General features: G+C 36.1%; 53 protein-coding genes (1 of these 53 running past the window's edge). 23 read left to right on the top strand and 30 right to left on the bottom strand.

Translation table 11 applies throughout. The annotated features are described in order from the left end of the window. Positions 1-705, bottom strand: the 5' portion of a protein-coding gene (locus AC106K_RS05975; RefSeq protein ID WP_482443730.1) for an anti-sigma factor. The gene continues 117 nt to the left of window position 1, outside the view; only the first 705 of its 822 coding nucleotides appear in the window; its start codon is at positions 703-705; its stop codon lies off the left edge, out of view. 1 nt (position 706) lies between these two features. Next, a complete protein-coding gene (locus AC106K_RS05970; RefSeq protein WP_482443729.1) occupies positions 707-1,276 on the bottom strand; it encodes an RNA polymerase sigma factor in 570 nt (189 codons plus the stop codon). Between the two features lie 90 nt (positions 1,277-1,366). Between AC106K_RS05970 and msrB the strand changes: the two genes are divergently transcribed. The 4 genes from msrB to AC106K_RS05950 all read left to right on the top strand — a co-directional run bounded on the left by msrB (position 1,367) and on the right by AC106K_RS05950 (position 4,196). Beyond that, entirely contained in the window at positions 1,367-1,882 is a 516-nt protein-coding gene (gene msrB / locus AC106K_RS05965; RefSeq protein WP_482443727.1) for a peptide-methionine (R)-S-oxide reductase MsrB, read from the top strand. A 114-nt stretch (positions 1,883-1,996) separates the two neighbouring features. Then, positions 1,997-2,566, top strand: a complete 570-nt coding sequence (locus AC106K_RS05960) for a fasciclin domain-containing protein (protein WP_185289233.1) — start codon at positions 1,997-1,999, stop codon at positions 2,564-2,566. A 79-nt stretch (positions 2,567-2,645) separates the two neighbouring features. Continuing rightward, positions 2,646-3,356, top strand: a complete 711-nt coding sequence (locus AC106K_RS05955) for a ferritin-like domain-containing protein (protein WP_482443725.1) — start codon at positions 2,646-2,648, stop codon at positions 3,354-3,356. 24 nt (positions 3,357-3,380) lie between these two features. Continuing rightward, positions 3,381-4,196: a ferritin-like domain-containing protein gene (locus tag AC106K_RS05950; RefSeq protein WP_482443723.1), complete on the top strand. Its 816-nt coding sequence runs from the start codon at positions 3,381-3,383 to the stop codon at positions 4,194-4,196. Between the two features lie 282 nt (positions 4,197-4,478). Here the strand turns inward: AC106K_RS05950 and AC106K_RS05945 are convergent, their stop codons facing one another. After that, positions 4,479-5,264: an XRE family transcriptional regulator gene (locus AC106K_RS05945; RefSeq protein ID WP_482443721.1), complete on the bottom strand. Its 786-nt coding sequence runs from the start codon at positions 5,262-5,264 to the stop codon at positions 4,479-4,481. Between the two features lie 436 nt (positions 5,265-5,700). Between AC106K_RS05945 and AC106K_RS05940 the strand changes: the two genes are divergently transcribed. Then, positions 5,701-5,985, top strand: coding sequence for a bacteriocin-like protein (locus tag AC106K_RS05940; RefSeq protein ID WP_052769395.1), 285 nt, complete (start codon positions 5,701-5,703; stop codon positions 5,983-5,985). Between the two features lie 327 nt (positions 5,986-6,312). Here the strand turns inward: AC106K_RS05940 and AC106K_RS05935 are convergent, their stop codons facing one another. Continuing rightward, entirely contained in the window at positions 6,313-6,702 is a 390-nt protein-coding gene (locus AC106K_RS05935; protein WP_482443719.1) for a hypothetical protein, read from the bottom strand. Positions 6,703-7,249: 547 nt separating this feature from the next. Between AC106K_RS05935 and AC106K_RS05930 the strand changes: the two genes are divergently transcribed. The 3 genes from AC106K_RS05930 to AC106K_RS05920 all read left to right on the top strand — a co-directional run bounded on the left by AC106K_RS05930 (position 7,250) and on the right by AC106K_RS05920 (position 11,830). Further along, the gene (locus tag AC106K_RS05930) at positions 7,250-8,743 is read left to right on the top strand and encodes a BspA family leucine-rich repeat surface protein (RefSeq protein WP_482443717.1); all 1,494 of its coding nucleotides are present in this window, start codon (positions 7,250-7,252) and stop codon (positions 8,741-8,743) included. A gap of 179 nt (positions 8,744-8,922) precedes the next feature. Next, positions 8,923-10,983: a leucine-rich repeat domain-containing protein gene (locus tag AC106K_RS05925; RefSeq protein WP_482443715.1), complete on the top strand. Its 2,061-nt coding sequence runs from the start codon at positions 8,923-8,925 to the stop codon at positions 10,981-10,983. 49 nt (positions 10,984-11,032) lie between these two features. Next, the gene (locus AC106K_RS05920) at positions 11,033-11,830 is read left to right on the top strand and encodes a tetratricopeptide repeat protein (protein WP_482443713.1); all 798 of its coding nucleotides are present in this window, start codon (positions 11,033-11,035) and stop codon (positions 11,828-11,830) included. A gap of 183 nt (positions 11,831-12,013) precedes the next feature. On the opposite strand, the gene AC106K_RS05915 is transcribed toward AC106K_RS05920, so the two are convergent. From AC106K_RS05915 to AC106K_RS05900, 4 genes are all read right to left on the bottom strand, one after another. Further along, positions 12,014-12,742 carry a hypothetical protein gene (locus tag AC106K_RS05915; RefSeq protein ID WP_482443711.1) on the bottom strand — a complete coding sequence of 243 codons (729 nt, stop codon included), beginning with the start codon at positions 12,740-12,742 and terminating at the stop codon, positions 12,014-12,016. 54 nt (positions 12,743-12,796) lie between these two features. Further along, a complete protein-coding gene (locus AC106K_RS05910) occupies positions 12,797-13,525 on the bottom strand; it encodes a hypothetical protein (protein WP_482443709.1) in 729 nt (242 codons plus the stop codon). Between the two features lie 751 nt (positions 13,526-14,276). Beyond that, positions 14,277-14,870 (bottom strand): hypothetical protein, encoded by a 594-nt coding sequence (locus AC106K_RS05905; protein WP_482443707.1) that lies wholly within the window; start codon positions 14,868-14,870, stop codon positions 14,277-14,279. A 2-nt stretch (positions 14,871-14,872) separates the two neighbouring features. Beyond that, a complete protein-coding gene (locus tag AC106K_RS05900; protein ID WP_482443705.1) occupies positions 14,873-15,418 on the bottom strand; it encodes a hypothetical protein in 546 nt (181 codons plus the stop codon). A 397-nt stretch (positions 15,419-15,815) separates the two neighbouring features. Here AC106K_RS05900 and AC106K_RS05895 point away from each other — a divergent pair, with 397 nt between their 5' ends. Beyond that, the gene (locus tag AC106K_RS05895) at positions 15,816-17,969 is read left to right on the top strand and encodes a tyrosinase family protein (RefSeq protein WP_482443703.1); all 2,154 of its coding nucleotides are present in this window, start codon (positions 15,816-15,818) and stop codon (positions 17,967-17,969) included. Positions 17,970-17,979: 10 nt separating this feature from the next. Next, positions 17,980-19,587, top strand: a complete 1,608-nt coding sequence (locus tag AC106K_RS05890; RefSeq protein ID WP_482443702.1) for an SCO family protein — start codon at positions 17,980-17,982, stop codon at positions 19,585-19,587. Positions 19,588-19,651: 64 nt separating this feature from the next. Here the strand turns inward: AC106K_RS05890 and AC106K_RS05885 are convergent, their stop codons facing one another. Beyond that, a complete protein-coding gene (locus AC106K_RS05885; RefSeq protein ID WP_482443700.1) occupies positions 19,652-20,203 on the bottom strand; it encodes an SMI1/KNR4 family protein in 552 nt (183 codons plus the stop codon). Between the two features lie 102 nt (positions 20,204-20,305). On the opposite strand from AC106K_RS05885, the gene AC106K_RS05880 reads away from it, so the two are divergent. The 7 genes from AC106K_RS05880 to AC106K_RS05850 all read left to right on the top strand — a co-directional run bounded on the left by AC106K_RS05880 (position 20,306) and on the right by AC106K_RS05850 (position 24,412). After that, positions 20,306-20,701, top strand: a complete 396-nt coding sequence (locus AC106K_RS05880) for a VOC family protein (protein ID WP_482443699.1) — start codon at positions 20,306-20,308, stop codon at positions 20,699-20,701. 212 nt (positions 20,702-20,913) lie between these two features. Next, entirely contained in the window at positions 20,914-21,345 is a 432-nt protein-coding gene (locus AC106K_RS05875; RefSeq protein ID WP_482443697.1) for a DUF6597 domain-containing transcriptional factor, read from the top strand. A gap of 241 nt (positions 21,346-21,586) precedes the next feature. After that, complete coding sequence (locus AC106K_RS05870) at positions 21,587-21,913, top strand: ArsR/SmtB family transcription factor (RefSeq protein ID WP_482443695.1); 327 nt, start codon at positions 21,587-21,589, stop codon at positions 21,911-21,913. Between the two features lie 237 nt (positions 21,914-22,150). After that, positions 22,151-22,636 (top strand): SRPBCC family protein, encoded by a 486-nt coding sequence (locus tag AC106K_RS05865; RefSeq protein WP_482443693.1) that lies wholly within the window; start codon positions 22,151-22,153, stop codon positions 22,634-22,636. Between the two features lie 65 nt (positions 22,637-22,701). Next, complete coding sequence (locus AC106K_RS05860) at positions 22,702-23,280, top strand: YdeI/OmpD-associated family protein (RefSeq protein WP_482443692.1); 579 nt, start codon at positions 22,702-22,704, stop codon at positions 23,278-23,280. Positions 23,281-23,298: 18 nt separating this feature from the next. Next, positions 23,299-23,700: a DoxX family protein gene (locus AC106K_RS05855; RefSeq protein ID WP_482443691.1), complete on the top strand. Its 402-nt coding sequence runs from the start codon at positions 23,299-23,301 to the stop codon at positions 23,698-23,700. A 154-nt stretch (positions 23,701-23,854) separates the two neighbouring features. Continuing rightward, a complete protein-coding gene (locus AC106K_RS05850; protein WP_482443690.1) occupies positions 23,855-24,412 on the top strand; it encodes a DUF4256 domain-containing protein in 558 nt (185 codons plus the stop codon). Positions 24,413-24,769: 357 nt separating this feature from the next. Here the strand turns inward: AC106K_RS05850 and AC106K_RS05845 are convergent, their stop codons facing one another. From AC106K_RS05845 to AC106K_RS05835, 3 genes are all read right to left on the bottom strand, one after another. Further along, complete coding sequence (locus AC106K_RS05845; RefSeq protein WP_482443689.1) at positions 24,770-25,450, bottom strand: MarR family winged helix-turn-helix transcriptional regulator; 681 nt, start codon at positions 25,448-25,450, stop codon at positions 24,770-24,772. Positions 25,451-25,514: 64 nt separating this feature from the next. Then, positions 25,515-26,543 carry a ferrochelatase gene (gene hemH, locus AC106K_RS05840; RefSeq protein ID WP_482443688.1) on the bottom strand — a complete coding sequence of 343 codons (1,029 nt, stop codon included), beginning with the start codon at positions 26,541-26,543 and terminating at the stop codon, positions 25,515-25,517. A 36-nt stretch (positions 26,544-26,579) separates the two neighbouring features. Further along, the gene (locus AC106K_RS05835; RefSeq protein WP_482443687.1) at positions 26,580-27,863 is read right to left on the bottom strand and encodes a cryptochrome/photolyase family protein; all 1,284 of its coding nucleotides are present in this window, start codon (positions 27,861-27,863) and stop codon (positions 26,580-26,582) included. A gap of 145 nt (positions 27,864-28,008) precedes the next feature. On the opposite strand from AC106K_RS05835, the gene AC106K_RS05830 reads away from it, so the two are divergent. Then, positions 28,009-28,296 (top strand): hypothetical protein, encoded by a 288-nt coding sequence (locus AC106K_RS05830; protein WP_482443686.1) that lies wholly within the window; start codon positions 28,009-28,011, stop codon positions 28,294-28,296. A gap of 53 nt (positions 28,297-28,349) precedes the next feature. On the opposite strand, the gene AC106K_RS05825 is transcribed toward AC106K_RS05830, so the two are convergent. Genes AC106K_RS05825 through AC106K_RS05800 form a run of 6 tightly spaced genes read right to left on the bottom strand, consistent with a single transcriptional unit; the run spans position 28,350 to position 35,622 of the window. Beyond that, on the bottom strand, positions 28,350-28,721 hold the full coding sequence (locus AC106K_RS05825) for a response regulator (protein WP_482443685.1): 372 nt from the start codon (positions 28,719-28,721) through the stop codon (positions 28,350-28,352). Positions 28,722-28,749: 28 nt separating this feature from the next. After that, entirely contained in the window at positions 28,750-29,319 is a 570-nt protein-coding gene (locus AC106K_RS05820; protein ID WP_482443684.1) for a chemotaxis protein CheB, read from the bottom strand. An 11-nt stretch (positions 29,320-29,330) separates the two neighbouring features. Beyond that, positions 29,331-30,161: a CheR family methyltransferase gene (locus AC106K_RS05815; RefSeq protein ID WP_482443683.1), complete on the bottom strand. Its 831-nt coding sequence runs from the start codon at positions 30,159-30,161 to the stop codon at positions 29,331-29,333. Beyond that, positions 30,161-30,523, bottom strand: coding sequence for a response regulator (locus AC106K_RS05810; RefSeq protein ID WP_482443682.1), 363 nt, complete (start codon positions 30,521-30,523; stop codon positions 30,161-30,163). Before AC106K_RS05810 ends, AC106K_RS05815 begins: the two co-directional genes overlap by 1 nt. 15 nt (positions 30,524-30,538) lie before the next feature. Continuing rightward, positions 30,539-34,141 (bottom strand): response regulator, encoded by a 3,603-nt coding sequence (locus AC106K_RS05805; protein WP_482443681.1) that lies wholly within the window; start codon positions 34,139-34,141, stop codon positions 30,539-30,541. A 5-nt stretch (positions 34,142-34,146) separates the two neighbouring features. Beyond that, positions 34,147-35,622 (bottom strand): hybrid sensor histidine kinase/response regulator, encoded by a 1,476-nt coding sequence (locus AC106K_RS05800; protein ID WP_482443680.1) that lies wholly within the window; start codon positions 35,620-35,622, stop codon positions 34,147-34,149. Between the two features lie 200 nt (positions 35,623-35,822). Between AC106K_RS05800 and AC106K_RS05795 the strand changes: the two genes are divergently transcribed. Next, positions 35,823-36,440: a Crp/Fnr family transcriptional regulator gene (locus AC106K_RS05795; RefSeq protein WP_482443679.1), complete on the top strand. Its 618-nt coding sequence runs from the start codon at positions 35,823-35,825 to the stop codon at positions 36,438-36,440. Between the two features lie 134 nt (positions 36,441-36,574). On the opposite strand, the gene AC106K_RS05790 is transcribed toward AC106K_RS05795, so the two are convergent. Beyond that, complete coding sequence (locus AC106K_RS05790) at positions 36,575-36,874, bottom strand: DUF883 domain-containing protein (protein ID WP_082126100.1); 300 nt, start codon at positions 36,872-36,874, stop codon at positions 36,575-36,577. A 797-nt stretch (positions 36,875-37,671) separates the two neighbouring features. Here AC106K_RS05790 and AC106K_RS05785 point away from each other — a divergent pair. Continuing rightward, on the top strand, positions 37,672-39,294 hold the full coding sequence (locus AC106K_RS05785) for a hypothetical protein (RefSeq protein ID WP_482443678.1): 1,623 nt from the start codon (positions 37,672-37,674) through the stop codon (positions 39,292-39,294). A gap of 92 nt (positions 39,295-39,386) precedes the next feature. On the opposite strand, the gene AC106K_RS05780 is transcribed toward AC106K_RS05785, so the two are convergent. Genes AC106K_RS05780 through AC106K_RS05750 form a run of 7 tightly spaced genes read right to left on the bottom strand, consistent with a single transcriptional unit; the run spans position 39,387 to position 44,622 of the window. Further along, complete coding sequence (locus tag AC106K_RS05780; protein WP_482443677.1) at positions 39,387-39,935, bottom strand: lipocalin family protein; 549 nt, start codon at positions 39,933-39,935, stop codon at positions 39,387-39,389. Further along, positions 39,925-40,614, bottom strand: a complete 690-nt coding sequence (locus tag AC106K_RS05775) for a lycopene cyclase domain-containing protein (RefSeq protein ID WP_482443676.1) — start codon at positions 40,612-40,614, stop codon at positions 39,925-39,927. The genes AC106K_RS05780 and AC106K_RS05775 overlap by 11 nt, the downstream gene beginning before the upstream one ends. After that, positions 40,611-41,063 (bottom strand): sterol desaturase family protein, encoded by a 453-nt coding sequence (locus tag AC106K_RS05770; protein WP_482443675.1) that lies wholly within the window; start codon positions 41,061-41,063, stop codon positions 40,611-40,613. Before AC106K_RS05770 ends, AC106K_RS05775 begins: the two co-directional genes overlap by 4 nt. Before the next feature lie 5 nt (positions 41,064-41,068). Beyond that, a complete protein-coding gene (locus AC106K_RS05765) occupies positions 41,069-41,533 on the bottom strand; it encodes an SRPBCC family protein (protein ID WP_482444746.1) in 465 nt (154 codons plus the stop codon). 57 nt (positions 41,534-41,590) lie between these two features. Continuing rightward, entirely contained in the window at positions 41,591-42,427 is an 837-nt protein-coding gene (locus AC106K_RS05760; protein ID WP_482443674.1) for a phytoene/squalene synthase family protein, read from the bottom strand. Position 42,428: 1 nt separating this feature from the next. Further along, positions 42,429-43,919, bottom strand: a complete 1,491-nt coding sequence (locus AC106K_RS05755; protein WP_482443673.1) for a phytoene desaturase family protein — start codon at positions 43,917-43,919, stop codon at positions 42,429-42,431. Positions 43,920-43,965: 46 nt separating this feature from the next. After that, entirely contained in the window at positions 43,966-44,622 is a 657-nt protein-coding gene (locus tag AC106K_RS05750) for a MarR family winged helix-turn-helix transcriptional regulator (RefSeq protein ID WP_482443672.1), read from the bottom strand. A gap of 492 nt (positions 44,623-45,114) precedes the next feature. Here AC106K_RS05750 and AC106K_RS05745 point away from each other — a divergent pair, with 492 nt between their 5' ends. Next, positions 45,115-46,350, top strand: a complete 1,236-nt coding sequence (locus tag AC106K_RS05745) for a YaiO family outer membrane beta-barrel protein (protein WP_482443671.1) — start codon at positions 45,115-45,117, stop codon at positions 46,348-46,350. Here AC106K_RS05745 and AC106K_RS05740 read toward each other — a convergent pair. From AC106K_RS05740 to AC106K_RS05725, 4 genes are read right to left on the bottom strand one after another with little or no spacing between them, the layout of a single operon-like run. Continuing rightward, positions 46,347-49,784, bottom strand: coding sequence for a sulfatase-like hydrolase/transferase (locus AC106K_RS05740; protein ID WP_482443670.1), 3,438 nt, complete (start codon positions 49,782-49,784; stop codon positions 46,347-46,349). The genes AC106K_RS05745 and AC106K_RS05740 overlap by 4 nt on opposite strands. Continuing rightward, positions 49,778-50,845 carry a HEAT repeat domain-containing protein gene (locus AC106K_RS05735; protein WP_482443669.1) on the bottom strand — a complete coding sequence of 356 codons (1,068 nt, stop codon included), beginning with the start codon at positions 50,843-50,845 and terminating at the stop codon, positions 49,778-49,780. Before AC106K_RS05735 ends, AC106K_RS05740 begins: the two co-directional genes overlap by 7 nt. Before the next feature lie 9 nt (positions 50,846-50,854). Beyond that, positions 50,855-51,211 (bottom strand): response regulator transcription factor, encoded by a 357-nt coding sequence (locus tag AC106K_RS05730; RefSeq protein ID WP_482443668.1) that lies wholly within the window; start codon positions 51,209-51,211, stop codon positions 50,855-50,857. 12 nt (positions 51,212-51,223) lie between these two features. Next, positions 51,224-55,132 carry a response regulator gene (locus tag AC106K_RS05725; RefSeq protein ID WP_482443667.1) on the bottom strand — a complete coding sequence of 1,303 codons (3,909 nt, stop codon included), beginning with the start codon at positions 55,130-55,132 and terminating at the stop codon, positions 51,224-51,226. A 552-nt stretch (positions 55,133-55,684) separates the two neighbouring features. Here AC106K_RS05725 and AC106K_RS05720 point away from each other — a divergent pair. Both AC106K_RS05720 and AC106K_RS05715 read left to right on the top strand, forming a co-directional pair. Then, entirely contained in the window at positions 55,685-56,794 is a 1,110-nt protein-coding gene (locus AC106K_RS05720; protein WP_482443666.1) for a serine hydrolase domain-containing protein, read from the top strand. A gap of 338 nt (positions 56,795-57,132) precedes the next feature. Next, positions 57,133-57,633, top strand: coding sequence for a hypothetical protein (locus AC106K_RS05715; protein ID WP_482443665.1), 501 nt, complete (start codon positions 57,133-57,135; stop codon positions 57,631-57,633). Positions 57,634-57,671 lie beyond the last annotated feature (38 nt).

Raw genomic sequence — 57,671 nt, 5'->3', positions numbered from 1 at the left:
GTCTTTATCTTCGGTATACATTCCGGCACTTACAGGTTTGCCATCTGCAATGGCCCATAGCTGATACTGCATTCCTGCCGGAGCTTTAGGAAGTTTTTCTGCATTCAGATAAACTTCTTTGGTTGTTTTATCCCAGAAAACGATAGCTTTAGCATCCTCGTGCTTTTCAACTCCTTTCAACATGACCATCTGCATATCGGGATTAGAGAACATGTCAAGCTTTTGGTTTATTTTCTGCATAGCCTGATCCTGGTGCTGCTTGTCTGCTGTCAGTAAAGCCATTTCTTTTTGTTGGTCAGATTGGATGTTCATCCAGTATAAGTTACCGGCAACGCTTACAAGAAACAGTGCAGATGCCGCTATTGCGTAGGTTTTCCAGGATGTATTTACCTGTAGGTTATCCTGTTGTCTATTTTCCCTGTATTCTTTTGCCTCAGGAATATCTGTTGAAAGAGTAGGCGTAGTTTCTTCAACAATCTGTTCCTGCTGAATCTTACTCCAGATTTTAGACTTCAAATCAGAAGGAGGAGTTACAGCCTGTGCAGTAGCAAGACTTTCCAAAGTTTTCTGTGCTTCTTCAAAAGCCTCTTTTACTTCAGCATTATTTTTCATCACACATTCCAAAATCCCAGCTTCCTCGGGAGAAGCATGGCCTAGAATATAAGATTCTATAATTCCGGATGATATGTATTCTTTAGTGTTCAATTTATTGGTAGTCTTTTAGCAAATCTTTTAATTTCATCAGTGCATTCCGCATCTTTGTTTTTACTGTCCCCAGCGGTATCTTCAGTTTTTCGGATATTTCATGCTGGGTATATCCCTGATAATAAGCAAGATCTATAAGTTCCTGCTTGTCAACTTCCAGCCCTTCAAGTACATTATTAAAGCCGATATAATCGGATGTACTGTTAACTGTTGAAAGCTCTGCAGTATTATATACGAAATCCGGAAGTGGTTGGTTTTTAAGTTCGTTCTGAAACCCTTTAGATTTTAAATAATCAATTGCCGTATTTCGTGCAATATTGATCATCCAGGTATAAAATCTCCCTTTAGAAGCATCATACTGATGAATAGAGTTCCATATTTTAACAAAAACATCCTGAATAACTTCTTCTGTATATTCTTTAGATTGAACGATTCGAAGAATGATTCCGTACAACGCACCGGAATAGTGGTCATACAGATAATGAAAACCGTTTTCGTTTTTTTCTTTTAGCAAAACGATCAGTTCGTCTTCAGAATAGGTTGTTTTAATAGCTTTTATTTTTCTTTCCAAATGTAATAAAATAAATCATATACACAGTAAAATCCAAAATATCTTTTATATCGTACATGATTTAAAGTAAATAATTTAAAAAAATTCAAAATGAAAAAGTACATTTCTAAAGCAATACTCATTTCTTGTATTGTCCTATCTATAGGCACATTCAATGCCCAGAACCTGCTTTTCAAAACTAAAAATCCCTATTACTCCCATACTGCTGAAAATCATCTGAAAATAAGCAATTCTGAATGGAAAAAGATTTTAAAACCTGAACTTTATCGGGTGGCGAGAGAAGGAGCAACAGAAACAGCTTTTACAGGTAAATACTATGAATTTGATGAAAAGGGAACTTACTACTGTGCGGTGTGTGGAAATCCTCTTTTTATTTCAACCTCAAAATTTGCTACTACCTGCGGCTGGCCTTCTTTTTATGAACCTATCCGTAAAAACAGTGTCAGATACAGAAAAGATTCCTCTTATGATATGGAGCGCACTGAAGTATTGTGCGGAAGATGTGATTCTCACCTGGGACATGTTTTCGATGATGGTCCCAAACCCACAGGAAAACGCTTCTGCATGAACTCTATTTGTCTTGAATTTGTTCCAAATAAAAAATAAAAGACTATAAATCAGCCAATTAAAATAAATTTTATTTTTTTTCAATCCAAAATAAAACCCACCTCGTAAATGACATTAAAAGCACAATTAACCATAATTAAAAAAATCAACACAATGAACACACAATCAAAAATCACAGTTTTAGCAATGGTCGCTCTATCATTTGCTTTTAGCGGGAAGGTAACTGCACAAACGATGAAAGAAAAAACAGTAATGGTAGGAGGAGCTCCGATGTATCCATCCAAAAATATCATTCAGAATGCCGTCAATTCCAAAGACCACAAAACACTTGTAGCAGCTGTAAAAGCTGCGGGATTGGTAGAAACACTGGAGGGAGCAGGACCTTTTACGGTATTGGCTCCTACAGATGCTGCCTTTGCGAAACTTCCGAAAGGAACGGTAGAAAATCTTGTAAAACCTGAAAACAAGGCGATGCTTACTTCTATCTTAACCTATCATGTTCTTCCCGGAAGATACAGTGCCAAGGAAATCTGGGCTGCGGTAAAAGCAGGAAACGGAAAAAGTATGATGAAAACGGTACAGGGTGAAGAACTTACTTTCTGGACAAAAGGTAAAGACCTTTATATAAAAGATGCTAAGGGAAACAGTGCCAAAGTAACCATTGCTGATGTAAACCAGTCTAATGGGGTAATTCATGTAATCGATACGGTTCTGATGCCATAACAATTTGTAAGATTTCAACAGCATATTCAGTATGCTGTTTTTCTTTCTCTCATTTATCCTAACACTAAAAAATACTATTATGAAAAGACCAATTCAGGTTTCTAATCAGGGAGCAACCCTTGATACCAGCAGAAGAAATTTTTTAAAACTAAGTGGAGTAGGATTGGCTGTCGCAGGTCTTACTTTAATAGGCTGCGACACCAATGATGATTTTCAGATTATAGAAGAGTCTAAGTATGATCTGGGAACAGGAGATGTAGGCGTATTAAATTATGCTTATGCCCTTGAACAGCTGGAAGCTGATTTCTACACAAAAGTAGTCAACAATTTCTATACGGGGATTTCCAGTATTGAAAAAGAAGTTTTTACAGATCTCTACCATCATGAGGTGATTCACAGAGATTTCTTCAAGGTAGCCATCAGTGGTGCTACAGACCATGTTCTTCCAAAACTAGAGTTTCAGTATCCTAATGTAAATTTCAATGACCGTAACTCGGTATTGGCAACTGCTAAAGCTCTGGAAGATACGGGCGTTGCTGCTTATAACGGAGCTGGAAAATACATTTCCAACCCGGCTTATCTTGTAATTGCAGGCAAAATAGTTTCAGTGGAAGCCAGACATGCTTCTGCGATCAGAAACCTGATCAATCCGGGATCTGCAGATTTTTCAGGAGATGATGTGATAGATGCTAACGGGCTCGATCTTGCAAAAGAACCAAAAGATATTGTAATGGCCGCCGGAGCATTCATTAAAACTCCTTTTACCTGGAAAGAAAGAGGCATCAACTAATCATTCACCTTAAAAACTTACATTATGAATATTCTTAGATTACTGGATAAGCTTTCTCACGATCAATTTTTCACCAAGGAAGCATCAAGACTGGAAACGATTACGGATATATCATTATTCGGAAAAAAAGCAGCTAAGGCAGCTGTACCCCTTGGGTTGGGAACATTAATGGCTACTTCTGCCAAAGCTGAACCTACAAAAAACACATTAACGGGTACTGCCTTAAAAAGCACTCTTACTGATGCTCTACAGCTGGCATTGGTACTGGAGTATCTTGAAAATGAATATTACAGCATAGGATTGTCTACTCCCGGACTTATTCCTAATGGTGACAGAACTGTTTTTATGCAAATATCAAAACATGAATCAGCTCACGTGGGCTTCCTGAAAAGCACCCTCACTTCTTTGGGAACCACTCCGGGAAATAAGCCTACTTTCGATTTTACATCCGGGGGAAAATTTATGCCATTTACGGATTATAATCAATTTCTGATTCTTGCCCAGGCCTTTGAAGATACCGGGGTAAGAGCTTATAAAGGACAAGCCGGAAATGTAATGTCTAATAAAGTAGTGCTTCAGGCAGCGCTTCAGATTCACTCTGTTGAAGCCAGACATGCCTCACAGGTAAGAAGAATGAGAGCTAATAAAGGATGGATTGAGCTTGCCGACGGAGGAAATATGCCATCAGCAACCAACCCGGTGTATGCTGGAGAAGACAATGTAAACCAGGCTGGTTATAATACAGCAACCTTATTTGGTGCACCGGCCGGTTCGGCAGCTTATGACGAAATTTTAAGTGGCAGCGATGCACAGACTATTGCTTCCCTGTTTATAGTTTAGTTGTGATTGAGATGATGGTAAGTGGTGCGTCCATTTCCGGATCTTTCCGGAAATGGACTTTAAAAAAATTAGTTGCAGACCTTAAAAAAACACATTATCCATTCCTTACCAGCCATCCTTTCATATTGATAAAGTACCATAACTGATGCTATGGTACTTTTCATATTTTAGGCAATATTATTCAGCAAAGACCTGATTATTACTGTGGATCAAAGAAGTTTCGGTAAAAACAGAAACTGATCAACAAATTACCAGCCTTTATATATAATAGATAGGGAATGATCAGGATTTTTTGCGGCGGCCTGAAACCTTACGATCCAGATCTCTGATGTCCTGTCTCAGCTCACGGAACATTTCTTTGAAATTGTAGCTTTCATAATCACCGGGTTCAAAATCTTCCGGGAAGATTCCTGAAGCATACTGCCAGATTTCCACTACTTCCTGGAACGGAATATCATAAGGTTCATAGAAAGAATTATCTGCACTTACACAGATCGCATTGTCTTTTTTCTCTTTAAAACGTTTATAGGTAATTCCATCATTTAAAGTGACAAAAACATAGGTTTTCCCAGGTTTCAGTTCATTGATTCCTTCTACATATTTTCCTACAATATAAGAACCGCTTCTGAATGGCGGCATAGAATCTCCATCTGCGGGAAAGGCTCTGTATTTGCCATTGGTAAGGAAAGGTAGGGCAATACGCTGAAGACCTTCAATATATTCTACATCACTGTAACCTTCCAGGTATCCCATGGAGGCTTTCTGAGGAATAATTTCTATGGTATCATTTCCATGGTTGTCTACGGCTACCGGAAGAACAATTCTGTTGTCCGGAAGTTTCAGCATTTCATCCATAGGATGCTTCTCAATATCTACAGACAGCAGAAGATCTATGCTTACATGAAAGTATTTGGCGATTTTTATCAGCAGCTCGATAGGGGGTTCGGATATTCCGTTTTCATATTTGGAATACCGTACACGGGAAATGCTAAGTTCATCGGCTACGTTTTGTTGAGAGAGTTTTCTCCCTGCTCTCAGGAAGCGTATATTATTTGAAAAAATTGACATTGATAAAAGTATGTGAGCAAAAATACAAAATTTGATTTTCGTGATCAATGATAAGGGCAGGTTTTAGCTTAAGAAATGATGAAATTGAGCTGATATTTTTATTTTTTTAGAATCTGACGACTTTTTTGATACCAACTTGCGTCTGATGAAACCCTTTTTACTCCCGTTATGACAGGTTTTTTAAGGCTTTGAAGATGAATCATATAAAAACAGCAATTTGTGCAAAATATTAACTCCACCTTTTACAAATTGAGTTATGTTTTTTAACATTTAGAAAATCAAACAGATATATACGATAATGATATTTTCATTAAAATACCATTATATTAATGGAATATTAAATTATAAAATTATTTAATTATTTTATTCGAAATAATATGTAGTTATTATAATTATTCATATATTCGTGATGTAATAATCATATAAAATTATAGTTATGAAAAACTTAAAAAAATTGGACAGAAACGAGCTAAAAACTATTTCAGGAGAAGGACTTCTTGACCCAATCGGAGGATTACTAGGAGGACTAGGTGGAGTAGTTGGAGGTGTAGTAGGTGGTGTAGGAACTATCGTAGGCGGTGTTGTTACCGGTGTAGGTTCTACAGTAGGTGGAGTAGTTGGAGGTGTTGGTACCGTTGTAGGAACTGCTCTATGTCAGACACAGTGTGTAATCAACGGTGTAATCCACATCAGATTATTAAACTGTGGTTCTACTTGCTAATCAGCACACATTAAAGAATTAAAATGCAGACCGCTCTTTTCAGAGCGGTTTTTTTGTGGAAATTAATTGGTTTATTTTTTATTGAAGCAAGAGGTCATTTTATAATCGCAAAGAAAGAGGGTTCAAATGTTTTATTTTAGGAAGCTAAGAAGTACGACTTTGTCGCTGAAGAAGCTCAGTGGATGTACATTTGCTTAGAAAGAATCAATTTAATTGATTCCATCCTTTGCTCCCTTGAAAATATGAGATCAAGAGCTAAAAACTTTGCGTTAAATTAAATTCCATAAATACAATATTATCCTCCTCAACTTTTGAGACTGATCCTTTTTATGACTTGATTTTGATCATTTCACATTCCATTACTTCATCAGAAAAATTGGATCCCAGTCTTAAGAAGACTTTTCCATTGACAACTTTCAGGATTTCAGCCTTTAATATATCTGTAGGAGAGCTTCCTTCCCAGGATTTTCCTTTTATGACAGTTCTGTTTCTCAATTCATAATGACAGTCATCGATCCAAACGATGTCATATCTAGCTTTATAGCCCATTTTTTCATTGGTTTCCGTTTGGGTTTTCTTATTTCTTTCAATAACGGTAATTCCGCTTTCACCACTATCTACCTGAAATTTACCGATGTGGGCAGCTTTACAATGGGAAGTCTGGGCATTGATAGCTAAAGAAAAAAGCAGAGAGGATAGATAAAATATCTTATTCATGGGTTTTGGTTATTTTTTAGTTTTTTGCTAATATAATGAATCTGTATAATAATCAAAAGTAATACCTAAACACATATATAACAATAAGTTGCATTTCTAATGAAGCTGTTTACAGTTTTATATGGATTATTTTTAACTACAGAAGGCGCAAAAGTTTTACACACTTAAGTTTTTTCAGAGTCAAATCTTATGCGTAATAAGTACACCTAAGTTTTGTGAAAATCTTTGATTTTCATCTTATGTGAACTTTTCTATACAAATCATTTTAAACTTACTTAGGTGAACTAAATTGTTTTAAAATGAAAACTTTTGTGGTTATATTAAGTTTAAACAACTTAAATAATTTAATAGATAAATACATCTATTTCAAGGTTTTTTCAGGGCATTTTCATCGTCAAAAAAAAGCAAAAAAAAGACTCATAAAGTTTTAATACGACATGTTCTGTCGCTATGCGTCTATATCTTTGTATTAGAGATAAGATACAGAACCCCGGGAAGTTACCATCTTATTAAACCCAATTTTAACCTGAAAAAACAATTTTAAATTATGTACAGAAAACAACTGGTCATCATTTTTCTTTTTTTATTTTCCATGTCTTATGCACAGAACGAATTTATTACTTTGTGGAAACCCAATATCACTGGGACCATCGATAATGCTATCTCTTTTGGAGGCACCGGAACCGACTACACCATTAGTTGGGAAGAAGTAGGATTTCCTCAACATCATGGAGTTCTGAGCTCCGTAACCTCTAGCAGCAGCAGCTTTACTGTTATTTCTTTTGGCACTTCTTTAAACCCTAATCCCATTCAGGCAGCTTATAAGGTGAAAGTATCCAATGGCAATGGCTTATTTTATGGATTTAAGGCCAATCTAAACTCTATTGGTGAAAACCCGGAACTCTTTGAAGTGAGTCAGTGGGGGAAAATCGTTTGGCTGGAGCAATTCTATCGCGGATTTTCAAAATGTCCGAACCTTAACGTCACTGCTACGGATGCACCCAATCTAACACAGATTAACAATTTATCGGAAATGTTCATTTATTGCCCATCCTTGGTTGGTAATAGCTCATTCGCTGATTGGGATACAAGCTCGATTACCGATATGAGTGGTATGTTTAGCAATGCAACATTGTTCAATCAAAATATTGGAACCTGGAATACTGTGAAGGTAACGAATTTCAGCAATATGTTTTCTTTAGCTTCTTCTTTTAATCAACCTCTTGATAATTGGAATACTGCGTCTGGAACCAATTTCTCTTCAATGTTTACCTATGCAGTGGCTTTCAACCAGCCATTGAATTCATGGAACACAAAAAATGCCACTAATTTTCGCTATGTATTCGCTAATGCGACATCCTTTAATCAACCTCTTGATAATTGGAATACAAGCAATGTAAAAGATTTTGAGCAAATGTTTACCAATGCGAAATCATTCAATCAACCCATTGGGAATTGGGATGTTAGCAGCGTTAATATTTCCATAGGCTTTAATATGTTGAATGGTGCGGTACATTTTAACCAAGATATTTCCACTTGGAATGTCCAGCTTCAAAACTTTATCTTTAGTTCAGTATACTTCGGATTGAAAAACACTGATTTATCGTGTGTGAATTATAATAATTTTCTGATTGCACTCAATAATAATCCTACATGGGCGAAAGCAACCTTAAAATCAGGAACCATAGATGCAACAGGATTAACCTATTCTACACCACAAGCCGTTATGGCAAGAGCTCAGCTGGTGAACAAAGGTTTCAATATTATTGGAGATACCTATAACGCAAACTGCAAAGCCAGTTTATCAACTGTTGAAACTTCAAAACAAATTAAAACTGCAGCATATCCTAATCCAACAACAGGAGTGATCAATATTGAAACTACGGCCAGCGAAAATGTTTATTTATACGATATAACGGGTAAACTCATTAAAAATATAACTTTAAATAAAGGAAACAATCGTATCGATCTTACAGAATATCCATCTGGGAATTATCTGTTAAAAGGCAATACCGTTTCCACTAAAATAATTAAGAAATAAGCTTCTTTTAAAAGAAATTAAGCCGATAATTTAGCCTCAGAGTCATAGCTCTGGGGCTTTTTCATCAGCTAATGTGCAGTAAAGTATCTGTTTATGGGGCAAAAAAACTTGTTATTTCTATATGTTTAACTATTTTTAACAAAAATTATAAAACCATACGTTAGCTTTAAATTAAAAAAATGAGTGATATTAATACCATTGTCAGCAAATTGGAGAATGCTCTCAATATCAAGTTAAAGAAGTGGGAGAGAAGAACTGAAATGAACGGAAATTCTTATTCCCCGGCTATGAATAAATTATGTCTTTCAAACCTGCATTTTGAAAATTTCTCAGCGCTTGAACCGGTTTCTGAAATGCTTAAATACCTTACATTAATAGAGTGTTCTATTGATGATATACAGGATTTACACAAGATAAAATTCGAATCTCTAACATTGAACAAATGTACAGTCCCGGGCGAAGGAACTTTTGATCCGGAAGTAACAAAGGTTAAGGAAACATACCATAATTTTCAATTCTTGACATTAGAAAATATGAGTGTTCCGCATCCTGGTTTTTTCTTACCTATTTCCAGCCGCCTTGAATATGTAAAGTTTATCAATTGTGAAATCAGTAATATAAGTGAATTAAACCTTCTGCCTGATTTATATTCTCTTACTATTGATAATACCAGCGTTATTGATCCGAAAAACGGGATTCAATATCAGGGAAAACCGGATAAAAGAAGTACGATTATACAATTTCAAAATTTGAAAGTTAATGATTTCGATTCTTTTTTACCTATTTCTACCGGCCTACATTCTATAAGTTTACTCAACTGCGAAGTGGAGAGTCTGAAAAATATTCATCACTTTTCTTCTGTAAAAAGACTTTATCTGCATCCTCCTTTACAGGTTAATGATCTCAATATATCGGATCCGGATCATGATGGAAAACAATTTAAATTTGAATTTATAATGATAGTACCGGAACGAATGGTGGATTATAATGCGAATAGAGATTGGGTAATACCAGACTTTGACACAGAGCTTCTGGCATCCCTCGCTCCATACGTACCAGCCATTATTGTAGATGGTTATCATCTTATCAACACCCATATTTTAAAGGATTTCCCGATATTGAACGGTTTAGATTTTAATAAATGTTCAATAGATCTGGAAGATTATGCTTTAGTAGCTCCAAAAATTCAGGAGGTTGACTTTAGCAGGGTAAAGGTTAAAAATCAGAAAATACTAAGTTATTTTACGAAACTGGAAAAAATAACAATCTCAGGAGATTACGATAGACCTCCCTATATAGCTCTCAGAAAACTTTTACCATTGAAAGGGCATTTAAAAAAAATAAATATTTATGAGACGAGTGCCGTCCGTAATGTTAATGAACTAAAGCACTTTACGAAGTTAGAACAGCTTTGTATTTCTGTCAAGTCTATTGAACTTGCGCAGGACATCCTGTCTATTGAGTCCCTTAAAGATCTTTACCTAAATATTTATCCACAAAGCCGGAAAACTGAAAGGCCTATAATGCTGGACTTACAGCACCTGAAAAATGTAGAAAAATTAAGTTTGGATTCAAATGACGATGTCTATTTCAAAGGAATGAGCCATCTGAAGTCTCTAAAAACGCTCGAGCTGGATCATGATGGTGATCTGGAAGGTTTAGCCGCCTTGCCTTCGCTGGAAAAGCTAGTCATAAAAGGAGAAATTATCAATAAATACCCTGTACTGAAGCAGGTGAAAATATTAGATTTACATGTTCCAAGAAATTATGAAGTATCTTCACTGGAAAAGTTTCCCAACCTGGAAAAACTGGAACTGAACCTCTGGTCTGACCAAAAAATAGCCATTAACGGATTAGAAAAATTAAAAATTATTGTATTTCAATATATTAATTTTGATGACATTGTTTCTTTTGAAAATCTGCCAGCTCTTGAGGAATTGGATCTTAGAGAATCAGGAGTTTCTGATCTATCTAAATTGAAAAGGCTTACCAGTTTAAAAAAACTCAACCTGGAAGATAATGACATTAAAAGTCTTGAAGGTATAGAAAACCTTAAGAATCTGGAGCAATTGGCTTTTTATCTCGGTGACATCACAGATCTCACTCCTTTGAATAAACTGCCCAAACTTCGTGAAGTATTTATTTGGGATAAGAAGAAAAAAGTAGATATTGATGGCCAGCTCAACAAACCAGAAATACTAATTAGGAATGCTGAGACTTTTCGAATAAGTATTGATTAGTTTACATCCAGAAAATAATGACCTAAACCCTCAAATGATCTCAAATTAAATGGCTATTCCAAAGAAAAAACGCAGAATCATTACCGTAAACCAAACTGAATATTATTGGAGAAAAGTGTCGGATAGGTGCTTATACATTGAAACAGGGCAAAACCCGAATGGTAGAATCAAAGCCTATTTTGAAAAAGGATATTTCGCAGTACCCCAGGTAGTACGGGCAGTAATTGATTATACGATTAATAATAAACATGATAACAACCCGTTGACTATTGTTGAAAACGGAGATGAGTTATTTAAAACAGAACTTGAAAAGCATCAGCAAAAGAGGAGAGAAGAAAATGAAGAGCAATTCATAAGATCTAATATAGAACGACATCAAAAGGGTTGGAACGATTATCATACCGGTAAAAAATATATCCTTGAGAAAAATTATTTTAAGGCCCTATATCCTCTTATGAACAGCATAAGAATTGATCCCTCAAAAAAAGAACGATGGTCTTTATTTGAAAGTTTTATTTCTGAAGATATTAAAAATGCAGAATTATTAAACGAAAGAGCGAATTATTACAGAACATTATCCAAAGATACTGAGACTCAATATCAATCATATTGTAGAAAAGCAGCATTCAAAGATATTGAAGAAGCATTGAATGTAAACCCTGACTGTGCCATAGCATACGGTACATTAGCAGAACTCCTTTATGATGAAAATGACCTGGATGGGTTTTATTACAATTGGGAAAAAGCATTAGAAAAAGGAATGACTCAGTCTATTGATGGTTTTATTAGATTTGACTTAAAGGATACAGACGAGTTTATCAGAATATCCCAAAAATATTTAAAATAGGATAGGAGAGTCCCCTAATACATTTTATATACAAGAATGCCGGAATTTTCATCCGGCATTTATTGAAGCTGTTTAAAGTTTTATATTGTTTATTTTTAACGACAAAAAGCGCAAAAGTTTTAAACACTTAAGTGATTATATTAAGTTTAAACAACTTAATTATATGTTTCTTAAAGGTAAGGTTTATAGTCTGAATACTGTAACCACATACGATTTGGCAATATTCCCGTTATTGGTAATCGTATACGTATCTGCAGCAGTTTTTACCAGAGTATAGTCAAACTGGGTTGCGTTTCCTCCATCTGCACAGCCGGTTACATTGGGGAATTTTACGCCCCAGCTTACCGACGCACCCGCTCCTCCGGAAGAACTGGTAACAATTCCCACTTTATCCCTTGCTACCGAACTTTGATAGCCCAATGACATATCAGAATAAATATAGGTGGAAATCATAGTCCTTCCGCACGCATTGCTTGCTCTGATGATAAACATTCCGGAAGGAATATTAATGGTAGAAGGTATCGTCACTGTACCGCTGGCCCCGGGAGCTATACTGGCACTGCTTACGGAATAGCTGTACTTTGCCGAAACAACATCTCCGGTTATTTCATCTCTTACAAGGATATTATGATCCGCAGGTACCTGATGCAGTAAATTCTGAATGTTGAGTGGCTGGTTATCAGCTTCTATATCTAATTTTCTTTGAGGGTTGGTTTTCCCAATCCCAACATTTCCTGCTGATGTCGTAACAAAGTCGTTGAGCTGTTGTGTCGCTGAAGGATTCCCTGAAGCAGGATTATCTTTTCCTCCATCTACCTGAAATACTCCCTGCACCCTTGTTGTATTAATTCCTAACTGAGCATGGCCGGCAGTAAAGAAAACCCCATACAATATTATAAATAATTTCTTCATAATTTAATTTTTTAATCGGTCATTATAACAATGATTCTTTTACAAATCAGGGAATTACAGACGGAAAATAGTTAACGTATAAGTACGATCCACATTACCATTATTGACAATCAGATAGCTGCTTGCAGTGGGTTTGGATACTGTATAATCAAACTGAGTACCACCTCCTGCACCACAGGTAGCTACCCCTGTAAATTTAACGGACCATACTCCGGAACCACCGCCACCACCTGGGATTGGTGCAATGGTAGAGGAACCAACGACGCTTCCTGCAATAGCGGTTGCATAGCCCAGCGAAATATCCGAGTAGATAAAATTCGTAATCATATTCACACCACATGTGTTATTGGATTTGATCACCAGCATACCATTAGGAATACTCGCACTGGAAGGGATGGTAACAGTACCGTTGGTACCAGCCTGTATGGTGATACTGGTTGTATAGACATACCTCGCAGCGACCACATCACCATTCACGTTATTAATGGTAAGAAAATCCTGATCATTAGAAATCTGTTCAGGGAGGTTGGTAATTCTCAGACTTGCATTATTGGCATTAATATCAAGTTTCTTTTGGGGAGTTGTAGTCCCAATCCCAACATTACCAGCTGAAGTGACAACAAAATCATTAAGCTGCTGTGCGGCAGTAGGGGCACCCGTTGCCGCATTGTCTTTAGCTCCGTCTACATGAAGTACAGTTTGGGGATTAGTAGTATTGATTCCTACCTGAGCAAAACTCATCACAGAGATAAAGAGACCAAGAGTCGAAATTCTTTTTTTCATAATTTTTTTATTTAAAGGAAGTTTTTTAATTTGTGTTTAAATAGAACCTGTATTGGGAGCAGGTTACAATATGTTCTTTACCTTGTTAATATATTTACTAATGACAAGATATAAAGGGTTCTTCAATACTTTATGGAAATGGATTTAGTCAGATGCATCCCAAGGATGGGATAGTGATAATATTTTTTTCATTGTGTAAGTTTAATACAAATCTATAGATTAATTGAAATTTAACCAAATTATTGGTGAAAAAATTTATTAAATATTATATATATTTTAAATATATTGAATTTATTTTAATGCATAATGTTTATAAAATTCAGAATTAAAAGCAATAATGATATATGTAAAAATCATTGTCATTATTGAAAAACAGAAGGATTGAGTACAAACTAAAATACCTTAATAATAGTGAATTATAAGAGGAAAATTTCTTGAGTGAAAAAGTAAATAATATTTATAATTTAACCAATCAGTGTGTAATTGTGTTGATTCATTTAATCCGAACAATTTGGACGAATTGGAGGTAGAATTATCAGAATTTATTGAATCGATAAAAACTTCACAATATCCTTAATTTTTATAACTGAATACAACAAGAGTTTTGCAACAGTAGGACAAATGTATTAAAAAATTCATCCAGGTTCACAGATCTAATATAAATAACATAATATTTACAATTTAACATAATATAAATTATAGGAAAAAATATATCCTAAAAGAATAGAGTGTCTAATCACCTCTGAATCCCTTATTTGCCATATTTCTCACCCAAATATCCTACAACGACTTCTCGGAAGTCTTCCTTTGTCATAAACTGCTCCAGAAAATCTTCCAGCTTTCCTTTGTTTTCAATTTCCTCGAAATAAACTTCGTGATCTGTACTATACACTGTCGGATTAGACTGATCAGGATCTGTTGTACAGACAAAATAATGATCCGGATACCCATAAGAATAAAATAAACATATAAATTCCATTTCAGAGCCTTCTACGGTATCACGGATTTCAGATTCTTCCACAAGCCCGTCAAGCTCTTCATAGTCATCTGTATTTTCTTTAAATGGCGTAAAAATCCATTTCCTGAAAAAATATTGCCCATATGCATTCTCATGCTCGGAAAAATAATGTTGCAGAAGATTTTCAAAGAATTTCCCGCTATCATCATGATACAGATCTTTATGAGACTCATAAAACCGATCAATACCATAGACATCCCAGTCCTTATCATACAGATAATGATCAAAACTGATATTCTGCCAGTTTTCAGCAAAATTATTGTCAACACTTACAGCATCTGTATTTCCTCCTAAAATATTTAATTTACTGATAATCTGTTTATTCATTCTTATGATTCTTTTCTTTTTAGTGAATTATTTCTGTTCCACAGTTGATCTGTGATTTCCTCCTGGCTGTATTCAAAATAGTTCCCGTTTTTATCTTTATGGCTCTGAAACAGCTTAAAATCGTATGCAAAGCCATTCATTTTCAGCAATTTAGGATAAAAATCACTTCCAAAACATAAATAACTGTAAAACAATGCTTTAAATGTCTTATCCTCCTCCGGATCAGGAATTTCAAAAGTTTTCAGGCGACTTACAATTTCAGCCACTTCCTCTTTTGTGAGATTGTTGACCACCTTAGGCTCAGGCAGACTTATACTGAATGCCAGATTTTCAGCGCCATCCCCTTCCCACCATTCCCAGAGATCAAACTCAGACATCTCTTTTCCGGTCATAGCATGAAGTTTCTCTTCCAGCTTTTTGTACTCAACAGAATCCTCGTCTCCATATTCATCACACCAGTCTGTATAGTCTAAAATAAGCTTTAAAATTTCCGGATAACGCTTTTCTGCAGTTTCAAAATCAGGTTCTATCTCATTTCTCAATTTCATATTCTTATTTCGCTCCAATTATATTATGTTAAATTGAAAGACTGAAAAATAGAAACTACTCCCAGCCTGTTTACTGTCATAAAAATAGCTATTTTATCTTGAAAAAAGAGATAAAATTCACCTTTAAGACTTCAATACCTTCTATCTTGCAATTCCTTCTACATGTCCCAACCTACACAGTTTTGAAATATGAAATCAATTAACATATTCGTTTATAAGTATGATTTAATCACTTAATAAGAATTTTATTATATAAATTTTTCAATAACCATGGAATTAATTAATATTTTATATTATCTTTAGAATCAAATAAATACGTGGAGTCTGAAAACCACTTAAAAATAACAGGGCGTATCCGAAAAGCCTTACGAGTAGGAAACTAATAACTAATTAAATCATGGCAACTCAAAATTTACAATTGGCTTTCGTCGCCAATAATGGAAAGACGTATCCTCCAGATTCAGAAATTGGCAGGCAAATGGGTTATGTTACCTGGACTCCTTCCAAACTTAGAATTACATTATCAGAAAATAAAGGCGGAGAGCTTATATTAACTCAAAATCCTACTGAAAACCAAGGAAATTTAGACCTTCCCCAGGAATTCACCTCTCTGATTACTACTCCAAAAGTCCTTTTTTACGAAAATTTAGGAGCAAAGGGAGAAGAGCAATTAAAGATTACAATCAGCGAAGAGCAAAATGAAATTGAGGTTTATGTAGGAGGACTATTCCAGCCGGGCACGTTGTATAATGGTGCCAGTCCCCAACAAAAAGATATTACGATAAAAGCAAACATTAATGAATTTTCGGGCACGGTTGATACCATGATCCGTATTCGTAGAAATGCCAACCAGCTGACAGCAAAAGCAAAAAAAGACTATATACAGGCCTTATCCAATATCAATGAAAGGGATAAAGAAGGGATTGCCATCGGAATGTATTCCACTGACTTTTTCCAAATGCACGTCAAGGGTTCCAAGTCTATCGCCCATGGCAGCAGTGTATTTTTGCCTTGGCACCGCTTGTATTTATTAGATTTAGAACGTCAGCTGCAAAAGCATAATCCGGAAGTTTCTCTACACTATTGGAAGTTTGACGAGCCTGCTCCCCATATCTTTAAGGCAGATTTTCTTGGGGAAAGTGTTGTAAAAAGAGACCTGACGCCATTTATGACCGAAGGATTCAGTGAAAATTTTGCAAAATTCAATGAAGATAATCCTTTAAAGAACTGGGCTGTTGGCCGGGAAAAACTGATCCGCAGATTTACCTGGTTCAATAATCAGGAAGAACAATCCGGCTATAATAAAGGAGATGAAGATTTCTACTTAAAAAAAGAATATTTTGTTTACAACAGGAATGATGAGACCAAACGCACAAGGCTTGTCGTTGAGAAAGAATATGCTCCCGGATATTTTGGGCTGCCGGGTGTAGATGTCAATAATTTGGAATCATTTTCCTGGTTGGAGATCAATCCGCACGGAGAAGCTCATACAAGTATTAACGGCTTTTTAAATTATGTACCAACCGCTCCAAAAGATCCGCTGTTCTTTTTCCTGCATTCCAATGTTGAAAGATTTTGGGCAAAATGGCAAGTCATAGAAGATCGTTTTGAAGCACAAAATCCGGACGCCTATCCCAAATTCGATACAACAGACTGGAAGAATGTTGAAAAAGAATTATGGCCATGGGAAAAAACGAGTACGCCGAACCAATACCGAATGTTACCTCCGGGAAGCAGAGTGGAAAATTTCACAAAATCTATCACAGCAAGAATATTTGATCATAATATTCCTAAAATTGAAGATGCTATCGATGGATTTGGCAAAATAGAGATTCAGAATTACCTAGGTTTCGGATATGATGATTCAGCGCCATACTGCAACCAGTATATAGAAGCTCAGAATGAAAATACTTTTGGAAGGTTAACAGAATCTTTCCAGGCTATGCAGCCCAATACCGTGCACCAAAGAAACAAACAGGTTTTAGCAAAAATTGTTTCTGATAATCTTGATCTGGTGACCTCTTTTACCAGCGAAAACACTGCTTTAAGAGCATTTGGAAAAAGTGCTGTACGCTCGCAACTGCCAAGTGAATTTATTAATCTGGATGACATGACCCAGTATTATACAGACCTGAAATATCTGGAAGCGGTACACAATTATGATATAAGCCTTTTGGGAGAAGTAGAGCATCAGTTTGACATCATCAGGCTTAAGGTGACAGAAACAACCAGTATTTCAAAAGGTTTAATTGTATACATCCTTGCAGTCATCAACAATGAAAAGGTTCAGGATGATAACATTAAAAAATTCTTTGACCAATCAACCAATATTTTTGCCTTGATTAAAGATGAAGAATATTTGGATCTATTGATTACCCTGTTCACTTTCGCATCTAATACTGTCATCAGAAGTATCTGCAAAGAAAAAGCATCAAAAGAAACTTTTGACTTGATCCGGGATCAATCAAACAATGCTGGAGATGTAAGTATTGCCAATAAATACTGGGCTTTACAAAACCTCATCAATAATGCACTAGATACACAATCCTAACACAATCCTTATGTCTACTCTCGACCAACAGATAAAATCGCTTAGAAGTGAAACGTCTACAGACGATTTCGTTCGTTTGATTGATTTATTAAAAGTAACAGATCAAAAGTTTAATGGGCTGTTACTGGTAAATCTTTTATCAGAAAGACATATTATTTATAAAGACAGAAGCTCGCTTTCCTCTCAACGGATGCGGGCTTACCTCATTGAGGCATTCCATCATATCGGATTGCCTCAGCGGGGACTGCCGTATATTCTGGAAGAACTCGAAACCTCTTTCTATCCCTACACCGTTGCAGCAGCGGCCCGCGCTATCAGAGGGATGAAAGAACCACATTCCGGTGTAGCCGGTTTCTTATGCAAGAGTATTTACAATATATGGCAAGGCGATATAACGGTAAATTATTCTGCTTATGCAGCGCCATTTAATGAAGAAGAAAACACTTCTGCTCTGAAAGAGATTTTCGAGACATTGAAATGGCAACAGGGAACCGCCCAATATGTATTACCGGAATTATATCATATAGAAAGCAATTTATCAGATTATATCAATGCTAAAAACAAAGCGCTTTTAGCAGACTGTATTGTTGCTATAGAAGCTTCTGCTCAGCCAGATGATGACTGTTGCAGTATTCCTCTGGAAATTTATAATCAACGTGATAGTTCTCAGAATGCAAATACAGATATTGATCTGAGCGATATAGATTTAGAAGATCAAAATGGTACCGTTTTTAAATGGAATGAATATTTTTCAGGGAAATACACCATACTTTCTTTCTTTTATACCCAATGTCATAATCCACGGAAATGTATTCAAACGATATACAATCTGGTTGATATTCAGAAAGAAATAGCCCAAAATAAAGATTATTCCCATATTCAGACGGCTGCCATTACTTATGACCCTCTATATGATACGAGCAGTATACTTAAATCTTATGGGGAAAACCGCAAATTCAATTTTGATGATCACAATAAAATGTTCCGGGTAACTTCGGGCATGGAAGAAATGATAGAACAGTTAAATATTGGCGTCAATTATAAAGGGAACGCGGTGAATGTTCACAGAATTGAAGTGTATATCATTAATCCGGAAGGGAAAATTGAATGCTCCTTTTTGCGCTTTCAGGCGGATTCGAAATTGATTTTAGCTGAACTTGATAAAGTAATACATCCCGAAAAAAAGGAAGAAACTGTAGTAGAAAAACCTTCAGTTCTCAATAGAACCTCAACAGTTGTTCTCCCAATACTGATTGCGTTTTTCCCGAAATGTCCAATGTGCTGGGCGGCCTATTTAAATTTAATAGGATTGAGCAGTATTGTTTCCATTAAACACCAACCCTGGCTGATCTATGTATTTATAGGATTCGCAGTATTCAATTTAATTAATCTGTATCGGCTTTCAAAGCGAAGAAACGGGTTGCTTCCTTTTCATTTGGCTTTAATCGGAACATCGATATTAGGACTGAATTATTGGCTGGGCCTACATTCATCATTGTTGATACTGGGTATATCCTTAACCCTTTTGGCAACTTTATTGAATAGTTTAAGCTTCAAATTATACCACAAATTATTCTATTATCTGCGTGAACAGATAGTCCGCCACAGATATTCTTAATGCTAATTTTCTGGGTGTTTCCAAAATCAGGTTTCATTTTACATTTTTACTATATTATGTTAAATCATCCTGCAATAAACCTCTTTGGAAAGCCGTTTTCATGTTCAACAGTAAAAAATTCGTCGAATTCTCCTGATTGCTCTTCATAATAAAGGTTTAATTGGTTGAGAAAATGAGTAAGACTGAAAGCCATCACATTCCGGTCATTATCCCTGTTCCAAAATTCCAGGATCTGCCCTTTATTTCCTGTAAAAATACCTTTCAAATCATAACAGATATAACTTCCGCCACCATTATGAAAAACCGGAATCCAGTTTTCATTCCACCAGTTTTCCATCTCAAAATCAGTCTCAATCATCCCGGTCAGTTCCTGAGCAATCTCAAGAGCTTCTTCCAGAGGTATAAACATTGAATTATTCACAAAGGCTTCATAACAGACACTCTCCTGCCCGTTTTTCCACAGATACAAGATCTTCAGGTCTTCCGGAATCTGAATATTGTATTTCCTCTCAAGGCTTTGAATATCATAATCGTCTAAAGGAGGATTCAGATTGCTGTAAAATTCAGGCCTGAGTTTTTGTATATGTGAATTCAGTGTCTCGATTATTCTTTCCATCTCATTCTTTCTGTTCATTAAAAATATACAAAATCTTGTCACATGGCAACCTTTATCTTTTTAAAAGGAACTAATTTTACCTTAACCAAAAAATAATATAATATGAAACCTAAAATGATCTGGGCTAATCTGGCTGTTACCAATCTGGAACGTACCCAAAAATTTTATGAAGCTATAGGATGTACTCCCAACAATCCGCATACTTCTAATGAGCTGGTGAGCTTTTTTTTCGGAGAAAATAATTTTGTGATCCATTTTTTCCTGAAAAATATACTGGAAACCAATGTAAAAGGTGTAGCATTCGGTGATTCTCAAATCTCTAACGAAATCATATTTACACTTTCTGCCGAAAACGATGAACAGGTAAACCAATGGGCTGAAGAAGTTGAGAATGCCGGCGGAACCATTATTTCTAAACCTGAACGCTTTGGAAACCATTATTACGGTTTTGTCTTTGCAGATCCTGATGGACATAAATTTAATGTCTTCAAAATGTAAAGATCCTGAAATATTACCTTAAATTTCATTTTCGCCCATAAATCGGGTGTATTTTCAGTCAGATAGCATAGGTACTGAATGGAAATACACTGGTTTTATGGGCTTTTTATGAGTTTTCTGTTTTTAGGCTAAAAAGGTCTTGTTTTTCATAAAATATTTACCCTTGATGATTTTATTTCATAGTTTTATAACATCAGAATTGTAAGAACCCTATGGATTATCAAACATTTCAGCCTCATGCTGAGCTGGCCCCCCTGATAAAATGCTACTGGACATTGGAGAGCCCAAAGGAAGACATCCCTCAGTCACAGACCATTGTCCCGGATGGCTGCATGGAAATGATCTTTCATTATGGAGATCTCTACAGGCAATATATTGATGGAGAAGCTATTGTACAACCACGAAATTGTGTTTTCGGGCAGCTTACCGAACCTTTGAAGATTGAGCCCACAGGGATTACCGGAATATTTTCAGTCCGCTTCCATCATGAAGGTTTTCTTCCATTCACAACCATTCCTATAAAAGAAATGGACGATCAGGCTGTTCCATTAGAAAAACTATTCGGAGCAGCCGGAACCGAGTTGGGGGAAAAGGTATTCCACTCCAAAACAATCCGGGAAAAAATGCTTTTGTTGTTGGTTTGAGAAATAAACTATCAGAAAGATATTCAGAATTTACTGATAGCGAAATTCTAGCAACCCAAACAAAAGCTGCAATATAAAGTGATTAATTATCTATGTATTAATAGTAAAAGATAAAACAAATTCTATACTAACCTTTTGCTTAAAATTGCAAAAGGTCTTTTTATTAAAAATCAATAATTTTCTCAAAAAAACTTGCGTAGCTAAATAACTACACATATATTTGTAGTCAAATAACTACATAATGAATTTAAGAAGAGATGTATTCCAGGCGATTGCAGACCCTACCAGAAGATCTATACTGATGCTGGTGGCTGCACAATCTATGACTGCAGGAGCCATTGCTTCCAATTTCGATACCGCAAGACCTACCGTTTCCAAGCATCTTCAGATCCTTACAGAATGTGAACTGCTGAGATCGGAACAAAACGGCCGTGAAATTATTTACCACCTCAATCCCAATAAAATGAAAGAAATAGCCGATTTTATAGAGCCATTCCGTCAAATGTGGGATGAGAAATTCAATAAGCTGGAAAGTGTGATGAAGGCGTATCAGGAGAAAAATACGTGATGCGGGATACGAGGTACGAGTTATGAGGTGCGTGTTGTTGAGTTTCGGGATTCGGGGTTTTAGCAATATAAGTTTACAAATAAAAAACCAAATAAAAGCCCTTTACTCGTATCCTCAACCTCAATAACTCGAATTCGCACCACGAAAAACAATAACACGTACCTCGGATCACGAAACTCAACAACCCGCATCCCGTACCACGAATCTCGCACCGCCAAAACCCAAAACCCTCAAAATATGGAACTTAAAACAAAAATCCACGCAGAAGACAGCAAACAGGAAATCTTTATTATCAGAGAATTTGATCTTCCTGTAGAACTGCTTTTCAAAGCGTATACAGAAGCTGAACTTTTCGAACAATGGATGGGAACCAAAGTGACCAAGTTTGAAAACCACCCCCACGGAAGTTACCGTTTCGAAACTTCAAATCCTCAAGGAGAAGTGATGTTTAGCGCCAATGGAACCATTCATGATATTGTTCAGAATGAAAAAATTATAAGGACTTTTCAAATGGAAAACACCCCCTTTCCACCACAGATTGAGTTTTTAGAATTTGAAAAACTAACGGATACCACTAGCAAAATCACCATTCAAACCATTTATAAATCTGTAGACTTCAGAGATCAGCATCTGAAAATGCCTTTTGCGCAGGGAATTAATATGGCGCATAATCGTTTGCAGGAAATGTTTAATGGGGTACGGGTTTCGGGTTTCGAGGAGTAAATCTTAAAATTATTATCGTTTAGCCATCTCGGACCTCGTATCCCGCCCCCCTAAACCCAACACCCATGAATACAAAAGTTGATTTTTTCTTCGATAAAGCCACCCAATGGAAAGAAGAATTTGAAAAATTAAGAACCATTGCTCTAAGTACCGAATTGGTAGAAGATTTAAAATGGGGCTGCCCTTGCTATACTTATGAAGGGAAAAATATTTTCTTAATTCACGGATTTAAAGAATATTGTGCCCTACTCTTTTTTAAAGGAGCTTTGATGAAAGACCCTGATCAGATTTTGATTCAGCAATCTGAAAATGTACAGGCAGCAAGGCAAATCCGTTTTACAGACCTTCAACAGATTAATGATCTTGAAAGAGAACTTCGGGCCTATATGTTTGAAGCTGTTGAGATTGAAGAATCCGGAGCTAAGGTTGAAATGAAGAAAACCAAAGATTTTGAAATGGTTGAAGAGTTTCAAAATAAACTGGATCAGGATGCCCCATTAAAGGAAGCTTTCGAATCTTTAACACCAGGCCGTCAAAGGGCTTACCTACTCCACTTTTCCTCTGCCAAGCAATCTAAAACCCGGGAATCAAGAATAGAAAAATGTATTCCCCAGATCCTCGAAGGAAAAGGCCTTAACGACTAATCACAAAACATAATCAATATGGAAACATCAAATCAATCTGAAAAAAGAAAAAGAATCATCTATTGGGTTTTTACCCTTTGGATGTCACTAGGGATGGTCTCTACAGCTATTGTTCAGCTTATGAAGAATAAAGATGAGCTTGCCAATTTCACCAATCTTGGCTATCCGGCTTACCTTATGACCATCATTGGAGTATGGAAGCTTCTCGGGGTCATTGCCATACTTATTCCGAAACGTTTATTATTAAAAGAATGGGCTTATGCCGGATTTTTCTTCGTAATGTCTGGCGCTGTAATCTCACATCTTATTGTGGGAGATATTGCCGGAAGAACATTTCCTGCTGTCTTGCTGCTTGTTCTGGTTATTATTTCATGGTATTCTCGACCAGCTAACAGAAAAATTACTATTATTGAAAAATAATTTTGAATAGTAAAGTCGTTTAAAAGTAATTTTATCGGAGATAAAATCTTTGCGCCTTAAAAATATTCTCAGCCTTTAAGACCTCTTGCGCCTTTGCGATTTAAACAACAGGAACCCACTCTTCAAAAGAACAAACAGTAAAACAAAATTTAATATGAAAAAGAAATCCTTAACTCCCGAACAAAGCAAAGCTCTTCTGGAAATCCTGAAAAACCGTTTTGAAAAAAATATGTTCCGCCACAAAGGACTAAAATGGGAAAAGATTCAATCTAAACTGGAATCCAATCCTGAAAAACTATGGTCTTTAAACGAAATGGAAGAAACCGAAGGCGAACCGGACGTTGTAGATTACAACCAAAAAACAGATGAATACCTCTTCTTCGACTGTTCCCCGGAAAGCCCAAAGCGCAGAAGCCTCTGCTATGATTACCCTGCCTGGGAATCAAGAAAGGCCAACAAACCGGAAAGCAACGCTATTGATAAAGCTTCAGAAATGGGCATTGAAATCTTAACTGAAGAACAATACCGCCACCTTCAGGAACTTGGAAAATTTGACCAGAAAACTTCCAGCTGGGTACAGACACCTTCTTCTATCCGGGAGCTTGGAGGAGCCGTTTTCTGCGACAGACGATACAATACGGTATTCTACTATCATAACGGGGCAGATTCTTATTATGCTGCGAGAGGGTTTAGGGGGAGTTTGAGGGTTTGAGAGTATTAGTGGGAAATAAAAATCAGAGATTTTTCAAAGCTTATGTGTACTTCTTATACGTAAAGCATATCACTTAAAAAAAATAAAGGGTTTAAAGACTTTTGTGACTTTTATGGTTTAAACTAAACCACAGATTTACACAGATAAACAACCCTATAAGTTTAATTATTTTACTTAAAACCCAATATTTAAAAATTTATTTTTGAAATAAAACCTTTTTAAGTTTATATCCTCTTTTTAATGCTTTATGCTATAAAGACTGCATCATAGGCACGCATTGATTTTCCAAGTTAATCAATGATAATGTTAAACTACTAAAAGCTCTGTATAATTTACCAGTATTCTCACTTTAATATTCTAAGAAATTTTAAATGTATACTCATCATAAACAGTATTAATAAGTTGTTCTGAATTGATGTTCCTTGAAAAAATAGGATAATGGAAGCGATCCAGCTTATTAAGGATACGGATCAGTTCCATCTTTTCTGCGTGGGTAAGATTTCCTGCAACAATATTGGTCGCCTGGCGGATCTTTTCCATTTGGTTTTCCAGGATCTGCAGTCCTCTTTCAGTAATACGGATCAGTTTACTTCTTTTATCCAGATCAGAATCTGTCTGCTCAATAAGTCCCTGACGAAGAAGTCTGGTAATGATGAGCATCCCTACAGGTTTATCATGAATGTTTTTTTTGATAAGCGCCATCTTCGTCATCTCACCGAACGCTTTCAGATTGATGAGATAGATAAAATCTTCCTGGGTGGAAAATTCAGAATCCAGGATGGCAGACTTTGAATAGGTCTTAGCATACCGGTTCAGATGAACAAGCAATGTACTTATTGCACTTTCCGGCGTTCTTCCATTTTCCTTACCCTCCCAGTAGGGTTCTTCGGAATGATTTCTCTGTTCTGTATTCTCCTTATCAGAAATCCATGCTTTAAAGCCTTGAACTGTCCCCGGATATAAATCAGGAGAAGCCTGGACTTCGTTTTCGAATTCCTGCAACAAGTCTATAAAATCTTTAATAAGTGTATAATTCATATCCGCTAAATAGTTTACAAAAATACCTAATTTCCAAAAGAATTGCGCAATAATATACTCAAAACTAGACGAAATAAAATTGATCGAGCTGTTCTTCACACAAGGTCCGGATCACTTCAATCCACCGATCCTCGTCATTCAGGCAAGGAATATAGGTGAAGTTTTCGCCCCCAGCTTCCAGAAACTGCTCTTTTCCTTCAACCGAAATTTCTTCCAGGGTTTCCAGGCAGTCTGAAACAAAAGCAGGACAAACTACTGCAAGGTTTTTAATTCCTCTTCCCGGAATGGTTTCTAATGTATGATCGGTATACGGTTCTATCCATTTATCTTTTCCTAATCTGGACTGAAAAGAAACAATGACTTTATCTTTCGGCAATTCAAGTTTCCTGATGACAGATTCGGTCGTATTAAAGCATTGGTGACGATAGCAAAACGAATGGCTGGGATGGTTATCTTTATAACAGCAATCATTCATATTGCAGGTTTTTGTAGGATCTGTTTTGTAAATATGCCGTTCGGGAACACCATGATAGGAAAACAACAGCGCATCAAAGTTTTGAGGAAGTTTTTCCCTGATGCTTTCCGCGAGGCAATCGGTATACAGATCCCGGTTATAAAAAGGCTGCACATAATTGATTCTTACACCGGGGAATTTCTTTTTTCTGATTTCTTCTGCTTTTTCAATCACGGTTTCGGTGGTACTCATTGCATATTGCGGATAAAGGGGAAACAGTACAATTTCTGTGATTCCTTTTTCAACAAGATTCCTGATGCCGGTTTCAATGCTTGGTTCTGCATATCTCATGCCTATTTCCACAGGTACATCCACCAGATTCTGCAGCTTCTTCTGGATCTTTTTTGTGATCACAATAAGTGGAGATCCTTCGTCTGTCCATACGGTTTTATAAGCTTCTGCTGATTTTGCTGGTCTGGTCTTTAAAATGATTCCCTGAACGAGAAGTGCCCGGAAGATCCAGCGATAATCAATTACTTTTTCATCCATCAGGAATTCATCCAGATATTCCTTTACATCTTCTACAGCAGTGGATCTCGGAGAGCCAAGATTGATTAATAAAATTCCTTTTTTTGCCAATGTTATTTATTTTATTCGTGAATAGTATATGACGTGTTATTCCGCCAGGGCTTCTTTATAAGTAGTTAATGCTCTTTCTCTCGCTTTTGTGTGTTCTACAATGGAGTTTTCCCTGTAATCTTCAGGGAGCCACTTTCTGATGTACTGAGCGTCTTTATCAAATTTCTTTGTCTGTTCGTAGGGATTGAATATTCTGAAATAGGGAGCCGCATCACAGCCACAGCCTGCAGCCCACTGCCAGTTTCCGTTATTGGCTGCCAGATCATAGTCTAACAGTTTTTCAGCAAAGTAAGCTTCGCCCCATCTCCAGTCAATCAGAAGATGCTTGGTAAGGAAGCTTGCCGTAATCATTCTTACGCGGTTGTGCATAAATCCGGTTTCATTCAGCTGCCTCATTCCTGCATCTACAATAGGATAGCCTGTTCTCCCTTCGCACCATGCTTTAAATTCTTCTTCGTTGTTTCTCCATGCAATATTTTCATATTTTGTTTTAAAACACTGGTGGACAACCATTGGAAAATGATACAGAATCTGCATAAAAAACTCTCTCCAGATAAGTTCATTAAGCCATACTTCATTATGTTTAGCAGCATACTGTACACATTTCCTTACCGAAATGGTTCCAAAACGAAGTGCTATACCCAGGTGCGTGGTATGATCCATTGCAGGAAAGTCCCTGTATTTTCCGTAAGAATCTATTACCTGACTGTTCAGTTCAGGTTTTATGTAATGAAGATCCGTTTTTTCAAATCCGATTTCGTTCAGTGAAATGATCTCTGGAGATCCGTTATAGCTGACAAAATGGCTTTCGCTGAGCGTAAAAGTTTCTATATTTTTCAGATTTTCTTTCCATTTTTTTGAGTATGGGGTAAAAACTGTATAGGGAGAAAGGTCATTTTTTAGAATATCATTTTTTTCAAATATGACCTGATCTTTGAAATCTATCAGCTGAACATGATGCCCCTGCAGGAAATCAGCGATCTGCCGATCCCGTTTTATTGCCTGCGGCTCATAATCCCTGTTACAAAAAACCCGATCTACCTTAAAATCCTGGATTATTTTTTTAAAGGCTTCGATTGGAGTGCCATGATAAACATACAGTCCGCTGTTATGGCTTTTCAGTTCTTTGTGAATCTGCTGTAATGCCTGATGGATATAGTCTACCCTTCTGTCCCTTTTATCCTGAAGCTGATCCAGTATTTCGGTATCAAATATAAAGACAGGAATAACCTTTGTTCCTGCATTCAGGGCATGATGTAGCCCCGTATTGTCTTCCAGCCTGAGATCCCTCCTGAACCAAAAAATATTCACTTTATCCATGATCTGTCTTAAAAAAGATATAGTCTTTGTTATTTTAATTTAAATACAAATATACTACTAAATAGCAAAAAAGTACATTTATAAACCAAATATTTTAAGACGGCATAAAACTTGTTTAAAATAAATAAGGCATAAAATAATAGTTATGGACCCTATAAAAACCGAACAGCTACATTTAACCAGAGATAAAAAATATATTGATGATTACTTCAGTTTGGTTATAAAAAAGGATTTGAATATGGATGTTGATGTCTGCAATGAGTACGTTGTTGTGCATAATATTGTTTCAAAGAAACTTATTCTTGTGAAAACATTTTCGGAGATTACGCTGGAAAACCCCGATCTTTACTTTTTATTATCTTCTTTGATTCAGCATGTTAACACCTGTTCACTTACAAAAACCCAGATTATATCCGCATTGGAGAACCAATAAAAAAAACTCTCAAAATCTGAGAGTTTTATGATGATGTATAAGCCCGGCATTTCCTACACCTTTGCTTCTATATGTTTAGCAACCATTAGTTCCAGATCATCCAGGTTAAAAGGCTTTGAAACATAGTCATCTGCCTGTGCTTCTGATGCCAAAGCTACAATATCATTATTAGCTGTAACATAAATGACCGGAATATGCTTAAATTCTTCAGTACTTTTAAGCAGTTTCGTAGCTTCCACCCCACCAATTTTAGGGATCCAGTTATCCATTAAGATAACATCCGGCTGATAGTCTGCCACTTTCTCAAGGATATCGTGTGACGTCTCTGAGATTCTGACATCGTATCCGTTTTCTTCAAATATAATGGTGATCACTTCTAAAATAGTTGTATCATCATCAAAAATTAAAATCTTCTTTTTACTCATATTATTTAGATTATTCTATTCTGAAATATTACAATTGTTTTATATAGTTCGCTAAAGTATGGGGAGTGATTATTAAATCATAATCAATTTCCTCTATAGCATGTCTTGGCATATACTCTACTTCTGCAGTTTCCGGATCCTGGATCCAGGCTTTTCCCTTATATTTTTTTATATAACCAAGCCCTTCTACTCCGTCGGCATTAGCTCCTGATAAAAGGACACCAATCACGTTTTCGCCGTAAATCTCTGCTGCAGACCTGAATGTCACATCTATGGAAGGACGGGAATAATTCATTTTCTCAGAACTGTCTAATGACATATTTTTATGATCCTCAAACAACAGATGATAATCTGCTGGAACAAGATATATGGTATTCTCCTCAAGTTCTGTCTTATCTTCAATTTCTACAACGGCTATTTGGGTAAACTGTTGCAGTAAAGTCCGTAGAACATCCCCGGATTGTGCTTTGCGATGGATCACAAGTACAATGGGAACAGGAGTCATATGATCCAGATTTTTGATCATTTCTATAATGACCTGTAAGCTTCCCGCTGATCCTCCTATAACAATTAATTCTGTATTGGTTTGTGATTTCATAACCGCAATTATTAATGGTGGTCAATTTTTTTCCAGATCTTCTGATCTTCAACCTGATGATAATTTTTTTCAATAGTAGAAAATCGGAGTGTTTCTTTTGCGCCCAATGCGAGAAAACCTAAATTCTCCAGACTGTTATCGAAAAGCCTGAATACCCTTTCCTGCAGCTCCCTGTCAAAATAAATCAATACATTTCTGCACAAAATCAACTGAAAGCTATTAAAAGAACTGTCTGATACAAGATTGTGTGTTGACAAAATTAACTTTTCCTGCAGGCTTTTATCAAATCTTACGCTGTCATAATTGGCCGTATAGTAATCAGAAAAATCTTTGATTCCTCCGGAAAGTATATAGTTTTCTGAATACAGTTTCATCTGCTGTAGTGGAAAGATCCCTGCTCTGGCCGTTTCTAGAACGGCAGGATTCAAATCGGTACCATAAATCAGAGATTTACTGTAAAGGCCTGCTTCTTTCAGGAGAATGGCTACAGAATACGCTTCTTCTCCGGTGGAGCATCCTGCAATCCATATCCGGATCAGCGGATAGGTACCCAACTGTGGCAGAATCTTGTCGCGCAATGTTTTGTAAAATGAGGGATCCCTGAACATCTCCGTAACATTTACTGTAACTTCTTCTACAAAACGTTTTAGATATTCTGTATCATTCATAATAGTGTATCTGAGCTCTGCAAAACTCGTAAAGCGATCTAAAAGACATATGCGGTTTACTCTTCTTTTGAATGAAGCTCTGCTATAACCGGAAAAGTCATAGCCATACATATCATACACATCTCTGATAAGATATTCTATTTCTTCATCTTTTACGATACTTGGTTCCAGCATTATGAAAGTTTTTCTATTGCTTTTATTAACAGATCTACATCAATGGGTTTTGATACGTAATCATCAGCTCCTGCCTCTAAGCATTTCTGACGATCTTCAGCCATTGCCTGTGCCGTGACGGCAATTACAGGAACGTGTTTGATTTCGGGAGTATTCCTTATCATTCTGACAGCTTCATAGCCATCTATCCCGGGCATCATCATGTCCATCAGAACAATATAAGACGTGCCGGCTTTCAGTATTTCTAAAGCTTCCTGAGCCATGGTAGAGGATTCAACTGCATATCCACGGGCTTTAAGGGTCAGTTTCAATGCAAATATATTGCGTGGGTCATCATCCACGATTAAGATTTTCTTTTTCATCAGAATTTTATCTGTTTAACTTTCATATAACCAAACACGAAGAAGTGATAATAACTGATCTATATCTACAGGTTTTGAAATATAGTCAGAAGCTCCTGCAGTGATACATTTTTCACGTTCTCCAATCATTGATTTGGCTGTGATCGCAATGATAGGCAGTCTTTTAAATGCCGGCATTTTTCTTATTTCCTTAATGGTTTCATAGCCATCCATTTCCGGCATCATCATATCCATCAGGATCACATCTACATCAGAATGATGGTGAATTTGTTCAAGAGCATGTTTTCCGTCCATGGCTACAATTACTTCTGCTTTATATTTTTCCAACGCTTTGGTTAAAGAAAAAATATTGCGTACATCATCATCTGTAATGAGTATTTTTTTTCCACTCAGCACTTCTTTTAACGAGCCCAGCATTCTGCCTCTGTTATTTTCAGCGGATTCATTTTTTTCTTCTACGAGATGTAAGAATAAACCCACTTCGTCTAAAACCCTCTGATAGGAATGTGCTGTTTTCACAACAATAGAGTCTGCATATTGCTTTATTTTGAGTTCTTCTTCTTTTGATAAATGGTGTTCGGTAAAAATAATAATCGGAAGGTTCTCAAGTCCTTCATAGCTTTTGATTGACTCTATCACATGGTAATCATTTCCTTTTTCACCTCCCACATCCAGGATAACACAATCAACAAGATCGGAAGTCAGCGCTTTAACACTATCTTCAACATTATGTTCTACTGATAAGGAAATATTAAAATTGCTCAGAAAATAAGACAAAGCATCAGCATGTTTGGCATTTTCTTCAACAATCAGAACTTTTTGAGTTCCTTTTTGTAATGCTTCTTCAATTTTCCTGAATACATCAGTCATTTTATCCAAAGCCACAGGCTTGCTGATGAAGTCTACCGCCCCTTTCATAAGACTTTCTTTTTTCACATGCAGGGCAGACATCATATGTACCGGAATGTGTTTAACGAGTGTATCAGACTTAAGTTCGTCCATAACCATCCACCCATCTTTTACGGGCAGCTGAACATCCAGTAAAATAGCATGTGGATGATACTGCTGAGCTGCTGAGAGAGCATGATCACCTCTTACCACTACAATCCCTTTATAGTTTTGTAAATGGGCATATTTCAATAAAGCTTTTGCAAAATTGGTATCATCTTCTACAATCAGAATAATCTTGTCTCCGTTCTGAATATTATCGCGGTCATCTGCAACCTCTTCGGGAATTTCCAAAGTGTTTGTAGGAATGCTTTCCTTTTCATCAAGAATATTCTGAATTTCTTCTACATCTTCGCGGATGATTTCTACCAGATCCTGATCGGTTTCAGACGGAATAACATCATTTACAGGATGTACAGGAATCATGAAACTGAATTCACTGCCCTTATTCACCTCGCTTTTCAAAGTCAATTCACCCCCTAAAAGTTTTGCAATTTCACGGCTTATTGAAAGGCCAAGCCCGGTACCTCCAAATTTTCTTTTTGTAGATCCGTCAGCCTGCTGGAATGCTTCAAAAATAATTTTCTGCTTATCTTCTGCAATTCCTATCCCTGTATCTTTTACTGAAAATAGCAGAAAATCTGGTTTTTCTGAATGTTTTCTGATATGTAAGTCAATACTTCCTTTTGTGGTAAATTTCAAAGCATTAGACAACAGGTTTCTTAATACCTGATCAATTCTGAGACGGTCACTTTCAATAACTTTCTGTACGTCTGAATCTATAAGAATATTGAATGGAAGTTCTTTTTCCTGAAATACAGGGTTGAAAAGACTTTTCAGATCTTTTATGATGTCTTCAATAATAACTTCCTGATATTCCAGGGTCATTTTACCGGATTCTATTTTTGCCAGATCAAGAATTTCATCGATTAAGGTTAACAGACTGGTTCCTGAGCTTTGAATAACTCTGGCAGACTCTACCTGATCTTCATTAAGGTTTTCATCCGGATTTTCAGCCATTAGCCTTGATAAAAGAAGGATTGAATTAAGCGGTGTACGCAATTCATGGGACATATTGGCTAAAAATTCAGACTTATATTTGGTGCTGAGCGCCAGTTCTTCTACCTTTTTCTGGATCTCATTGTTGCGTTCTGCAATTAAATGATTTTTTTCTTCCAGCAACCTTGAGCGTTCTTCCAGTTCTGCATTAGCCTGCATCAGCTCTTCCTGCTGTACTTTGAGTTCTTCTTCTGAAGCCTGAAGTTTCTGGGTCTGAGCTTCCAGTTCAGTATTGAGATTTTCAAGCTCAGAGTGCTGCACTTGTAATTCTTCAGACTGCGCCTGTGTTTCTTCTAAGAGTTGCTGTTCTTTTTCTCTTCCTTTTGCTGCATTCAGGGCTATACCTATATTAATACTACATTCTTCAAAATAGCTGATTCTGTCGTCATCAAAATTAGAGGTAGATCCCAGCTCCAGCACTCCTATCACATGTCCATCTGCAAAAACCGGTATAAGAATAATCCCGTAGATTTTGATGGTACTGCTGGCAAAAGTTACTACAAAATCATCTTCATGAAGATTATTGTACACTTGTGTTGTAGCGTTCAGGAAAGCCTGGCCCACCATTCCTTCACCCGGTTCAAAAGTTCTTTTCATATTGGCTTCCAGCCCGAATGCTTTATTGAGTTTCAGAATACCTTCGTCAAAAAGATATAATGATCCGTTGATGCAGTTTCCATACTCAATCAACTGATGTAAAGCTTTATTGGAAACTTCCTGTACCGATTTATTCCCTACCAGGGATTCATTCAGCAAAGCAAGTCCTTTCTGGCGCCAGTCACTTTTATTAATTTTATCAAAAGATATTTTTAATGATTCTGTCATATGATTCAGGGATTCTACAAGATCACCCAGATCATCCTCTGCATTATCTACAGCTTTCTCACTGTAATCTCCATTGGCGACTCTGTTCGCAATTTTCTGAATAGCACTTACACGGCGGGTCATTTCCTGGTCTTTGTCTCTCAGCATTTTCTCCAGCTCATCTCTTCTGATAAGGTCTGCACGCATTTTAAAATAGAAAAATGCTGTCACCACAATTGCAGCTAATGCAGAAAAAACAATAAAGATCACCGTTGTTTCTGATGAGCGCGTAAGATCTTTATTTTTAATTTCAACCTGGCTCTCCTCATATTGTACAAAGTCTCTTACAATTTTACGGCATTCATCCATATAGGCTTTGCCAGTAACAATCTGCTGCTGAGTCATTATAATTCCTCTTCTCCTGTTTTCCACCAGGTTTTTCAGATTATTCATTACCTGACTGACTGCTATTTTTAATACGGCAAGCCTTTCCTGCTGGTTTTTATCCTGCACGCCCAATGATTCTGCCAGCACTAAAGCTTTAGAATATTCTCTAACGCCCCGTTTGTAAGGTTCCAGAAAATCTTCTCTACCGGTCAGCTGATAGCCTCTGTTTCCTGTTTCTGCATCCAGCAGGGCCACCAGAATATCTTTAACAGCGGTTACAGAACGTCTGCTTTGGGAAAGGCTTTCACGGTGATTCATCTGATTTTGAATACTCCAGTATGAAGCCACTGAACTTGCGATTAAAATCAAAAGCGAAAAGCCTATTCCGATCTGAAGATTTCGTATAATTTTTTTCGGCATGAAAATTAATTTAAAGGTAGGGTAAAATAAAATGTAGAGCCTTCGTCTACGATACTGGAAACACCCACGCTTCCATGATGCTGCTTGATGATTTCAGCACATATGAACAATCCGATTCCCATTCCCTGAAACTGTAATGAGGATTCTTCCACACGATAGAATTTTTTAAATACTGCATCCTGTTTAAAATCCGGTATCCCGATTCCAAAATCAGTCACATTTACTCTTACTTCCTGGGCTTCATGATCTACAAAGGTGGTCACAATCACCTGATTATTATTGGGTGAATATTTGATGGCGTTGGTCAGAAAATTAATCAGTACCTGCTCAATACGGATCTCATCCAAAGGAATTAAAATATCAGGTTTTGTTCCGTGGCGCTCAATTTTTACCTGTTGCTCATCATGGGTCTGTAGGATGGTTTCAATGGCGTTACTGATCACACTTTCCAGATTAACCGGCTTTTTATTGATTTTCAGTTTTCCATTTTCAATTTTTGATACATCGAGAAGGTCTGTGATGAGGGTATTCAGCTTTTCAATCTGCCCCTGAACTTTTGTAACAAATCCTGCTTCGGGACTGTCTTTGTTTAGTTTCAGTTTTCTTTCTAATAACTGAACATATGCTTTAATACTGGTAAGAGGTGTTTTTAATTCATGGCTTGCAATGCTTAAGAATTCATCTTTTTCCTTTTCTACTTTTTTCTGATCGTCAATATCTGTAAATGTTCCTACCCAGTTTTTGATACGGTCTTCATCATATACAGGTGTTATTCTCAGTAAATGATAACGGTAATTGCCTGAAACCCTATTTTTAATTCTGATCTCTAATTCGAGTGCTTTTCCTTTTCTCATGCATCTATCCAGTTCTTCTCTGATATTGTGATCATCAGGATGGGTTTCGGGAAAGCTCTGTTCTTCTTCAGAATACTGATACCATTTGCCATTCACAAAATCAACGATACCGTCCTCATTCAGGGTAAATGCAATCTGAGGAAGGGATTCCAGCATGAGATGAAAATGATCAATCTGAGACTTCATCGTTACCTGAGATTCTCTTCTTCCTTTCACTTCCAGTTCCAGATTCTGCTGTGTTTTTTTCATTGCCATATTCTGTTCCTGAAGATGATAGAACGTTTTGACCTTAAGCAGAAGAATTTCAGGATCTACAGGCTTGGTTACGTAATCTTTGCCACCGGAAGCATACCCTTGGGTGATGAATCTTTTATCTGTATTAACAGCGGATAAAAATATAATAGGTACATCTTTGGTCTTGCTGTAATCGGCAAGTGTTTCTGCAACTTCAAAGCCGCCCATGTCAGGCATCTGAACATCTAGGATAATTAAGGCATAGTCATTTTTCAGTGCTTTCCCCAGAGCCTCCTCCCCGGAGCCGGCCGTTTCAACCTGAAAATCTTTAGATTCGAGTAATTTTTGCAGTGAATAAAGATTACTTTGGTTGTCATCAACAATTAAAATCATAGAAGTTAAAATCAATAATTAGTTACAGATACTTTAACTTCAAAAATACTCACAATATTTGAAAAAACAGCAATTTTTACATGATTATATCTGAGGATTTGATACCACATTTTATGAAAAAAAATATGAATGGCATAAGGATTGAAATCGTTTATCAGATGTAAGAAAACACAGTCTAATTTTCAGAAAAAAATAAAGCTATGAAAAAGACAATAAGCTGTATGAATATCGATGTAAAAACTCTTTACTTGTTTGGGGGTGAAACTATTATCTATAAACCCAAAGAATTCATTTTTAAAGAGGGTGAACATTCACAATATTATTTTCAGATTATCAGCGGCAAAGTAAAGCTGAACACGTTTACTGAAAACGGGAAAGAATTTATTCATAACATCCTTGGCAAAAATCAAAGTTTTGGAGATCCACTTCTCTTTATCGAAAAGCTTTATCCTACCAATGCTGTAAGTTTACAGACTACAGAATTAATCAGAATGCCTAAAAGTAATTTCATAGAAATGCTTAAAAATCATCCTGATCTTTCTATGGAAATGAATTTGTGCTTATCACAAAGGTTATATTATAATAGTTTAATGATCCGTAATATGGCATCAGCAGATCCTATCCAGCGCCTTAAAGGATTATTGGATTATCTGAAAAGTTATCATGACGGAGACTGCCAGCAGTGTTTTCCTATAGAACTTACCCGCCAGCAAATTGCTGATCTTACAGGATTGAGGGTAGAAACGGTGATCAGAACCGTAAAAAAGATGGTGAACAATGAAATAATAAAACTGGAAGGCCGCAGAATTCTATATTAAAATTTCCAGCCACTTTTCCTGTTATTGTATTGAAAATATTAAGTATCAAATCAAGAAATTAGAATATAAATACACTACCAACAACAATAAAGACCGGAACTTCTCAGTTCCGGTCTTTATCGATTAAACTACCATTAATTGGTTTTCTTTCTCCATTCTGCTTTTACATCTTCAGCGGCATCTTTAGTCTTTTCCCATGCCTCATCTGCTTTGTCCTTAATATCTTCCCAGGCATCAGACACATTTGACTTTACTCTGTCTAACCAGTCTTCCTGCGTAGCTTCCTGATCATTATCTCTTTTTTCATTGATATAATCTTTCGCTTTATCCGCCAGTTCACTGATCTTCCATTTTGCATTATCAGCTGCATTTTTTAAAGAGTTTTCTGTTTCATTAACTGCATTTTCCGCTTTGTTGTAATCTGAATTGTTCATAATATAATATTTTAGTAATTGGTATATAAATAAACAACTTCTATACCTAAAATATTATTGTAAATGTTAAAATTTCATAAATTATCAAATCACCATTTACGATAATTAAATCATATCCAGCATTGGTTAAATTTTGTAACAAATTAGGCTGCTGTCCCATAATAAGTTGCACATCATTTCCTCCGTTTAGGTCATTCCAGAAAACATCTGATTCCTGTTGCTTCCTTCAAACCAATCGCTCTCCATAATCGTTGTATTGGGATCAAAATTCCAATGGACATTTGACAAGGTTTAAAATTTTCCCCTGTAAACTTTCATTCTAGAAATTATACACTTAATATAAGTGGTTCAATCCAGGCACATACAATCTCCACCACTTCCGAATTCTAAAGTTATTTTTTGATATTACTTCCTGTCGCAGCAGTAATACTTCTATAGGCTCGTTCTCTCCTTAGTTAGCATCATCCATTTAATTCTGGGGTCATCTGGCAGCTTTTCAATCTCACTTCCTAGCATAAAAATTGATAAAGTCAAGATAGGAGATTCAATTAAATACCACACGAAAATATAGCACCCATTTCATAATACATTATTTCAAAATTAGGTATTACTACTGAATTATTTTTAAAAAAATTACATTAATATTGTTTTTATGACAAACTTAAAAAGTTATGTTTTATAAAATGGAAATTTTAAAATAGTGTAATATTTTTTTTTAGAATCACCCTGGTTATAATTAAAGAATGTTATTGCAATTTTAAAAAGATAATCAACTAATAACTCAAAAAACTAATAACATGAAATTAAAATTCAAAAAACTAATGCTTTTGAGCATAACGACAGGTACTATTTTCAGCCTTATTTGTTGTAAAAAATCTATAGAGTCTATAGAAATGAATAAAAATGATAAGGAGTCTATAGACCATTTTGAGAAAAAGTATTTTTCAAATTATAACAAATCATTCATCCCCGATACAGATGATAATAATCTATGGAAAAATGATACTTTAGTTATAACCAAAGAAGATTCTGCGAGAGCATTTCACACTTGGTCCTGGCAAAAATATTTGCATTTAACACAGACCATTAAAGATTCAAAAAATGAAAAAACTCAAAATGGTTTGCCATTGTTCCTGGATGATTCAAAGAATATTTTTCAAATTACGGAATACGGAGAACCTGTATATCATGAGAATAAATCAGCTTTAAAATTATTTGCATTTCATCAGGCAGGCAGTGACCATCCTGTATTAAAATCAAACACAGACTTTGCTGGGATTTCTGAAGATTATACTGTTTTTTATTCGATACATATGAATAAAATTATGTATGATCAGATGGTTAAAGCGACATCTTCTGCTATAGAGAAAGTAAAAAAAGGGATTACAAATATAAGCGATTCAACAGAGGCCTATAATAATTATTCATTAGAACTAAAGGCTGCCTGGGTAGATCTTAATGCAATTCCTAAAGATAAACAGAAAAATTATCTGATTGTAAATAATGTACCACAAATAAAAAAAGCTTATTTAAACAAATTAGATTCTCTCACCAGAAAAAATGATTATACTAATATAAATCTAATCATTAATAATCCTCTAAACTATCAAAATATACCCGCTGTCGCTCTTGTTGGTTTACATATCGTTGGCAAAGTAGAAGGGTTTCCAGAAATGCTTTGGGCAACTTTTGAAGGTCAGGATTTAGCTCCAGATAATCTAAATAACTTAACTGATTTGAATTCGAAACAAAGACACAGATTCAAACCAAATACAAATAACAGTCAGCCAATTGCTAAAACAGAAACCGATTTTTTATTATTTAAAAAAGGCGAACTTAGTGCAACAGATTCTCTGAATGCTATTAAGTTTGATACCTCAACTAAAAAAGGTAAAATAGCTGATAAAGCATATCGTAAATATCCATTAGGTATATCCCAAAAAAAATATGATCATCCAAATAATTCTGAATATAGAAGACATGCTGATCTTGCTAATGAATTAAATAAAAAAGCACTTAATAAAAGTGAAATTAAGCAATACTATAACGGTAATATATGGCTAGCAATGCTTAATAGCAAGGAGTCTAGAAATGTAGATGTTTATCAGCAATTTAACACAGGAAATTTAAAATTGGCTGGAAGTCCAAATGCGACAAATATTACGATGGAAACGTATCATCAAAATACCACCTGTTTCTCTTGTCACGGAATATCAAATTTTTCATTAGATCCTAAAAAAGATATTCAATACAGAACCTTACTAAATGTGAGTCATATATATGCAGCTTATTTTGCCGATGCATATAGAAAGAAAGATCAATCAAAAAACAAGATATTGCTAAATATCAATGATATAACATCTTTAAATGAATTGATCAAAACTCAAAACGAACAAAAGTTAGAAGCAACTTTTAAATAAAAAATAAATCTCCTGTTGTTTCAAATAACAACAGGAGATTTTTTCAAACCAGAAATCATGAATAGCATTTTTTGATTTTAAGTTAATATCATTTATTTGTCGAACGGACTTTTTTTATCCTGTTTTACCCAGATAAGTTTTGATGTATCATAACCGATCTCCCGAGCCCTGGTGATAAAATTCTGTTTTACATTTTCAGGAATAGTCTTTTCACGGGACAGAATCCAGAGATAGTCTAAGTTTTTCCCGGCAATCAATGCGTATTTATAATCTTCCAGCGCAACTACATTATATCCGGCATAAAAAGGCTTGAAAAAGCTTACTTTAAGTGCTGCAATATCCTTATCTCCTCTGAATTTCGCGGTACCATTAGCAGATACCCACCTGTTCTTTTTAAAATTATATCCGCTGTTGACCACATTCACGCTTCCATCTGCATTAAGGCTGTACTGAGCGATTGCATTATCAAGATCTTTTTCAAAATGATAATCGAATCTTGCTATTTCATACCATGTACCTAAATATCGGTTGACATCAAACTGACTGACAGGCTGAGCTTTTTCAGGCATAGAGGAACAGGAGGTCATACTATTCATCAATACGAAGCTTAGCAATAGGGTAAAAATTATTCTATTTTTCATTTTCAGTTATTTTTTTAAAGAAATAAATATTGAGTAAAAACTGACTGTAACCGTAAACAGCATCTTCAACAGGGATAGTCCCCATTCTAATTCCTAAAAAGTCATCAGGGTTATAATTAACAACAGGTGAAGGAATTAAAGAACCTGTAAGGATTCCATTCACTGCAAAAAATCCGGGCATCAAAATCAGGTAAACAAAACTGGCTTTTCCCAACCATTCTTTTTGAGCAATAAAATGCAGATAGCAAAGTGTAGCTATCGTTACGATCACTGTAAGCAAAGTATATATTCTTTCATAATAAAGCAGCCCTACAACAGCAAGAACGATAACAGATGCAAATACAATGAGATTATTAAAAGCATCAGTCCAGCCAAGGGTAAAATACTTTTCCAGACAATAGTAAGTAAAAACACATGCGAAGGGAATACAGTAAAAGAACAGCCATTCTTCTACGGGAAGTCCTGCTATTTTAAATCCCAAGGTATAATTGAGATCAAACCACCATACTCCTTTTGCCGTGAACCATATATCCCAGGCAATAAAAGGAATTGCTACAATGGTAGACGACAGCAGGAATTTCCCGAAAAGTTTATTAAACTGTATCCGTCCGTCAAAAGAAGCCAGAAAGCAGATAATGACCGTGAAAAAATTAATCAGTATGTAAGTATAAGGCATCATTTTTTATTGAAATACAGTTTAAAATATTTAACAGGAACCCACAGAAAGCCGAAACATTCCCCTTCTTCTTTTCCCAGATGTTTGTGATGCTGCTTATGAGCACGTCTTATGGCAAGGAAGTACGGATTCTTTGTTTTGGTAAAAATCTTCGCTCTCTGATGAATAAAAATATCATGCACAAAGAAATAGGCCATCCCGTAAAGACTGATTCCCAGACCGATAAAAAACCAATAACTGAAATCCTGCTGTACTCCCAGATATAATAAGGCAATAGCCGGGCTTGCAAAAATGAAAAAGAACCAATCATTTCTTTCAAGTTTGCCATCTTGGCTATGATCATGATGATCCCGGTGCAGAATCCATAGAAAACCATGCATAATATACCGATGGATCAGCCAGGTAGCGCCTTCCATGGCAATAAATACCCCCAAAACGATCAGAACATTCATTTTAATTATGTTTTTTTGTTAAAAAGATCATTCAAAACCCTGTACCTGTAATCGAAAATACTATTGAGTTTTTCTTTTACAAATAACTGATGGGCTATTTTACCTAAAATCCCCATCGGGAGTTCGTAGTCTACCGTATCTTTCATAAGTACGCCATGCTCATTAGGAATAAATTCATGAAAATGATTCCAATGCTTGTACGGACCTTTTTTCTGAAAGTCTGTAAAGCTTTTATAGTCTTCAACCTGGCTGATAATGGTTTTCCATTTCATCGGAATTCCCAATAAGGGAGAAACGGTGTAGTCTATTTCCATTCCTTTAAAAATAGGCTCATCCTTCACGTCGGAAAGCACTACAAAGTTCATGCTCTCCGGGGTTATTTCCGATAAATTATGAGGGGATGAAAAAAATTCCCATGCCGTTTCAATATTACAACTCAGTTGTTGTTCTCTGTATAACCTGTACATTATTTATTTTTATTGATCGTTAAACGTTCCGAAAAATCATTTTCAGCCGGAATTCTACTGTCAGAAATAAGCTGATTTGTAACGAATATAGCTTTTGAATGCAACGAGCAGTTTTTTTGAGTTCGCGATTCTGATTCTTTGCTGCAGCATATTCTGAGAACTTGTTTTCTTTATCTTTTCAAACAGGGAAAGGTAATATCTGTAAGCAAGGTATACTCCGAAAATGGATGAACCCGGCAGTTTTTTGATTCCCAGTAATGCTTCTTTGAATTCCTCTTCAATTTCCTTTTCAATTTGGGCTTTTACTGTATTATCAAAGACTGACATATTCAGGGACGGGAAATAAGTCCTTCCTAAAATCTGATAATCATCCTTCAGATCCCGTAAAAAATTAACTTTCTGAAAAGCAGACCCTAGTTTCATTGCATAGGGTTTAAGCTTCTCATATTGCTGTTTATCACCTTCTGTAAATATCTGCAGGCACATGAGCCCTACAACTTCCGCAGATCCATAGATATATTCTTTATACTGTTCGGAATTATATTCAATTTTATGAAGGTCCATTTCCATGCTGTGTAAAAACTGATCAATCAGCTGCCTGTCTATATCATAATGACGAACGGTTTCCTGAAATGAATGCAAAATAGGATTGAGCGATATGCCATCTTCGAGTGCCTCATAGGTTTCAACCTTTAATCTATTCAGAAGCTTCTCTTTATCATAACCATGAAAGCTATCCACAATTTCATCTGCCAGGCGCACATACCCGTAAACAGCATAAACAGCAGGTCTGATGGAAGGCTTCAACGCCAGTATTCCTAATGAAAAACTGGTACTGTATTTTTGTGTAGTGTACTTACTGACTTCGTAAGACAATTCATCAAACAATTTTTTCATATTATTTTATTTTTAGTTTACTGACTTCAGTCGCTACTATTTTTCCGGAAATTACTGATGGCGGAACTCCGGGACCGGGAACGGTTAACTGTCCTGTATAAAAAAGATTTCTGATCTTTCTGTTTCTTATTTTGGGTTTTAAGACAGCTGTCTGCGATAAAGTATTGGATAGTCCGTAGGCATTACCCTGATAGGCATTATAGTCGGAAATAAAATCGCTTACACAATAACTTCTTTTATATTCTATTCTGGAAACAAGATCAGCATCACCGGTATGCTTTTCAATTCTTTCAAGCATCTCCATCAGATATTTTTCTCTGGTGGATTCTTCATCATGTATACCAGGGGCAAGGGGTAACAGCAAAAAGAGATTCTCACAACCTTCAGGCGCTACCTCCGGATCTGTTTTGGAAGGGCAACAGGCATAAAAAAGTGGTTTGGCAGGCCATTTCTTATTTATATATATACAGTCTATATGATTGTCCAGTTTATTTTCAAAGAACAGGGTATGATGTTTTAAGTGAGGAATTTCACCTCTGATCCCCAGATAGTATATAAGACAGGAAGGAGCAAAGGTTCTGGTTTTCCAATAAGCCTCATTATAATTTCTCTGTGACTTTGGAATCAATGTTTCTGTATGATGGTAATCTGACGAAGCAATGACAGCATCAAATTCGTACGATTCACCATTTACTGTTATGGAGGTTACCTTTCCGTCTTCCGTATTGATTTTCTGTACTTCGTGATTAAAATGAAAGCTCACCCCTTGTCTTTCCGCCACTTCCTTCATCGCAAGAACAAGCTGATAAAAACCACCCATAGGATATTTTGTTCCCAAAACATAGCCCCCGTAATTCATCAGACTGTAAAGAGCCGGGATACGTTGTGGGGAAGCTCCGAGAAATATAACCGGAAATTCCATCAGGGACCTTAGCTTCGGGTCAGTAAAATACCCCGAAACATATTTTCTGAAATTACTTAAAAGATCAAGACTCAGCGCACTGCCCGCAATTTTTAAAGAAGCAAATTCAAGCCAGTTATAACAAGGTTTTGTTACAAAGTCTTTCATACCCACCTCATATTTAAATTGGGCAGACTTCATAAACTGATCGTATTGTCTGGCCGCTCCGGGTTCTATTTTTTCAAATAGCTCACGGATGTCTTCGTTTTTCCTGGGAACTGAAATTTTTTCTTTTGAAAAAACCATCTCAAACTGAGGATCTAAAGAAACGAGATTAAAAAAATCAGATGCTTTACAGTCAAAATCAGTGAAAAAGCCTTCAATAATATCAGGCATCCAGTACCAGCTGGGGCCCATATCGAAAACGTAACCTTTATCTGTTTTAAATTGCCTTGCACGTCCACCAGGCTGGTGATGTTTTTCAAACACATGCACTTCATTTCCGGATTTCGCAGCATATGCAGCAGCAGACAGTCCGGAAAATCCTGAACCTATCACGGCAATTCTCTTTCTTAAGTTTCCAGTATTCATTATTGTTTATTTAATAGTTTTTAGCAGGTACTTTTTTAATAGGGCATTAGTTCAGTCTTTTGCTGACAATATCCAGCAGATCCATGGCTTCGATATTCATCCGGTAAAAGGAGTCGTGAAATTCGTCCAGCTTAGAAAGTATGGCGATCAGCAACATTTGTTCAGAATGGTTCAGATTTCCAACTACCACTCTTGAGGCCTTACGGATCTCATCCATATGGGCGTCCAGTACAGAAAGTCCTTTTTCTGTTATCTGAATATGCTTGGTTCTTTTATCTTTCTGAGAAACGGTCTGTTCAGCCCATCCATTACGGATTAAGCGGTTAATAATAAGCATCCCCGAAGATTTTTCACTCACATTATGCCTTATCAGTTCCATTTTCGTCATAGCTCCAAAAGTTTTCAGGCTTATCAGATAAATAAAATCATCCTGGCTTGAAAAAACAGAATTACCGATTGACCGGGAATAGGTTTTTGCATACCTTCCCATTCTTATCAATAATGTATTGATGATACTGTCAGAACTTCTACCTGATTCCTTACCTGTCCAATCCGGATCTTTCGACTCAGAATCAGATTTAGAGGAAGCGTTCATCCATTCTGTAAACCCCTGAAGGTCGTTACTGTACAATGTTTTACCTTCATTCTGTTCCATGAATTGCTGAACAAGTTCCACAACTGCTTTTATAAGATCAAAATTCATATCCAAACAATTAGTATACAAATATACTTATTAAAGTATATAAATACACTTTAATTTTTATTTTATTTTACTCTATGAATTAAGAACAAGTGAGAGGACTGACTGTTTATATTTTAATAAAAACAAACAAAATAGAATTAAAACCCTATTAAACAAAGCTTTAACTCTTGATAAAAAAGAAAACCCATTTCTAAAAGACAGGTTTAGAAAGAATAATCAAAACATTAAAAATAGTATATTAATCAACCTAAATATTTTGTTCTAAAAAGGTTTACGAGGTTTTGCAAAAATCAAGGCAATCATTTAGTAATGATGCAAAAATCAATTCTTTTTATTTATGACAGTAATTATTTCATTATAACTATCTATTATCTGATATTTTATAAAATAATAATCTTAAAAAAATACGTTTTAATGAATAATCTCTGGTTTGAGAGATAAAAGTTCAATATATTTGTGATACAAGAGGTAGCTCATTAATAATAAACTTCGATGAAAAGATATCCGACCTTTTTATTAGCATTACTTTTCCCAATTACCCTATACAGCCAACAGAATTTTACTGCTGATGAATTATTTGTTAAAGCCCGTACCACTGCTTTTGAACAGAAAGACTATGCTGCATCTATTGCCCTGGCAAAAGAGGCATTAGAAAAAGCGCCCAATTATACTGATATTTCTGTCTTTTTGGGAAGATTGTACACATGGAACAAAGATTTGGCTGCGGCAAGAGCTGTGTTTGAAGATCTCGGAAAAAGAGAGGTTCAGGATGAAGATTATTTTCTGGCATATGCTTCATTGGAATACTGGAATGATCAGGATACAAAGGCTATCGAAATTATAGATAAAGGACTTTCTTATCATTCTAAATCCGAAGCATTGCTGCTACTGAAGGCTAAAGTATATTTTGGAATGGATAATTATGAGGAAGCTGATAAAGCGGTAACGACTCTTTTATCTATTAATCCAAAAAATACAGAGGCAAGGGCTCTTGCAGTAAGAATCAAGGACCTGTCTTCTAAAAATGCTATTGGAATTATTTACAATTATTCCCATTTTGACAAACAGTTTGATAATGACTGGCATATCGTAGGGGTAAGCTACAAAAGAATTACACCTATTGGTTCTGTGATCCTTCGTGGTAACTATGCGAATAAGTTTGCACAAGGCGGTACACAGATTGAATTGGAAGCGTATCCAAGACTTTCCAAAATGTTCTATCTTTATGTAGGTGGAGGATATTCTGATGATGTAGGTCTGTTTCCGAAATACCGAACCGGAGTTTCCCTGAATGCCAATCTTCCTCACAGTTTTGAGGCAGAATTGGGTTATCGTCAGCTTCATTTCAGCAACAACATCTGGATGTATACTGCTGCTGTAGGAAAATATTATAAAAATTTCTGGTTCAACCTGCGTACTTATATCACTCCGGACAGCAAAAATATTTCACATTCTTATACAGGAACGGTACGTTATTATACAAAAGGAGCTCAGGACTATTTTGCTTTTCAGATCGGAACAGGGATAAGCCCGGAAGAATACCGAAATAACCTTCTGGAAAACGAGACCTTTAAGCTTAAAACCTTTAAAGTAGGTGCTGAGTATAATTTTTCTTATCACTCCGTCAATCTTTTTTCTATAGGAACAATGTATTATAACCAGGAATTCCGTCCGGGTGAGAAAGGAAATCAGTTTGATATTACTTTAGGCTATACCCGAAAGTTTTAAAACTTTGACTTTGTTTTTTTCTTAAAGTTGACCATTACTGAATCCGGCATCAGTTTTTTCGTGGAATAAAACTGAGCATTCATGCTTTTATACTGATTGAACCTGCCGTTGATTTTACCCATGGCTGCTGCATCATTGGAGGCATCCTCTTTCATGTCTTTAAGGGTGAAAAGCTGGCCATCATGGATATAATATTTTTCAGAGACAAAATCAATAAGTTGGTTTTTACTCTGCATCATAGGAATTCCGGCCTTGTTGATTTCAGAATCTGCGGAGAACCCTCTTCCAACCCATGTTACTGTAGAAGGTGTATTGATTTTATAATTGTTTCTGTAGTAGGCTAAAATAGAAGGTGCAATATCAAAATGACTTACTGTTTTGTGAAAACGTTTTGATTCTTTTAATAAGGGCGAATAGATTAATAAGGGCACATGGAATCTGTCAATTTTAGATTCTAAGGTAATTTCAGGCATACTGTGATCTCCTGTAATGACAAAAATGGTGTTTTTGAAATCCGGACGTTTGCTGTAATTTTCAAAGAACCCTTTCATCGCATCATCAGCATTCAATACGGAGATAAGCTGATTTTTGTGAGCGGCTGCCCATTTTTTCTGTTCTTTGGTTAAAATCCCTGAATTGAGTCTTTGGTTGTACAACTTTTCATAATAATCCTTATTGTTAATTAAGAAAGGATTATGGGTTGAAAGTGTAAGTATCATATTGAAATACGGCTGATTCTGTGGTTTCTGCTGCTGTTGCATTTTATTTAAAACAGCCTGATCTTCATATCCCCAGCTCTCTCCGTTGTTGGCAGGAAGTTTACGGTAAGGACTATTGAAAGAGGTTTCGTCTACGATATGATCTACCCCACTGTACTCCAGGAATTCACGGTATCGGTCAAATGATACATGACCTCCGTAATAAAATCCTGTTTCAAATCCGTTTGCTTTAAGGATGTTATAAAGATTGAAATTCTCCGGTGTTTTTTCTATTTCAAGGAAGCCGTTTTTTCCGAAAGGAAGCGATCCTGTCAATGATGGTAGCGCTCCAAATGTTCTTCCTGCTGAACTTAAACTGTTTTCCCAATACAACCCTTTATTGGATAAAGAATCAAGATAAGGAGTGAAGTTACCGATATATCCTTTTGGGGACGTATAGGCATGTCCGAAACCTTCCATCACAAGAAAAACAAGATTAGGAACCTTCTCAGATCTGTTGAAGTAAGATCCCAGAAAGTCTGGTGTGTTTTCTTTTCTCCAGAACGGAAAGTTTTTATCGATCATTTCTGCATTGGCCGTAAAATCATCATTTTCGCTCAACAATTCATTCAGTTCCGGATGGTCACTGATGAAATTGTCTTCGTTGGATTTAAAGAAATAAGCCCATTTACTTTTTGCTGCATTTTGATTAAATTCACTTTCAGAATTCAAAACCTTTGCTCCTATTAAATTGGAAGGAATAAAGAATGCTGCTAACCCGAAAATCAATAGTATCATTCCCGGATAGATTGATTTTAAAGCTGTTTTACCAGCAATCCATAAAGGAACAAGAGAAACTGTTATCAAAATTCCCAGTAATGCAAAGTTTTTGAAGTTGAGCATTCCGCTTGCCTGCAAAATCTGCTTCATCTCTTCTTTACTGTAGTATAAAAGATCTGCCCCCAGTACGTTACGGCTTTCAGAGAAATATAGGAATAAGATATACTGTGTAACTGCTACAACAACCAGGGTTAGCATTCCCAGGATTCTTGCCCAGCCTTCTTTGATAAAATTAATCATCAGATATATAATTCCGACACAGAATGTAAGTTGCAGAGCAAATAAAATGTTTTCAAAGAAAAGATGACCAATAATGGCTGATGTTTCAAATTTTGGAAAGGTATATTGATACCATAGAGATTCTGCGGTTACCCCCGTTAAAAATAAAGCAAAGAAAACCAACGCCAGCATTCCCCATTTTTTGAGTCCTACCTGAAGAATAGCGTATATTCTTTCTTTCAGAGGTAAATGCTGTGTGCTTTGATTAAAACCTTGTCTTGTCATTTCGCCCCAGCCATGAGATTTTTTGAAATAATCTATAAATCCGTTAACGCCTGCTTTTACTACAATCGGATGAAAATAAAACGGTTCGGAAAAAGCCGTGAAAATTAATCTAAGAAAATCTTTTCTTTTGGTATAAACCTGATGACTTACCAGATCCACCAATATTGCATAGATGGAATATAAGAATCCCATTGAGATCACGAGGGCGAACAGCACGATAAAGAACGGCCAGTTGATAATTCCGAGCAATAAAAAGATGATAAAGATAATGTATCCTGAAAATTCGATGAGCGGACCCAGAAATTCAAAGAAGAACCAATACGGAAGGCTGATCATTCCCAGTTTTTTATACTTCGGATTGAACATCATTTTTCTGTGTTTCCACAGAGTTTCCATGGTGCCGCGCATCCATCTGTTTCTTTGTTTTCTTAGAATATCTTTGGATTCAGGAACTTCTGTCCAGCATAGAGGATCCGGAATAGTAAGTACTTCGTAAGGCTCATTTTTTTCCTCCATGTACTTTCTCATTCTTACCACCAGCTCCATGTCCTCTCCCACTGTGTTTTTATCATAACCACCGCATGCCAGTACAATTTTTCTGTCAAAGACTCCGAAAGCACCGGAGATCAAAATTAACCCTGATGCTCTGGACCATGCCATACGCCCAAGTACAAAAGCTCGAATGTATTCCAATGCCTGTGTTCTTCCCAGTAGGGTTTTCGGCATATTGACACTTACTACTTTTCCGTTTTCAATAACGCAATTGTTGGCCAGACGAATCACTCCACCGCAGGCAATGAACTTTTTATCAGTCTGTTCAAGCATTGGTTTTGCGAGCTTTAAAATCGAATCCTGTTCGAGAATACAGTCAACATCAATGCAGACCAGATATTCACCGGAGGAAATATTGACGCCAACATTTAAAGCATCCGCTTTTCCTCCGTTTTCTTTATCAACAACAATCAGTTTTTTAAAGGCCGGATTTTTACTTTTATAAACTCCCCTTACTGCATTGGTTTCTATTTTCCCCTGAATAAAATAAGCTACAGATTCAAGTTCGTAAGCTTCGATCAGCTTTTGAATGGAATCATCCTTACTTCCGTCATTTACAATAATGATTTCAAGATTATGATAATAAAGGGACAACAGAGAACGTACATTTTCCACAATGGTCATTCCTTCATTATAGGCCGGAGCAATAACACTGAATACCGGAGCATTGGGATTGGCCGCAATGATGCTGTAGTCTGTAAATGTATTTTCTTTTTTATAACGCAAGACAGCACCCAACGCATAAATTCCTATCCAGCCATAGATAAGGGTTACCGCTGTTCCGTAAATCAAAAACAGCCAGATAACGACTTCATAGATGATGTGTGAGAATTCTAACATACTTTTTCCTGTAATGCGTATTTAATAATTTGAATGAGTTCTTCAGAAGACGTTTCTTTTTGAGATATTTCTGTCAGGTATTCCTGTTTCCCCAAGGCGCATAAAGCTTCTGCAGCATACACCCTGATTCCTGAATCGGTATTGTTCAATAATTGATTTTTCAGAAAATCTGTACTGCATTGGTCTTTTGACTTTTTCATGACTTTCAGGATCTCTTTCTGTACTTCAACCGGTTGGTGTGGATACGTTTCCATAAGATGAGCAATGGTGGAAGAATTTTCCAGTGATAATAAAGTTTGTACCGTCTGTATTCGTACGTCAACAGAAGGATGATCCAGAAGATCAATTACTGTAGAATAGAGTGATAATATCTGGAATTTCCTTAAGAGTTTAAGGGTGAAAATGACTACGGCATCATTAGAACTTTCCATCCAGTTTTTAATACTATCCCCTGAATTTTCTGGAATTTGGGTGATTGAAATAAGCAAACGAAGCTGCTGCCATTCTGATATTTTTGAGGAAGTGCTGTTCAGGAAATGAAGACCTTCGAATCCTTTAAAATTTACCATCGCATACTGTGCCTCCTGATACACCTGAGCTGAAGGATGAGCTAAAAATGCAGAAATTTTTGGCAATGCTTCTTCCACTTGCATCGCTGTAAGCTCCTGTATTCCTCCTGCAATGATATGTTCTTTCTTTTGATTGAGTTTTTTTAATGCTTCCTGTTGAAGGCCATATTCCTGAAATAAATCTTTAAGCCTATTCTGTGCTGCCCCGGAAAATTTCTTCTCGGATTCTGCAAGCTTCTGAAGAAACAGATTTCTGAATGAAGGACTGTCTGAAGCAGCTGAAAAGTTAGCATCTGCAGACATTTTCTCTTCACCATATACAATCACTTCTGAGATTTTTTTATTGATCACTTCAGACCATCTGAAATCCTGAACAGATTCTCTGTACTGGTAAAAGCTGTAAATGAGTACAACGATGATCAGTACGAGTACTAAGGATAGCATTCCCAGAAAAACAAGAAAAAGAAAATGCACAGAAGTGGTGAGAAACATGGTTGCAGTTTATTTTGAAGAAAATCTTTTTATTCTTAATATCAATTCATTGGGACTGAATGGTTTCACAATAAAATCGGCCGCTCCGAGGTCAAAAGCATTCAGTACTACTTCTTCCTGTCCCATACTGGAAAGCATGATCACTGGTACTTGCTTGCCCATGGTTTTAATGGCTGAAAGTATTTCAATTCCTGAGGCAAATGGCATCATAATATCTGTGATGGCCAGATCTACATCTCTGGTTTTAAGGGTTTCGATAGCGTCTTTCCCGTTTCGGGTCAGGATCACTTCATGCCCTTCTTTTAATAATTTGTGTTCAATCGTTTTTAGAATCAGTTCGTCGTCTTCGGCGATTAGAATCAGCATAATATTAGTTTTTTATTGTATTAGATTTTTAATTAATTGTAATCCTGTTGTTATTTCGTGGATAATTTCTTCTTCCATAGAAACAAAATCCATATTAGGATCTATCTTATTTTCCCAGCTGGCAGTACGTTCTGTAAGTTTTACCAATCCGGCTGTTCCGGCTGTTCCTTTAAGTTTGTGAAGAATCAGTTTCAGAGTGGTACTGTCTTTTTCAGCCGTGCTTTTTTTAATGTTTTCTTCAGCCTGAGTAAGTTGCTCTATCACCAGATTTAAGAATATTTTTCTAAAATCCTCATCATCGTCACCTATCTGTTCGTTCAGGAGATTTATATCAAGATAGTTTTCCTTATCGGAAGAATTTTCAGGTGGGATATTATTTTCATTTCCTATGTGTTTCTTCAAAATTTCCAGCAGATCGGCCTGTCTTAAAGGTTTAGGCAGGAAATCATTCATTCCGGAATCCAGGCACTTTTCTTTCTCGCCCAGAACATTACCTGCCGTTACCCCAATAATCGGAACATTGGAATATTCCGGGAGTAAGCGGATTTGTTTGGTAGCTTCAAGACCATCCATTACCGGCATCTGAACATCCATTAAAATGATATTGAATGTTTTTTCTTTACACTGCAAAACGGCCTGAAGTCCATCCGTAGCTTCTGTAAGCTGTGCATCCGGAACCAGTGAACGCATCATTTTATGGTTAAGAACCATATTCACCGGATTGTCATCTACAAGTAAAACCTGTGGTGCCTGCATCAGTATGGAGATTTCTGTTTCAGGTTGTGGGATGATGGTTATCTCTTTCTCTGTATTTTTTACAGCTCGTCTCAATGTTTTATAGAGTTCTTCAGACTTGATAGGCTTCAGCAGGAAGTATGAATTGTTTTCCTGACGGAAAGAATTAATCACATCGTGTTCTTCAGAAGACGTATGAAGAATAATCAGGGGGGAAGATTCATTTTGTTTGCTGAATAGTTCCCTGATTTTTTCTATCGTTTCCAGCCCGGAAATAACAGGCATATGGTAATCCATCAAAATGACATCAAAACGCTCTCCTGCAAGTAATATCTGTAGAGCTTCCATTCCATTGGCCGCAAGCTTTGAGTCTATATTTTTATAGGCAAGCATGTGCTGAATAATAATCCTGTTGGCTTCATTATCATCTACAATAAGTACCTTGTTTATTTTCAGGTCTTCATATTCATGTTTCTCAGAAGTTTCATAAGGAACCTCTATGTCAAAATAGAAAACAGATCCTTTCTGTAGTTCGCTCGTCAATGACAGGCTGCTTCCCATATATTTCAGGATATTATTGGAAATGGTCAATCCGAGACCTGTTCCACCATATCGTTTGCTGATAGAGCTGTTTTCCTGGGTAAATGCATTGAAAATATGCTGTTGTTTTTCTTTTGGAATACCAATTCCCGTATCTCTTACGGAAAACCTCAATTTGATATTCTTACTGTCCAGATTCAGTTTTTCTACTTTAAGTTCTATCTCTCCTTGTTCTGTAAATTTCACTGCATTTCCAAGGAGGTTGATTAAAATCTGTTTCAACCTTGATTCATCCAGCCAGATCGTTTCAGGAAGTCCCTGTTCAATATTCAACAGTAACTCAATATTTTTTTTCTGCGACTGGTAAAGGATGACATTGATCACCTGGCTTACCATGTCATAAATATTAGATTTCTCAATGATAAGATCCATTTTTCCGGATTCTACTTTAGAAAAATCAAGTATATCGTTGATGATATTCAATAAATTTTCTCCTGATTCATTGATATAATTAAGGTATTGAGTCTGTATATCATTCAATGGAGTTTTTAAAAGGAGGTCAGAGAAACCAATAACACCATTCAGGGGAGTTCGGATTTCATGGCTCATATTGGCTAAGAATTCAGATTTTGCTTTGCTCGCAATATCTGCCATTTTCTTGGCATTTTTCAGTTCTTTATTGATTTTTACAGAGGCTGTAATATTCTGTGCAGAAACAATAATCCCGCCTATGATATTACTGGAAAGATACCATGGCGTCACCTCTACGCTGTAATGCTGAATGATTCCTTTACCCGGAACTTCGATGGCCATGTCTTCATTTTTGTAGGCCTTTCCTGCCAGTGCCTCCTGATATATTTTTATTCTTTCATCCGGCACATTAGGCGAAATCTTAAATATATTTTCACCAATAAGCCTGATGTCATTCATCTGGAACTCATCTTTCCAGCTTCTGCTTACAGAAAGATAATTAAGATCTTTATCAAACATGGCTACTGTAGAAGGTACGTATTTTACAAAAGACTGCAGCATAGCCTCTTTTTTGGCCAGTTCAAGGTAAACATTTTTGAAGGTATCAATATTCTGAATGATTCCATAGACTCTGGTACATACGCCGTCTTCAAATTCCGGAATACCTTTTACCCTTACCCAGATCATCACCCCGTCATTTTGTATAAGCTGCAATTCCTCATCGTAAGGAACGCCTTCTTTTATGGCTTTTTCGAATAAGAATTCCAGCTTTTCCCGGCTTTTTTCACTGTAGAAACCTAGTGCATTTTCAAAATCAGGCTGGAAATTTTTATCTATTTTATGGATTTCTCTGGTAGATTGTGACCACAGAACAGTATTGTTTTTAAGGTTCACTTCCCATCCTCCAACCTGGGCAACAGCGCTTGTTTGCTCCAGCATTTTTTTGGTATGAACAAGATCTTTTTCCAAACTTACTCTTTCAGTAACATTCAGTGCGGTACTTACCACATAAGGTTTCCCTTCCTTGTTGATTTCCACAAGATTATGGTACATCCAGATCATGTCTTCACCTCCTTTTGTTTTCAGGATCATGGTTCCGAAATCTTCCTCATTTTTGTTGATTCTTTCGAGATATTGTTCAAGAAGAGGCCAGTTTTTTTGAGGAACAAGGTCTTTTAAATTCAACCTTTCTACCTCTTCGGCAGAATATTGCAGGGTTTCTCTGCCCTTTTCGTTGACGGCAATGATATTTCCTTCCATATCATGCATGCTCATCAAGCCTATAGCATTTTCGAAGAAACTTCTGAAGCGGCGTTCAGAACTTTCCAGTTTAAGTTTTTCATCAATACGTTGGGTGATATTAATTCCAAAACAAAAAATCTCTGAGTAATTTTGATTGAGTTTTAAATACCATTCAATAATGATGGTTTGGGTATCATCTATCTTTGTTGAAGTAGTAAATGTTACTTCCTCTTCCGTACCGGGAAGGTTTTTGGAAAGCAATTGGAGTTGAGAATTATGATTTCCTATCAGATCGATAAAATTTTGATTGAGAATCTGACCTTTATCCATTTGAAATGCCTTTTCAAAAGCCGGATTAATCTCTTTCAGTAGGAAGTCTTTATCCAGAACACAGATCAGGTTATTGGAAATATTAAAAGTTTGTTGAAAATACTCAGCCTGAATATTTTTCCTTTTCCCCATCAGGACTTTTGTTATCGCCTCTCCTATTTTTTTTAAGGTTGAAATCTGATCGTTTGTGATTGTTTTAGGTTTATAATCGATAACACAGATGGTTCCTAATACAAATCCTTCATCATCAATCAGAGGTACTCCTGCATAAAACCGGATTCCACCAGCCAGAATAAGTGGATTATCAGAAGATCTTTCGTCTGATAAAGTATCATTAATGACTACAACCTCTCCGCTTGCAATAGAATACTGGCATAAAGTACTTTTCCTGTCCACAAAATCCAGAGCAAGTCCCACACAACTTTGGATGGTCTGGGTTTCGCTTTCCATCATGGCAATGAGCGCTGCAGGACAGTCTGTCACCAGGCAAGCTGTTTCTGCAAAAATGTCTAGCTGGGAATCTTTTTCAAGATTTAAAAGATCAAAATACTCCAGTTTCTTCATTCTCTCTTCTTCATTCGCAGGAATTGGATACTTCTTCATATGTTATATCAACAATTAGAGACTTTTATTTTTTGATTATTAAAAAATGATAATCAAGGCATTAAAATTTATATTTTTAATATTTTTAAGCACTTTGAATTATTATTTTAATAAGTAAACCAAAATACGAAATTATTTGTATTTCATTACAGTAAATTTTACAATAAACATATATATATGATTATTTAAAATGAATTGAAACAAATTATGGGATTTGAAAGAAATAATTTGTATTATGAAAATAAAAAATATCATATGATACGGTACTTAGGGTCTAAATTCTTTGTTGCAACTTATTAACCTTTGGAGATAATAACATCAACATTTTCCATCCAAAATAGGGATCCGCCAGTTATTTGCTAAATATTTTAAAATATCAGGGTCGATGAAGGATATGATGATCTTTTGACCAACTCATCTATTGCTTTTTTACTTTGAATGATAAATAAAAATGGATTACATTTGCTTTGGAAGATAAGTTCTAATGCAACTTCCTGTAATATCCTACTCTTCTTTATGAGGTGACTTTAAGTTGAGAATTCAAAATAGCATATGAAAAAAAAACTACTACTAAATACATTGTTTATTCCATTAATAGGATCTGCTCAATTGCAAACAGTTTTTAAGAATAAAATTGATTCAATTTATAATAACAATAAGGATGCTGTTGGAATTATTGTCCATGTGGAGGCTCCAAAACAAAATATTTCATGGAGCTATGCGAAAGGAATCGCCAATACCAAAACTAATGAACTATTAAATGCCCAACAACCTGTTCTGATTGCGAGCAATAGCAAACCTTATGTAGCCGCTGCAATATTGAGATTGGTCGAAAAAGGTAAAATATCTCTGGAACAACCGATTAAAAAATTACTATCGGGGAAAACCTGTCAATTATTCGAAAAAGATGGTTATAATTTGGACGCAATTACGATAAAGCATCTTTTGTCTCATACGTCTGGTATTCAAGATTATGTGAACGAAGATTATTTTGAATTCGTAAATCAACATCCAAAATATACATGGAAAAAAGAGGAACAAATCAAGAGATCGATTGAAATTGGAAGTCCTCAGCCTGTAGGTGAAAAGTTTAGTTACGGAGATATAAATTACTTACTCCTAGCCGAAATTATTGAACAAAAAACACATAAACCATTCTATACAGCTATCCGGGATTTATTGAAATACAAAGAACTGAATCTGACAAAAACCTGGTTTATTAATTTAGAAAATTATCCTCCAAACACCCTAGCACTCGCTCATCAGTATGCAAGCAAGTACAAATGGGATTCGTACGACATTGACCCTTCCTGGGATTTGTATGGTGGTGGAGGAATGGCCGCAACGGCCAAAGAATCGGCCCTGTTTTTCCAATATCTATTTGATGGAAAGATCATTCAGGACAAACAGATCCTGGAAGCCATGCATACCTACGTTTTGCCTTCAGATCAATCCAAATACTGTTTGGGACTTTATCACTTTGAAATGGGATTTAATGCTTACTATCACGGAGGCTGGTGGGGGACTGATGTTATTTACTCTCCGGAATCTGATGCAACAATTACTGTTTTTACATTACAAAAGGGTTTCCAACATATCATTAATCCATTTATTGGAAAGGAATTTCAAAAGCTTTTAATTAATAAAACAGAGATAAAATAAGTGATTGTTACTGAGAATACGGAATTCCAACTTTTCCGTTTTTATCATTAAGTATATACCTAAAGTATATTTTGGCAGTTCTTTTTTCGTTACACATATAATAATCAAAATCCTGTACAAAAGCACAGCTGATTTCCTATAAGGGTATATCATCTTTGGCAAGTATCCACAGTAGATCAAAATATGAAAGGCTCTATTTTATGGATTCTATAATTAATGATTTTAATTCTTATATTAATTTTAACCCATAAATCATTATCTCTTTATATCCTATTTTTTATATACAAATACTATTGTTATTTTAGCCCCATAAAAATTGGGTTATAATAATTAAGGATATGAAAAAATTAATCTTATTAGGTGCTGTTTCAGCTTTTTTAATCAATTGTAATAAAAAGACTGAAGCTCCTGCTCCTAAAACCAATACTGATACCATTGCAGTAGAAGAACCTGTAGTAGACACTTTAGGGCCCAAATCCTTCTGCTATATAGGTGTTGTAGGAAAAGACAGCGTTTTCGCTTCTATTGACGATAATCTGGGAACAATTACCGGGAAACTATCCTATAAAAACAGTGAAAAAGACAGTTCAAAAGGTGATGTAACAGGTTTCAAATCAGGAGATACCCTGAAGCTGACTTACGAATTTACTGCTGAAGGCAAAAAAAGCAAAAGAGATATTTTCTTCCTGCAGAAAGACAATGCTTTAACGGAAGGAATTGGGGACCATAAAGAAGAAGACGGACAATCTAAATATGCCGACGAAAAAAAGATCGTCTACAAAGACGGCCCAAAACTGAACACTGCTGACTGTAAAACTGTCAACAAAGCCGTAAAATAAACATTCTATTGAAATCAAATAAAAATGCTGTTCTCCTA

Source organism: Chryseobacterium sp. FR048 (assembly GCF_056844665.1).
This window is presented reverse-complemented; position numbering and strand designations above follow the sequence as displayed.

Excerpts from the sequence above, each read along its gene's own strand:
- msrB (WP_482443727.1), top strand. The coding sequence starts at position 1,367 with ATGAAAAAGTACATTTCTAAAGCAATACTCATTTCTTGTATTGTCCTA.
- AC106K_RS05960 (WP_185289233.1), top strand. The coding sequence starts at position 1,997 with ATGAACACACAATCAAAAATCACAGTTTTAGCAATGGTCGCTCTATCA.
- AC106K_RS05955 (WP_482443725.1), top strand. The coding sequence starts at position 2,646 with ATGAAAAGACCAATTCAGGTTTCTAATCAGGGAGCAACCCTTGATACC.
- AC106K_RS05950 (WP_482443723.1), top strand. The coding sequence starts at position 3,381 with ATGAATATTCTTAGATTACTGGATAAGCTTTCTCACGATCAATTTTTC.
- AC106K_RS05945 (WP_482443721.1), bottom strand. The coding sequence starts at position 5,264 with ATGTCAATTTTTTCAAATAATATACGCTTCCTGAGAGCAGGGAGAAAA.
- AC106K_RS05940 (WP_052769395.1), top strand. The coding sequence starts at position 5,701 with ATGAAAAACTTAAAAAAATTGGACAGAAACGAGCTAAAAACTATTTCA.
- AC106K_RS05935 (WP_482443719.1), bottom strand. The coding sequence starts at position 6,702 with ATGAATAAGATATTTTATCTATCCTCTCTGCTTTTTTCTTTAGCTATC.
- AC106K_RS05930 (WP_482443717.1), top strand. The coding sequence starts at position 7,250 with ATGTACAGAAAACAACTGGTCATCATTTTTCTTTTTTTATTTTCCATG.
- AC106K_RS05925 (WP_482443715.1), top strand. The coding sequence starts at position 8,923 with ATGAGTGATATTAATACCATTGTCAGCAAATTGGAGAATGCTCTCAAT.
- AC106K_RS05920 (WP_482443713.1), top strand. The coding sequence starts at position 11,033 with ATGGCTATTCCAAAGAAAAAACGCAGAATCATTACCGTAAACCAAACT.
- AC106K_RS05915 (WP_482443711.1), bottom strand. The coding sequence starts at position 12,742 with ATGAAGAAATTATTTATAATATTGTATGGGGTTTTCTTTACTGCCGGC.
- AC106K_RS05910 (WP_482443709.1), bottom strand. The coding sequence starts at position 13,525 with ATGAAAAAAAGAATTTCGACTCTTGGTCTCTTTATCTCTGTGATGAGT.
- AC106K_RS05905 (WP_482443707.1), bottom strand. The coding sequence starts at position 14,870 with ATGAATAAACAGATTATCAGTAAATTAAATATTTTAGGAGGAAATACA.
- AC106K_RS05900 (WP_482443705.1), bottom strand. The coding sequence starts at position 15,418 with ATGAAATTGAGAAATGAGATAGAACCTGATTTTGAAACTGCAGAAAAG.
- AC106K_RS05895 (WP_482443703.1), top strand. The coding sequence starts at position 15,816 with ATGGCAACTCAAAATTTACAATTGGCTTTCGTCGCCAATAATGGAAAG.
- AC106K_RS05890 (WP_482443702.1), top strand. The coding sequence starts at position 17,980 with ATGTCTACTCTCGACCAACAGATAAAATCGCTTAGAAGTGAAACGTCT.
- AC106K_RS05885 (WP_482443700.1), bottom strand. The coding sequence starts at position 20,203 with ATGGAAAGAATAATCGAGACACTGAATTCACATATACAAAAACTCAGG.
- AC106K_RS05880 (WP_482443699.1), top strand. The coding sequence starts at position 20,306 with ATGAAACCTAAAATGATCTGGGCTAATCTGGCTGTTACCAATCTGGAA.
- AC106K_RS05875 (WP_482443697.1), top strand. The coding sequence starts at position 20,914 with ATGGATTATCAAACATTTCAGCCTCATGCTGAGCTGGCCCCCCTGATA.
- AC106K_RS05870 (WP_482443695.1), top strand. The coding sequence starts at position 21,587 with ATGAATTTAAGAAGAGATGTATTCCAGGCGATTGCAGACCCTACCAGA.
- AC106K_RS05865 (WP_482443693.1), top strand. The coding sequence starts at position 22,151 with ATGGAACTTAAAACAAAAATCCACGCAGAAGACAGCAAACAGGAAATC.
- AC106K_RS05860 (WP_482443692.1), top strand. The coding sequence starts at position 22,702 with ATGAATACAAAAGTTGATTTTTTCTTCGATAAAGCCACCCAATGGAAA.
- AC106K_RS05855 (WP_482443691.1), top strand. The coding sequence starts at position 23,299 with ATGGAAACATCAAATCAATCTGAAAAAAGAAAAAGAATCATCTATTGG.
- AC106K_RS05850 (WP_482443690.1), top strand. The coding sequence starts at position 23,855 with ATGAAAAAGAAATCCTTAACTCCCGAACAAAGCAAAGCTCTTCTGGAA.
- AC106K_RS05845 (WP_482443689.1), bottom strand. The coding sequence starts at position 25,450 with ATGAATTATACACTTATTAAAGATTTTATAGACTTGTTGCAGGAATTC.
- AC106K_RS05835 (WP_482443687.1), bottom strand. The coding sequence starts at position 27,863 with ATGGATAAAGTGAATATTTTTTGGTTCAGGAGGGATCTCAGGCTGGAA.
- AC106K_RS05830 (WP_482443686.1), top strand. The coding sequence starts at position 28,009 with ATGGACCCTATAAAAACCGAACAGCTACATTTAACCAGAGATAAAAAA.
- AC106K_RS05825 (WP_482443685.1), bottom strand. The coding sequence starts at position 28,721 with ATGAGTAAAAAGAAGATTTTAATTTTTGATGATGATACAACTATTTTA.
- AC106K_RS05820 (WP_482443684.1), bottom strand. The coding sequence starts at position 29,319 with ATGAAATCACAAACCAATACAGAATTAATTGTTATAGGAGGATCAGCG.
- AC106K_RS05815 (WP_482443683.1), bottom strand. The coding sequence starts at position 30,161 with ATGCTGGAACCAAGTATCGTAAAAGATGAAGAAATAGAATATCTTATC.
- AC106K_RS05810 (WP_482443682.1), bottom strand. The coding sequence starts at position 30,523 with ATGAAAAAGAAAATCTTAATCGTGGATGATGACCCACGCAATATATTT.
- AC106K_RS05805 (WP_482443681.1), bottom strand. The coding sequence starts at position 34,141 with ATGCCGAAAAAAATTATACGAAATCTTCAGATCGGAATAGGCTTTTCG.
- AC106K_RS05800 (WP_482443680.1), bottom strand. The coding sequence starts at position 35,622 with ATGATTTTAATTGTTGATGACAACCAAAGTAATCTTTATTCACTGCAA.
- AC106K_RS05795 (WP_482443679.1), top strand. The coding sequence starts at position 35,823 with ATGAAAAAGACAATAAGCTGTATGAATATCGATGTAAAAACTCTTTAC.
- AC106K_RS05790 (WP_082126100.1), bottom strand. The coding sequence starts at position 36,874 with ATGAACAATTCAGATTACAACAAAGCGGAAAATGCAGTTAATGAAACA.
- AC106K_RS05785 (WP_482443678.1), top strand. The coding sequence starts at position 37,672 with ATGAAATTAAAATTCAAAAAACTAATGCTTTTGAGCATAACGACAGGT.
- AC106K_RS05780 (WP_482443677.1), bottom strand. The coding sequence starts at position 39,935 with ATGAAAAATAGAATAATTTTTACCCTATTGCTAAGCTTCGTATTGATG.
- AC106K_RS05775 (WP_482443676.1), bottom strand. The coding sequence starts at position 40,614 with ATGATGCCTTATACTTACATACTGATTAATTTTTTCACGGTCATTATC.
- AC106K_RS05770 (WP_482443675.1), bottom strand. The coding sequence starts at position 41,063 with ATGAATGTTCTGATCGTTTTGGGGGTATTTATTGCCATGGAAGGCGCT.
- AC106K_RS05760 (WP_482443674.1), bottom strand. The coding sequence starts at position 42,427 with ATGAAAAAATTGTTTGATGAATTGTCTTACGAAGTCAGTAAGTACACT.
- AC106K_RS05755 (WP_482443673.1), bottom strand. The coding sequence starts at position 43,919 with ATGAATACTGGAAACTTAAGAAAGAGAATTGCCGTGATAGGTTCAGGA.
- AC106K_RS05750 (WP_482443672.1), bottom strand. The coding sequence starts at position 44,622 with ATGAATTTTGATCTTATAAAAGCAGTTGTGGAACTTGTTCAGCAATTC.
- AC106K_RS05745 (WP_482443671.1), top strand. The coding sequence starts at position 45,115 with ATGAAAAGATATCCGACCTTTTTATTAGCATTACTTTTCCCAATTACC.
- AC106K_RS05740 (WP_482443670.1), bottom strand. The coding sequence starts at position 49,784 with ATGTTAGAATTCTCACACATCATCTATGAAGTCGTTATCTGGCTGTTT.
- AC106K_RS05735 (WP_482443669.1), bottom strand. The coding sequence starts at position 50,845 with ATGTTTCTCACCACTTCTGTGCATTTTCTTTTTCTTGTTTTTCTGGGA.
- AC106K_RS05730 (WP_482443668.1), bottom strand. The coding sequence starts at position 51,211 with ATGCTGATTCTAATCGCCGAAGACGACGAACTGATTCTAAAAACGATT.
- AC106K_RS05725 (WP_482443667.1), bottom strand. The coding sequence starts at position 55,132 with ATGAAGAAGTATCCAATTCCTGCGAATGAAGAAGAGAGAATGAAGAAA.
- AC106K_RS05720 (WP_482443666.1), top strand. The coding sequence starts at position 55,685 with ATGAAAAAAAAACTACTACTAAATACATTGTTTATTCCATTAATAGGA.
- AC106K_RS05715 (WP_482443665.1), top strand. The coding sequence starts at position 57,133 with ATGAAAAAATTAATCTTATTAGGTGCTGTTTCAGCTTTTTTAATCAAT.